The following is a 52,760-nucleotide window of genomic DNA, read 5'->3' as shown; positions in this document are numbered from 1 at the left end:
GCGATGTCGAGGTCGGTCAACGGGCGGCGGAGCTGCCGCAGTTCGCGGAAGAGCGAGAGGCCGAGGACCTGCGCCAGGTGCCGGGCGGCCGACTTGCCGCCGTGCGCCCAGACCCGCAGCCGCTTCCCGGTCGCGGCGAGCAGGGCGGCACCGAGCGCCCGGCCGTGGCCCCTGCCTCGGTGGGAGGGGTGCACGACCAGTTCGGCCGCGGGGGCCTCGACGGGGTCGGTGTCCTCCAGCTGCGCGTATCCGGCCAGTACGCCGTCGACGGTGAGCAGGAAATGCCTGACGCCCGCCCGGTGTCCGCCCCGCAGCTGCAGCCGCCCCTGCTCGGAGACGGCCTGCCGGCCATCGGCCTCGGCGGCCTCGCCGAGCAGGGCGAGGACGGCGTCGGCCTGCTCGGGGGTGAGTGCGTCGAGGGTCTCGATCTCGCGTCCGGGAGAGGGGAGGGGTGCGTCAGTCGCAGTCGTCATGGTGACGAGCGTACGGCGCGGGGGCGGTCGGCCGGGGCCGGTGACGGGACGGGTGACGTACGGGCGCGGTGACGTTTCTGCTCGGATATGTACGCCCGACGGGTGATCGACCCCTTTCTGATCGGGCGGCAACCAGTTCGTAACCACAAACACCTGTCGCGCTACGCGCGTTGACTCTAGGCTGCCGCAGCAGGATTCAGACACTTTCAAGGGGACCGATGTCAGCGACTCCGCAGAAGAACCGTGTGCCCCGGCGGGTGCTCGCCGCCACGGCCGGACTTGTCACCGTCGGCGCGCTCGTCGCCGCGATGCCGGCGGGCGCCCAGGACAAGGGCCACGGCCACCACCAGCCCCGCACCGTCGACGTGCAGCTGCTCTCCTTCAACGACCTGCACGGCAACCTGGAGCCGCCGGCCGGTTCCGCAGGCGAGGTGAATGAGAGGCGCGCCGACGGCTCGGTGAAGCCGGTCCCGGCCGGTGGCGTCGAGTACCTCGCGACCTCGCTGCGCACCGCGCGCCAGGGCCACGCGTACTCCGTCACGGCCGCCGGCGGCGACATGGTGGGCGCGAGCCCGCTGCTGTCGGGCCTCTTCCACGACGAGCCCACCATCGAGGCGCTCAACGGGCTCGACCTCGACGTGACCGCCGTGGGCAACCACGAGTTCGACGAGGGGGCCACGGAGCTCGCCCGTCTGCAGAACGGCGGCTGCCACCCGGTCGAGGGCTGCTACGAGGAGGGCAAGGAGTTCAAGGGCGCGGACTTCCCGTACCTCGCGGCGAACGTGACGAACGAGAAGACCGGCAAGCCGGTCCTCAAGCCGTACACCGTGTGGAAGAAGAACGGCGTCAAGATCGGCTTCATCGGGGTGACCCTGGAGGGCACGCCGAACATCGTCACGGCCAACGGCGTCAAGGGCCTGAAGTTCCACGACGAGATCGAGACGGTCAACAAGTACGCCAAGGAGCTGGACCGCCAGGGCGTCAAGTCCATCGTCGCGCTGATCCACGAGGGCGGGGCCCCGGCCTCCAACGCGTACAACTACGACTGCGACAGCCCCGGCGCCGGTGACGGCATCTCCGGCCCGATCGTGGACATCGCCAAGGGCATCACGCCGAAGGTCGACGCCCTGGTCACCGGCCACACCCACCAGGCCTACGTGTGCACGCTCCCGGACCCGTCCGGCAAGCCGCGCATGGTCACCTCGGCGTCGTCGTTCGGCAAGGTCTACACGGACACGACGCTCACCTACGACCGTCGCACCAAGGACATCGTCCGTACGTCGGTGAAGTCGGCGAACCACATCGTCCGCCGGACCCAGGAGCCGGCTGACGACATGACGACCCTGATCACCCGCTGGAACAGGCTCGCCGCGCCGATCGCCGGCCGGCCGCAGGGCTTCATCTCCGCCGACATCGACGGCCGCGGCTCCACGGCCCCCGAGAAGCCGCTCGGCAACCTGATCGCCGACGCCCAGCTGGAGGGCCTGGCGCCCGCGGACAAGGGCGGCGCGGTCGTCGCGTTCATGAACCCGGGCGGTATCCGCTCCGACCTGGTGTACGCGGCGTCGGGCAGCGAGGGCGACGGGGTGGTGACCTACGGCGAGGCGTTCACCGTCCAGCCGTTCACCAACATGATGAACGTCGTCGACCTCACCGGCGCGCAGCTGGTGGCAGCCCTCCAGCAGCAGGTCAGCGGTTCCAACGCGGCCTCGCCGAAGATCCTCCAGGTCTCGAAGGGCCTCACCTACACGCTGGACATGACGAAGGCGGGCGCCGACCGGGTGGTCGCCTCCTCGATCCTGCTGAACGGTGAGCCGATCGACCCGGCGAAGACCTACCGCGTCGCGATGAACGAGTTCCTCGCGGGCGGCGGCGACGGCTTCGCCGCCCTCGGCCAGGGCACGAACAAGCTGGTCGGCCCGTCCGACCTGGACCTGTTCAACGCCTACCTGGCGGCCCACTCCACGGCCGCGGCCCCGCTGGCCCCGCCGGCCACGGACCGGATCACGATCGTGCAGTAGCGGAACGGGTGACGACGGGCGGGGCGGTGGGCCGGGAGGCTCGCCGCCCCGCTTGCGTCGGGCGGGGCAGGCCCTGTTCGTCGGGCGGGGCAGGCCCTGTTCCGCACTTGATGAGTACCCGTCATAATTCCGGAGCCATCCCCCCACGGCCTCCGGAGGCATGTCCCCATGAGCCCGCACACCACCACCCGCCGGAGCCTGCTCACCGGCTCGCTCGCCGTCACCGCCGGAATCCTCCTCGGAGGGACATCCGCCCGGGCCGCCTCCCGCGCGGCCCTCGGTACCCAGGACTGGATGCGCGGCATCCCCGACGCCATCCCGCTGCGCCGCCTCACGATTCCGGGGACGCACAACTCCGGTGCGCGCTACGGCGGGCTCTGGACGGCGTGCCAGAACACCACGGTGGCCCAGCAGCTCGACAGCGGCATCCGCTTCCTCGACGTACGCTGCCGGATCAGCGGTGACGCGTACGCCATCCACCACGGGGCGTCGTACCAGAACCTGAACTTCGACGATGTGCTGGGCGCCTGCCGGGACTTCCTGTCCGGACATCCGTCCGAGACCGTGCTGATGCGGGTCAAGCAGGAGTACTCGGAGGAGAGCGACGCCGCGTTCCGGCGGATCTTCGACATCTACCTCGACGGCAAGGGCTGGCGCCCGCTCCTCCGCCTCGACCCCACACTCCCGGACCTGGGCGCGGCCCGGGGCAAGGTCGTGCTGCTCGCCGACAACGGCGGCCTGCCGGGAGTCCGGTACGCCGACTCCGCGCTCTTCGACATCCAGGACGACTACATGGCGGAGCCGTTCGCCAAGTACCCGAAGATCGAGGCGCAGTTCCGTAAGGCCGCCCAGCAGCCCGGCAAGCTGTTCATGAACTACGTGAGGACGGCGGCCTTGCTTCCGCCCCGCTGGAACTCCGACCGGCTCAACCCGCAGGTGCACGCGTTCCTCGACGGGACGGAGGCGTCGGGCTGGACCGGGCTGGGGATCGTCCCGCTCGACTTCCCGGCGACCAGGACCGGCCTGGTGGAGTCGCTGATCCGGCACAACCCGGCGGCCTGAGCCCTCACTGCCCCGGTGGCGGCTGGGGCGCTCCCGGGAGGCGGATGGAGGCCAGAGTGCCGCCGCCCTCCGCCGGGGTCAGGGCGATGTCGCCGCCCGCCTGCTGGACCGTGCGGGCCACGATGGAGAGGCCGAGGCCGGAGCCGGGGAGCTGGCGGGCGGAGGGGGAGCGCCAGAAGCGGTCGAAGACGTGTGGGAGTTCCTCGGCGGGGATGCCGGGGCCGTGGTCCCGCACGGTCAGCTCGCCGCGGTGCAGGACGACGTCGATCGTTCCGCCCGCCGGGCTGAACTTCACCGCGTTGTCCAGGACGTTGACCACCGCGCGCTCCAGGGCCGCGGGTTCGGCGCGGACGTACCAGGGGGCCAGTTCGGCGGTGATGGTGAGCTCGGGGCCGCGCAGCCGGGCGCGCCGGAGGGCGTTGCGGGCGATGTCGTGCAGCGCGACCACCTGGAGCGGGCCGGGCTGGGCGGCGTCGGGCCGGGAGAGTTCCTGGAGGTCGCCGATGAGCGCGGCCAGCTCCGTCATCTGTGCCTTGACCGACGCCATCAGGGCCTTGCGGTCCTCGGGCGGGATGGCCCGGCCCGTGTCGTCGCTGCGGGCGAGCAGCTCGATGTTCGTACGGAGCGAGGTCAGCGGGGTGCGCAGCTCGTGCCCCGCGTCCGCGATGAGCTGCGACTGGCGGTCGCGGGAGGTGGCCAGCGAGCTGGTCATCGAGTTGAAGGAGCGGGAGAGCCGGGCGATCTCGTCCTCGCCCTCGGCGGGGATGCGGATGGTCAGGTCCTCGGTCTCGGCCACGTGCGCGACGGCGTGCGCGAGGTCGTCGACCGGGCGCAGGCCGGTACGGGCGACCCAGAGGCCGGCCGCGCCCGCGCCGACGACGCCGATGCCGGCGACGAGGACGAGGACCCAGGCCAGGGTGGAGAGCGGGTCGGTGACCTCGCTCATGGGGCGCGCGAGGGAGACCGCGAGGTTCCCGGAGTCGACCCCCGGGCCCCGGACCTCGAGCGGGGAGGTGTAGACCCGCATGTCCTTGCCGTCCGCGGCTGTCACCGAGTGCAGGGTGTAGGTCCGCTTCCGCTCGGCCACGGCCACGTCGTCGCCGCTCACCGGGAGCTTCGACGACACGGCATCGGGCGCGACGCAGACCGTGCCCTGGGAGTCGATGAGCTGAACCGTCACGCCGGGCAGATGCGGGGGCACCTGGGAGGTGCCGCCCTTGCAGTAGGCGTACAGATTCTGCAGGTAGAGCTGGTCCACCTTCGAGCCGCGCAGCGATTCGTCCAGCTGGTGTTCCAGCTGCTGCCGCGTCACGAACCAGCACGCCGCCGCGACCGCGGCCACCGCCACCGCGACCGCCATGGCGACCAGCAGGGCGAGCCGGGAGCGGAGCGGGAGGGCGCGGAGCCGGCGGCGCAGGCCGGTCACCCGTCACCGCCGCCGGAGCGCAGGGCGTAGCCGACGCCCCGCACCGTGTGGACCAGGCGCGGTTCGCCGCCGGCTTCGGTCTTGCGGCGCAGGTACATCACGTACACGTCCAGTGAGTTGGAGCTGGGTTCGAAGTCGAAGCCCCAGACGGCCTTGAGGATCTGCTCCCGGGTCAGCACCTGCCGGGGGTGGGCCAGGAACATCTCCAGGAGGGTGAACTCGGTGCGGGTCAGCTCGACCCGGCGGGTGCCGCGGGTGACCTCGCGGGTGTTCAGGTCCATGCGGAGGTCGGCGAAGGAGAGGACGTCGTCGTCGGGTACGGGGCCGCCTGCCGCGACCGCGTACGAGCTGCGGCGCAGCAGGGCCCGGATGCGGGCGAAGAGCTCGTCCAGTTCGAAGGGCTTGACGAGGTAGTCGTCCGCGCCCGCGTCGAGGCCGGTGACCCGGTCGCCGACGGTGTCGCGGGCAGTGAGCATCAGGATGGGCGTGGTCGACCCGGTGGCCCTGATGCGCCGGGCGGCGGTGAGGCCGTCCATGCGGGGCATCTGGATGTCCAGGACGATCAGGTCGGGGGCGTACGCCTCGGCCTTGGCCAGGGCGTCGTAGCCGTCCACGGCCACCTCTGTTCCGTACCCCTCGAAGGCGAGGCTGCGCTGCAGTGCCTCGCGGACGGCGGGCTCGTCGTCGACGATCAGTACGCGCTGCGGATCGTCTTCGGCGGGGCTCATCGCTTCTTCGTCCTCTTCCTCGTGTCGCCGGTGCGGCGGTGCGGTCGTTCTCAGCCTCGCACGGCCGCCGCACGGCGTCGCGCGGCACGGCGTCCGCGGCTCGTGCCGCCGTGGATCTCGGGCGGGCGGGTGGCCGCCGGGGCGGGTGTCCGGGCCGCCAGTTCGGCGGCCAGGGCGAGTGGCAGGGCCAGGCCGGACGGGCCGGCGGCCGTGCGGTCCGTTACGGGCTTCATGAGGACCTCCTCGTCAGGAGCCGTCGCCGGCCCGCAGGGTGTCCAGGTCGGCCTTGAGGGTGTCGACCGGGATGGCGAAGCCGAGGCCCACGCTGCCCGCGGCGGTGCTGCCCGAGGTGCTGGACGAACTGGGGGAGTACATCGCGGAGTTGATGCCGATGATCTCGCCGTTCATGTTGATGAGGGCGCCGCCGGAGTTGCCGGGGTTGAGCGAGGCGTCGGTCTGGATGGCCTTGTACGTCGTCGTGGACGAGCCGGTGTCGCCGTTGAACTGCTGGCCGCCGAACTCGAACGGCCACTGTTGACCGCCCTGTTGCTGTTGCTGCTGCTGGCCCTGCTCCTCGTCCTTGGCGACCGTGACATCGCGGTCGAGCGCCGAGACGATGCCGCTGGTGACCGTGCCGGTGAGGCCCTCGGGTGAGCCGATCGCCACGACCTGGTCGCCGACCTTCACCGAGGAGGAGTCGCCGAGCGAGGCCGTCTTCAGCCCGCTCGCGTTCTGGAGCTTGATGAGCGCCAGGTCCTTGTCGGGGTCGGTGCCGACGACATCGGCGGTGTAGGACTTGCCGGTGCTGAGGGCCACCTTGATCTGGGAAGCGCCGGAGATGACGTGGTTGTTGGTGACGATCTCGCCGTCCGACGTGATGACGACGCCCGAGCCGGTGGCCTCGCCCGCCGAGGACGTCGCGGTGATCTCGACGATGGCCGGCGACACGGCCGCGGCCACGCCCGAGACGGTGCCCGCGCTGCTCTGCGAGACGGTGGTGCCGCTGACGACACCGCTGGAACCGGAGCTGCTGGAGCTGCCGCCCGCCAGCTCTCCCAGCAGGGTGGCGGTGCCGCCGCCGACGGCCGCCGCCGCGATGGCCACGGCCGCCAGCAGCGCGAAGGGGCGCTTGACCCGGCGCGGGGACGCCGAGGTGTCCGGGGCCGCGGGCTCGGTGACCGGGGCAGGCCAGGCGTGGACCGTGGTGGGGGTCCCGGCGCCCTGCGGGCCGGGCTCGTAGGCCGGGGGCGGCGGGTAGGCCGCCTCGCCGCCGCCGTACGGGGAGCCGCTCTGCGGGGCGCCGGTTTCCGGGGCGCCGCCGGACGAGGGCGTCCCGTACGAAGGAGTCCCGTACGTAGGTGTCCCGTACGAGGGGGTTCCGTGCGAGGCGGCACTCTCGGGGGCGCCGCCCTGCGACACGCCGCCCTGCGACACGCCGCCCTGCGACACGCCGCCCTGCGACACGCCGCCCTGCGACGTGCCGTCGTACGACGCGCTGCCGTACGAAGAGCTGTCGTACGAACCGTTGTCGTGCGAACCGTTGTCGTTCGAGGGGGACATCGGGTACTCGCCGCTCGGGCGGTGGCTGTCGGTCATGTCTACGAGAGTGGACAGCGAACATGAGAGCAGCCTGAGTGCCCCCTGAGAAGCCCGGCAGAACCTCGTATGCCCGATATAAGGACGCGCCCCGCTACGGCTTGGTGACCGTCGGTTCCCCGCAGCCGCACGAGCGGCGGACCACCAGGGCGGACGGGAACTGCTTCAGCCGCTCGCGCCGGGAGCCCGAGACCCGCAGCGAGTCGTCGAGCACGAGGTCCACGGCGGCGCGTGCCATCGCGGGCCGGTCGGAGAAGACCGTCGTCAGCGGTGGATCGGTCAGCCCCGCTTCCTTCACATCGTCGAAGCCCGCCACCGCGAGCTCTCCGGGCACGTCGATGCGCAGCTCGCGCGCTGCCCGCAGAACCCCGATGGCCTGGTCGTCCGTCGAGCAGAAGATGGCCGGGGGCCTGTCCGGGCCGGAGAGCAGCTCCAGGGCGACCTGGTAGGCGTCGTAGCGGTTGTACGGGGCGTGGAAGAGCCGGCCGGCCGTCGAGCGCCCGGCCTCGTGCATCGCCCGGCGCCAGCCCTCGATGTGGTCGGCGACCGGGTCACCGACCACCGGGGTCGACTCCGTGCCGCCGAGGCACGCCACATAGGCGTTGCCGTGCTCCAGGAGATGGCGGGTGGCGAGCTGGGCGCCGCCGATGTCGTCGGTGACGACCGCGACGTCGTCGATGGCCTCGGGGCGTTCGTGCAGCAGGACGACACGGGCGTCCCATGCCTCTATCTCGGCTGCCGCGCGCTCGCTGGGGCCCTGGCTGACCAGGATCAGCCCGGAGACCCGCATGCCGAGGAAGGCCCGCAGATAGTGGACCTCGCGCTCGTCGCGGTAGTCCGAGTTGCCGACGAGCACCATTTTCCCGCGCTCGGCCGCGGCCTGTTCGACCGCGTGCGCCATCTCCGCGAAGAACGGCTGCCGGGCGTCCGGCACGATCATCCCTATGAGGTCGGTGCGCCGCGATGCCATCGCCTGGGCCACCCTGTCGGGCCGGTAACCCAGCTCTTTGATCGCGGCGAGCACCCGCTCGCGCGTGGCCGGGGCAACCGGCCTGGGTCCGTTGTTGATGACGTAGCTGACGACCGCTGTCGAGGTCCCCGCCAGTCTCGCCACATCGTCCCGCGTCACCTTGGCCACGCGCGGCAGTCTACGCGGATCGACCAAGCGGGTGACAGCCGGATAGGACCGGGCTCGCGGGGTCTGGCACGCGCATCTGCGGCGTTGTCGTCAATCGACAACGCTCCTTCCCCAAGCTCTCGGCTTCGCTCGAGCAGGGGAGACCCCAATTGCCTCAATCCTCCGCCTTGCAGCTGCACGCACCAGACCCCGCTCCCTGATCCGGCCCTGTCCAGCTGTCACCCGCTACCGCTTGGCAGGCCGGACCGGGGCTTCTTCCGTGATCTCGGCCTCCGGCGACTGCTCCGGACGGGTGACGTCCTCGTCGACCGGCTTCGGCGCCGCCTTGGCCTTGGCCTCCTCGGAGGCGCGGTCCGCCTTCTCGGGGGTGACGAAGCGGTAGCCCACGTTGCGGACGGTGCCGATCAGCGACTCGTGCTCGGGGCCGAGCTTGGCGCGCAGCCGCCGTACGTGGACGTCGACCGTGCGGGTGCCGCCGAAGTAGTCGTAGCCCCAGACCTCCTGGAGCAGCTGGGCGCGGGTGAAGACCCGGCCCGGGTGCTGCGCGAGGTACTTGAGCAGTTCGAATTCCTTGAAGGTCAGGTCGAGGACCCGGCCCTTCAGCTTGGCGCTGTACGTCGCCTCGTCGACCGAGAGGTCGCCGTTGCGGATCTCCATGGGGGAGTCGTCGGCGGTGATCTGCTGGCGGCCGGTGGCCAGCCGCAGCCGGGCCTCGACCTCGGCGGGGCCCGCGGTGTCCAGCAGGACGTCGTCGATGCCCCAGTCGGCGGTGACGGCCGCGAGGCCGCCCTCGGTCACGACGAGGATCAGCGGACAGCCGGGTCCGGTGGACCGGAGCAGCTGACACAGCGAGCGCACCTGCGGGAGGTCGCGCCGGCCGTCGATGAGGATCACGTCGGCACCGGGGGTGTCGACGAGTGCGGGTCCTTCGGCGGGGGCGACCCGCACGCTGTGCAGCAGAAGGCCGAGGGCGGGGAGCACCTCCGTCGACGGTTGAAGGGCATTCGTCAGAAGCAGCAGTGAACTCATCGCCGCCCACCTGCCTGGGTCGTCGGATAGTGCACGGTTGGCTCGCCCATTACGTCGGTCCTCCTCGTTCCCTGCGAGAGGGGCACTCCCGGGTCGGACCCGGGGGAGTATGCGGCACTGATTCGTACTGCCGTACGACCTTCACCCACAACGGCCGTCATACGGTTTTTACTGTGCTGCCCCGTACCAGGGGGCCGCTGAGCTGTTGGAAACGTCGCCGTAACAACGCTCGGAAAGCACAAAAGGACCCGGGGGCTGCCTTGCCCGGATCCTCTTCGCAGCAGAATAGCCCACATGAGTTCTGTGTCCGAGGGTCGATTCCTGACTTCTTCTGTTCCCTCGATCACGCCGGTCCCCCGGCGCACCACATTGCTGACCGGTGACGGGGTCCGTATCGAGGCGGTGTACACCCCGTGTACGGCGGGTTCCGGCGCCGCCGGGGGCAGCGTGCCCGCAACGACGGCCGTCGTCCTCGCGCACGGCTTCACCGGCTCGGCCGACCGGCCGGCCGTGCTGCGGGCCGCGGAAGTGTTCGCCCAGCGTGCGGCCGTGATCACCTTCTCCTTCCGGGGCCACGGAAGGTCAGGTGGACGGTCCACGGTGGGCGACCGCGAGGTGCTGGATCTGGCGGCGGCGGTCGCCTGGGCGAGGTCGCTGGGACACCGGCGGATCGTTACGGTCGGCTTCTCGATGGGCGGTTCCGTGGTGCTCAGGCACGCCGCTCTGTATACGGCGCCCGAAGCCGGCGGATCAGTGGCGGAAGAACCGGCGGCGCCGGGGGCCGATCGGGTGGGGCGGCGCACAGAGGCGCATGAGGGGCGCGCGGGGGCGCATACAGACGCTGTCGTCGCCGTGAGTGCTCCGGCGCGCTGGTACTACCGGGGCACCGCCCCGATGCGCCGGCTGCACTGGGTGGTCACCCGCCCCCTGGGCCGGATCGTCGGCCGCCTCGGCTTCCGCACCCGTATCCACCGCGAGGACTGGAATCCCGTGCCGCTCCCCCCGGTCGAGGCGGTCCCGCTGATCACCGCGCCGCTGCTGATCGTGCACGGCGACCGGGACCCGTACTTCCCGGTCGACCACCCGCGGATGCTGGCCGCCGCCGCGCGGGGCCGGGCCGATCTCTGGCTGGAGCACGGCATGGGCCACGCGGAGAACGCGGCGGACGGGAAACTGCTGACCCGTATCGCCGACTGGACGGAGTCGGCGTGATTCATGATGGACAGCTGACGCACGACGAAAGGGGTGCCGCCATGGCAGCGGGGACCATCCGCTACTGGGCCGCGGCCAAGGCCGCCGCCGGGACCGCCGAGGAGCCGTACGCGGCGGACACGCTGGCAGAGGCGCTCGACGGGGTGCGCGAGCGGCACCCCGGTGAGCTGTCGCGCGTACTGCTCCGGTGCTCGTTCCTGATAGACGGGAATCCCGTGGGGACCCGGGGTCATGAGACCGTACGGCTTGCCGAGGGCGGCACGGTCGAGGTGCTCCCGCCGTTCGCAGGAGGGTGAACCGCAGACCATGAGCAACAACGATCAGCAGTATCCGTACGACCCGGGGTACGGGCAGCAGTACGCACAGCAGCCCCATGACGCGGCGTACGGGCAGCAGCAGCCGCAGCAGTCCCATGACGCGGCGTACGGGCAGCAGCAGCCGCAGCAGTCCCATGACGCGGCGTACGGGCAGCAGCAGCCGCAGCAGTCCTATGACGCGGCGTACGGGCAGCAGCAGCCCTATGACCCGGCGTACGGGCACCCGCAGCACCCGCAGCAGTCGTACGGCGAGCAGCAGCACCCGCAGCACCCGCAGCAGTCGTACGGCGAGCAGCCGGCGTACGGACAGCAGCCGCATGCCGCCCCCGTGTATCCGGAGCAGGCCGTGCCGCAGGGCGGCCAGGCGGACGAGGGCGTCGCCCAGACGTGGCAGGGCCAGACCTGGGACACCACGTACCAGCCGACGATCCAGCCGCGGCAGCCCGAGCCCGCGCCTCGGACGCACGCGCCCCACGCGCAGGCACAGGCGCCCGCCCCCGCGCAGGCCGCCTACCCGCTGCCGCCCGAGGCCCCGGCCGCGCCCGCCGCTCCGGCGGCGCCCGAGGCACCGGCCGCCCGGCCCGGTGCGACCGACGCGTCCGGTTACGGGGCGCCCACGACCCTGGGCAACAGCCGGATCACCGACGCCCAGCGGGCCCGCGCCGAGGGCCGCTCGCCGATCATCGCGCCGGGCATGCAGCCCGCCGCGATCACCGCGGGCCTCGGTCTGCTCCTCGCGCTCGGTGCCGCCGTCGGGGCGTACGCGCTGCTGGTGCCCCTGGTCCTGCTCCAGGCCGTGACCGCCGCCGGCTGGTTCCGGCTCAACGGCATGTGGCCGGCCAGACAGGGCATCGCGCTCGCCTTCGCGGGCGGCTTCGTGGCCGATGTCGTCCTGCTGATCGCGGGCCGGAGCAACGCCCCCGCGGCCATCCTCGGCACGCTCGGCGTCTGGGTGCTGCTGACCATCGTCCTTCAGCTGCGCAGCCGTGCCGGGGCCGACGAGCGGATGTACGGGCTGACGGCCACCGTTGCCTCGGCCTCGCTCGCGGTGCTGGCCGCCGGGCATCTTGCGGCCGTCCCCGACGCGGTGACGGCCGGCGGGATCGCGGTCGCCGCAGGCGTTCTCGTCAGGGCGCTGCCGCTGCCCGGCCCGGTCTCGGTCGTCGCGGCGCTGCTCGCCTCGACGGCCGCCGGCCTCGCGGCCGGGATGTTCCTCGGCTTCGGCGCGGGCGCCGCCCTCCTCGGGTTCGCGGCCGGCGGCTGCGCGCTGATCGGCCTGCGGGTGGCCAGCTACGACTACCCGTCGCGCTTCGTGCACATGACGGCAGGGGTGGCGCTGCCGCTCACGGCCGCGGCTCCCGCCGTCTATCTGATCGGCCGGGCGATCGCCTGACGCCCTCGCGCTCCCGCCGCTCCCCGCCCTCCTGGAACCGGCCGGGCCTTTTGATCGTCGGTCACTCCGGGTGCGCCGCACGGCGGCAGTAGGCTCACGGCGCCAGAGGTCCGGCCGGTCCGAGTGGGGGAACACCAGGCATGCGCGCACTGCGAATACTGCTGATCATCGCTGTGGTCCTGGGCGGCGTCTTCGTCGCCGCCGACCGCGCCGCCGTGTACTTCGCGGAGTCCGAGGCCGAGGACCGGGTCACGTTCGGCAGCGCGGAGGCCGGTTCGACCGAGATCTCGATCAAGGGCTTCCCCTTTCTGACGCAGCTGGCGGGCTCGGAGCTCGACCAGGTCGACGTGACGGTCAGGGACATGCGGGCCAAGGCGGCCGGCCGGGAGCTGCGGATCGGCGAGATCCGGGCCCAGCTGCACCAGGTCACCCTCGGTGCCGGCTACACCAGCGCGAAGGCCGCCAGGGCGACCGGGACGGCCGTCGTCTCCTACGCCGCCCTCACCGAGGCGGCCGACGACGGGGTCACCGTGGCCTACGGCGGCAACGGCAAGGTCAAGGTCACCGGCTCGGTCCGCATTCCGCTGCTGGACCGTGAGATCGAGCGCAGCGTGCTGTCGACCGTCACCCTGGTCGACGGCGACACGGTCAAGGTGCGCGCCGACGAGGTCCCGGGCGAGGGCATCCCCGGCCTGGAGGACCTGGTCAGGCAGAAGACGGACTTCGAGCGCGGGATCGGCGGACTGCCGGACGGGCTGAAGCTGGAGAAGATCGAGGTCGCGCCGGGCGGCCTGGAGATATCGATGACCGGCGCCGACATCGAACTCGCGGGCTGAGGCGTCGAGTCGGGCTTCTCGCGGGTAGCCCGCCACCGGGCGGGGTAGGGGGATCGCCGAAGGCGGTCCGGACAGCCGATCCGGATAATGAGACGGACCGGTCCGATGCGCAGATGGCCGCGCGGCGGAGACGGCCGGAATCCCTGCCGCCGGACGGGCCGAGGGCTCACTCGTCTCGCATCGCGGACGATCGTGTCTCATCATGCGACACGGCGGTGACATCTCCGCCCGTACCTCCCTACGATCGGACACATGAAGCGACAGGCGGACCTCACGAAGCGGCGGGCAGTAGACCTGTGCCGCGTCGCCGCCATGCTCTGTCGCACCTTCTGAGCGGGATCTCTCCCGTTTTCCCCCGGCCCTTCGACTCCGTCGGGGCCGGACCGTGCCTCCCGTACGCGTTCCGCACGCACCTGCGCGTACACCCCGCACCCGCACTCCGCACCACCCCGCCGCAGACTGCCCCGGAGGAGAAACACATGAGCCGCGCAGACGTTCTGGTCGACGCCGACTGGGTCGAGGCCCACATCGACGACCCGCAGGTCGCCATCGTCGAGGTCGACGAGGACACCTCGGCGTACGAGAAGAACCACATCAAGAACGCGATCCGGATCGACTGGACCAAGGACCTCCAGGACCCGGTCCGCCGTGACTTCGTCGACCAGGCCGGCTTCGAGAAGCTGCTCTCCGAGAAGGGCATCGGCAACGACACGCTCGTCGTCCTCTACGGCGGCAACAACAACTGGTTCGCCTCGTACGCGTACTGGTACTTCAAGCTGTACGGCCACGAGAACGTCAAGCTTCTCGACGGCGGCCGCAAGAAGTGGGAGCTCGACTCCCGCGACCTGACCGACGCCGTCCCGACGCGCCCGGCCACCGAGTACAAGGCCAAGGCCCAGGACGAGTCGATCCGCGCCTACCGCGACGACGTCGTCAAGGCCATCGGCAGCCTGAACCTCGTCGACGTGCGGTCGCCCGACGAGTTCAGCGGCAAGCTGCTCGCCCCGGCGCACCTCCCGCAGGAGCAGTCGCAGCGTCCCGGCCACGTGCCGAGCGCCCGCAACATCCCGTGGTCGAAGAACGCCAACGACGACGGCACCTTCAAGTCGGACGACGAGCTCAAGGCCCTCTACGAGGACGAGCAGGTCGACCTGTCGAAGGACACCATCGCGTACTGCCGCATCGGTGAGCGCTCCGCGCTCACGTGGTTCGTCCTGCACGAGCTGCTCGGCCAGGCGAACGTCAAGAACTACGACGGTTCGTGGACCGAGTACGGCTCCCTCGTGGGCGTGCCGATCGAGCTCGGCGCCAACAAGTAATTCCGCAGGATCCGATCAGCAGGACCCCGACCAGAAGGACAGAACACCATGTGTGGAGCACAGGCCGGCGGCCCCGACGCTTCGACGATCAAGCCGGGCGAGACCACCATCCAGGGCAGCGTGACCCGCGACGGCGAGCCCGTCACCGGCTACGTCCGCCTGCTGGACTCGACCGGTGAGTTCACCGCCGAGGTTCCGACCTCGGCGACCGGACAGTTCCGCTTCTACGCGGCCGAGGGCACCTGGACGCTGCGCGCCCTCGTTCCGGGCGGCACCGCCGACCGTACGGTCGTGGCGCAGACCGGGGGCCTCGCCGAGGTCGCCATCGCCGTGTAGTTTCACGCGCACGAACGGCCGGAGGGCCGCACCCCAGGGGGTTGGACGCCACCTGTAGCGGGGTGCGGCCCTTCGTGCCGTCCGGGCCCGTGCCGCGCGCAAGGAGAGTTCCGGGCGCGGGAGTTCTACGCTGGAGGTATGTACGCCCGGCGTAGGCGCGTCTACTTCCTGATGATGGGCGGATGCCTCTTCCTGTTCGTCTCCGCCTGGGCCTTCGTGCGCCTGTGGTCCGTCCCCGCGGCGGTCGCGATGTGTGTGGTCGCCATGGTCGTTCCGCCTGTCGCGGCGGTGATCGCGAACCGGCGGGGGCCGGAGGACCGCTGGTGGGACGATCCCTCCGGCGACCCGGAGTCGGACGAGTGGTGGGACGAGCTCGACGGCCGCAAGCGCCGCTGAGGGCTGCCGGGACGGCCCCCGGCCGGGCTCAGTAGACGAGCGCCTGGGTGCCGTCCGTCATGGCCTCCTGCACGAAGACCTGGGCGCCCGCGATGCGTACGCCCTCCAGGACGTCCTTCTCCGTGATGTCGCGCCGTGCCGCGCACTGGGTGCAGAGCGTGAGCCGCCCGCCCGCCAGGACCGAGTCGAGCAGATCGGGCAGCGGCGCGGAGTGCGGCAGTTCGAACTCGGCCGCGCGGCCGGGCAGGGCGAACCAGGCGGACTCGCCGGTCAGCCACAGCGAGACCTCGACCCCGCTGGCGACGGCCACGGCCGCGACCGTGAAGGCCTGCGAGCAGCGCTCGGGGGCATCGGCTCCGGCGGTCACCTTGATCACGAGCTTCTTCGACATGTACCGAACTGTAATCCGCGGGTGAGCAACCTCCGCTGTGACCTGTGAGTCAGTTGTGTGCGCGGGTGATGGAACCCGCGCTTCAGGTCTCATGGGGGGACCCTTTTGGAACCGAACGACACCCTTCCGTCCGCGCCGTCGGAGGTGCCGGCCGAAGCACAGGCCGCCCCGGCCGGCACGCAGGGAGAAGCACAGGGCACTCGCGCCGAAGCGCCTGCCGCCCCGGCGCGCCCTCGTCCACGCGGGCGCACGGCCCTGCTGATCGCCGCCGCGGCGCTGCTCGGCATCTCCGGCGGCACGGCCGTCGGTTACGGAATCCAGGCCGAGCGGCCACCGACGCCGCTGCCCGCGCTCTCGCAGTGGGAGCTGGTCTACCCGGCGAAGGCCCTTCCCGCGGACAAGGTCCCGGCCCCGTTGCCCGCCTCGCAGGACCGCCAGGTCAGGACGGACGGCGATCTGCGCAAGCTGATCATCGACCGTCCGTCGGGCTGGAGCGAGGACAAGGACGAGGACTGGGTGGACGACGGCTGGATGACCGTGGGGGACTTCGCGCGCGAATTCGACAACGACGACACCACGTACCAGTACTTCCTGGAGTCCGACATACGCCGCGTCGCAGCGGCGGCCTGGAAGAAGGGCCCGCACCGCGAGGCGGAGATCCAGCTCGTCCAGTTCTCCTCCGGGACGGAGACCAGGGCCGCCGACTTCGCCGAGGGGCAGCGCTCGTACATGTCCGGGGCCGAACGGGGCGCGGGCAACGAAGGCGACGCGGTCAAGGGGAGCGGCGAGGGCCGCTACTACCTCTACGCCGTCGACCGGAAACCCGGTTATCTGCCCTTCTACCGGGCCAGGGCCGTCATGCACCGCGGCGACGTCATGGTCCAGATCAATCTGTTCGACACCCGGCCGATCAGCAAGAAGGACATCCGGACGCTGGCCGAGCGACAGCTGGAGCGCCTGTGAACGACATGACCCTGCCCGACCCCCCGGAGGCGGCCCCGGACGTCCGGGCGGCCGAGGTCCCGGACACCCCCGCGCGCACCGGGCGGGCCCGGCGGATTCTGCTCACCGCCCTTCCCTTCGTCCTGGTGCTGGGCGCCGTCGGAGGCGCCGCCGGGTACACGAATGCCACGGTCGACGGCGCGGACCGCACCGTGCAGACCACGCTCTGGGAGGTGTCCGAGCGCGAGCCCGGCAAGGATCCCGCGGGCGATGTCGACCGGGGCCGTTCCGGCACCGAACTCAGCAAGCTCCTGCTGCCGGTGCCCGAGGGCTACCGGCTCGGTCCGGACGACGCCGGGTACGGCAACGACGACGAGGTGGACGGCAGGCGGGCCGCTGCCGCGATGAAGGAGTCCAGCCGGGGGCTGGCGGGCAAGGAGCGCCGGGACTACGAGAAGCGGATCGACAAGCTCCGCGTGCAGGGCCTCGCTCTCCGGTCGTACGTCTCGGTGCACAACGACCTGGAGGTGCACGCCGAGATCGTGCGGATGAAGGACACGAAGGCCGTCCGGGACTTCTACACCTTCCAGACGGAGCTGTTCGACCTCCTGGGGATCTTCCGCGACGGCCCGAAGGTCAAGGGCCACACCCGGAAGGCGACCTGTTACGTGCAGCCCAAGGACAGCGAGAGCGGCATCGAGGACATGGTGTGCGCGGCCTACGACGGCGAGCTGAACATCACCTACCGGGCCACCGGCACCAAGCCCGTCGACAAGGCCGCCGTCGCCGAACTGCTGAAGGACCAGCTGGACCACATCACGTCCCCGGGGGAGTACGTATGACCGAGCAGACGGCCCCACCGGCCGACGTGGCCGTGGAAGACGCCGTTCCCGCCACGACCACCCTCCCGCCGGTCCCGGAGGGCCCGCCGCCTCCTTCCGTGCGGGAGGAGGGCCCCGCGCCCGCCGCACCCCGCCCGCCGCGCCGCGTCCTGCGGGCCGTCCTCCGGTGGACGGCCGCCGTGCTCGTCATGGGCGGGCTGGGAGCCGGCACGGCCGCCGGCATCACGTCGATGGAGCGCACCGACGTACCGGGGCTCGCCACCCGCGACGACGGGCGGTGGGACTACCCGGCACTGACCCTGCCCGCCCTGCCCGCCGACGCGCCCCGTCCGTTCAGCGACTCCAACCTCGCGGAGGTCCACCACGCGGACCTGCGGCGCCTGCTGGTGCCGACGCCTGCCGGTGCCACCGAGATCAAGGGCCTCGACGGCGGGTGGGTGGACACCGCCCGGTACGTCGCCGAGTACGGCAAGGGTGACCGGGCCGCCCTCACCCAGCACCTGAACGACTCCGCCCTGCGGCACATAGCCGCACGCGGCTGGACCATGCCGGACGGCACGTCGTCCCGGGTCTATCTGCTCCAGTTCAACTCGGTCGCGTACTCCACGGCCTTCCACGACGAGATCTACGAGCACCAGTCGCTCGACTCGCTGCCGATCCCCCTCGACGGGAGCACCGAGCCCGTGTTCGACGAGGACTGGACCGCCACGGCCGGGGCGGAATTCACCACGGCGCACGTCTACTCCGAGCCCGAGCCGTACGGCCCCGAGCAGAGCCGCTACGCCTACGTGCTGGCGGGGGACACCGTCGCCCTGATCGTCCACAGCCGCAAGGGCGAGGCCGGAACGGCGGCCGTTCCCTTCCACCAGACGCTGATCCTGCAGAACCAGCTCCTGGGCTGAGCGGACCGCGCCCGGGGGAAACCCCGGGCCGCCGTGCCGGGCCCCCACCCATTAGGCTGGGGGCCCGGCCGTCCGCTGCCGTCATGTCGTTCGTTCCGAGGAGCTCCCGTGCTTGAGGCCTTCTTCTCCGCCCTGCTGGTCCTGGTGTGCGTCGGCGTGCTCGCCTTCGCCGTGGTGACCGTGAAGAAGCTGTACCAGGGCCAGCGCTGACCCTCGCCGAACACCTTCCGTACACCCTCACAGATCGTCTGAGCCGCTCATGATCGAGATCCCGTCCGACCTCCACCCGGACCTCGTGCCGCTGGCCTTCCTCCTGGGCAACTGGGCGGGTGCGGGTGTCGCCGACTTCCCCGGTGCCGAGAAGTGCAACTTCGGCCAGGAAGTCACCTTCAGCCACGACGGCCGCGACTTCCTGGAGTACGTCTCGCACTCCTGGGTGCTGGACGCCGAGGGCAAGCAGGTCAAGCCGCTGGAGTCCGAGTCCGGCTACTGGCGCGTCGACAAGGACCGCAAGGTCGAGATCGTCATGGTCCGTGACCAGGGCATCGTCGAGGTCTGGTACGGCGAGCTGGCGAAGCAGAAGCCGCAGATCGACCTCGTCACCGACGCGGTGGCCCGCACGGCGGCCTCCGGCCCGTACAGCGGCGGCAAGCGGCTCTACGGCTACGTGAACAGCGACCTGATGTGGGTCGGCGAGAAGGCCACCCCCGACGTGGAGCTGCGGCCGTACATGTCGGCGCACCTCAAGAAGGTCGTCACCCCGGAGCAGGTCGCCGAGATGGCGCGGGGCCTCGGGGACCTGCCGGACGACGGCATCGCGTTCTTCAAGTAGTCCGTTCAGGCGGGCCCGTGCTCACCCAGCCCTACACTGGGGCTGTGGTGAGCACCGACTGGAAGACCGATCTTCGGCAGCGTGGCTACCGGCTGACGCCTCAGCGCCAGCTCGTCCTGGAGGCCGTCGACACCCTGGAGCACGCGACGCCCGACGACATCCTCTGCGAGGTGCGCAGGACCGCGTCGGGGGTGAACATCTCCACCGTCTACCGGACCCTGGAGCTCCTGGAGGAGCTCGGGCTGGTCAGCCACGCCCACCTCGGGCACGGCGCCCCGACGTACCACCTGGCGGACCGCCACCACCACATCCACCTGGTCTGCCGTGACTGCGCGGACGTCATCGAGGCGGATGTGGACGTGGTCGCCGACTTCACCGAGAAGCTGCGGGGCACGTTCGGCTTCGAGACCGACATGAAGCACTTCGCGATCTTCGGGCGCTGCGCCGGCTGCACGGTGAAGGCGAAGGCGAAGGCGGAGCGGTCCGGACCGGCCGAGGGTCCCGACGGCGGGCGGTAGTCCGCGCCGTACGAGTCGTACGCTGGTCGCATGAAGAGCCCCCTGCTGTCCCTGCCCGGCGCCGTCCCCGCCGAGGGGCGCGACGAAGGCGTCGCCGCGCACTACGGCGACCTGTTCCGTGAGCAACGCTCCCTCGCCGACGGCAGCGGCCTCGTCGACCTCTCGCACCGCGGCGTCGTCACGGTCACCGGCGAAGACCGGCTGGCCTGGCTGCACCTGCTGCTCACCCAGCACGTCAGCGACCTCGCGCCGAACCAGGCGACGGAGGCGCTGATCCTCTCCGCCAACGGGCACATCGAGCACGCCCTCTACCTCGTCGACGACGGCACGACGGTGTGGATGCACGCCGAGCCCGGGACCGAGGGCGAGCTCATCGCGTACCTGGAGTCGATGAAGTTCTTCTACCGGGTCGAGGTCGCCGACCGCACCGAGGACTTCGCCGTCGTGCACCTGCCCGCCGGCTCCATCGCCGAGGTCCCCGACGGTGTGGCCGTACGCGAGACGCCGCACGGCCGTGACCTCTTCCTGCCCCGGGACGGCCTGGAGGCGTACGCGGCGGCGCACGGCCCCGTGGCGGGCATCCTGGCCTACGAGGCGCTGCGCGTCGAGGCGCACCGCCCGCGCCTGGGCTTCGAGACCGACCACCGTACGATCCCGCACGAGCTGGGCTGGATCGGCACCGCCGTGCACCTCCAGAAGGGCTGCTACCGGGGCCAGGAGACGGTCGCCCGCGTCCACAACCTGGGGAAGCCGCCGCGCCGCCTCGTCTTCCTGCACCTGGACGGCAGCGAGGTCCACCTGCCCGGCCACGGCACCCCGGTCAGGCTCGCCGCCGACGGGGAGGAGGGCCGCCAGCTCGGCTTCATCACCACGTCGGCCCGCCACCACGAGCTGGGGCCGATCGCCCTGGCGCTGGTGAAGCGGAACACGGCGGTGGACGCCGAACTGATCGCCGGTGACACGGCCGCCGCCCAGGAGACCGTCGTCGAGCCGTAGGCGGCCGGGCGGGTTGCCCGGACGGCTAGACGTCGATCAGTACGGTGAACGGGCCGTGGTTCGTGAGCGAGACCCGCATGTCCGCTCCGAACCTGCCCGTCTCCACCTGGGCGCCGAGCGCGCGCAGCTGTGCCACGACCTCGTCGACCAGAGGCTCCGCGACATCGCCGGGCGCGGCGGCGTTCCAGGTGGGCCTGCGGCCCTTCCTGGCGTCCCCGTAGAGGGTGAACTGAGAAATGACCAAAAGCGGTGCATTCACGTCCGAGCAGGACTTCTCGCCCTCAAGAATCCGCAAGGTCCACAGCTTGCGGGCGAGCTGCGCCGCCTTCTCCGCGGTGTCGCCGTGAGTGACCCCCACCAGCACACACAGCCCTTCGCCGACGATTTCGCCGACCGTTCCGTGCGCCTGCGACTCGTCCCCGGCGTCCCTGACGGTGACGCTCGCACCGTCCACTCTCTGTATCACTGCACGCATACAGACCAACCTATCTTGGGCTGAACGGGTACAGAGCACCTGCGTGAACACCCTGCGTAGTGGCACGATGCACGATGTCGGTGTGCCGACGCACCGGTCGAGGGGACGGAACATCATGACGACACGTGGAACCGGGCCATCGCCCGGCGCCGTACCAGTGACACGTACACCCGGCAGCCTGCGGCCGCCGGTGCAGCGGACCGGTGACGCTCCCGGCCAGCTGTCCACGCCGCCCGTGCAGCTGCCCGGCGCGGTCTCCGTGCCGGGGCAGACCGGGAGCGGTGCGGGAGAGGGGCTCGCCTCCGTACGCCCGCAGCCCGAATTCGGCGGGCTGCGGCTGCCGGAGCTGCGGACCCGGCGCCGTGAGGCGCAGCGCGACGAGGCGGACCTCAGTTACGTCCGCCGGCTGGTCCAGGGCCGCATCGACATCCTGCGGGCCGAGCTCGCCGGCCGTGGCGGGCCCCAGTCGCCCGTGGTGGACCGGCTCTCGGAGATCCTCGCCGACACCCCGTCCGTCCACCGGTCGTCGGTGCGGCACGTCACCCTCACCACGCCGCGCAGCGACGAGTACCGGCAGCTGGCGGCGGACACCCTCGCGGAGGTCGAGCTCTCCGACCTCGACGCCCGGACGGACGAGGAGCTGCTCGCCGCCATGGCGAGGCTCGTGCGCTACGAGCGGCGGGTGTCCAGGCGCCGTCACCGGCTCCAGCGGACGGTCGACGATTGCAGCGCGGAGATCGCCCGCAGGTACCGTGACGGGGAAGCACAAGTAGAGGACCTGCTCGCCTGAGGCGACCCTGACGGGGGGCGGGTCACGCCCGTCCCCCGGAAGGCCTCACCCCATGACCTCCTCCATAGCCTCGTCCTCGTCGCCCGTGCTCCCGGTCCTGGCCGAGGTCGTGCGGTCCGGCTTCACCGAGGGCCGCCACCGGGGGTCACTGGTGGTCCTGGCCGCCGACGGGAGCGTGGAGCTCGCGCTCGGCGACCCGGCGGCCCCGGTCTTCCCGCGCTCGTCCAACAAGCCGATGCAGGCCGCTGCGATCCTGCGGGCCGGTCTTGATCTCTCGGGGGAGCGGCTGGCGCTGGCCGCCGCGAGCCACTCGGGGGAGGGCTTCCACCTGGAGCTGGTGCGCACGATGCTCGCCGAGCACGGGCTGAAGCCGGACGATCTCCGGACCCCGCCCGATCTGCCGCTGGACCCGGTCGAGGCCGAGGCGTATCTGGCGGCCGGGGGTGTGCGGGAGCCGCTCACCATGAACTGCTCGGGCAAGCACGCGGCGATGCTCGCCGTCTGCGTACGCAACGGCTGGGACACCGCGAGCTATCTCGACCCGGCGCACCCGCTCCAGCGGCTGGTCGGTGAGGTGGTCGCCGAGGCGGCGGGCGAGCCGGTGGCGGCGCTGGGCACGGACGGCTGCGGGGCGCCGCTGATGGCGATCGGGCTGGTGGGCCTGGCCCGCGCGTTCCGGTCGTTCGTGCTGGCGGAGCCCGGCACGGCGGAGCGCCGGGTCGCGGACGCGATGCGGGCGCACCCGGAGTACGTCGCGGGCACGCGGCGGCCGGACACCTGGCTGATGCGGGAGGTGCCGGGCGCGCTCTCCAAGATGGGCGCGGAGGCCGTCCAGGCGCTGGCCCTCCCGGACGGCAGGGCGCTGGCCTTCAAGATCGACGACGGCGCGACGCGCGCCCTGGGGCCCGTGCTGGCCCGCTCGCTCGAACTGCTGGGTGTCGACGCCCCGGTGGTGTCCCGTATCGGGAGCGCGCCGCTGCTGGGCGGTGCCGCGCGGGTCGGCGAGATCAGGGCGGCGTTCTGACCGGTGGCCGCGCGGCGCCGTAAAAGCGCGCGACATCCCGAGGGCCGGGTGCCTAGCGTGGGCGGTATGAGCTTTGATCATCGCACCGTCTCCGCCGCCGAGTTCCCCGACTGGATGCGCGCCGTCGGAGCCGGATTCCTCCGGTCGTCGGCGGGACCGGTCCCGGAGGAGGAGATCGCGGTGCGTCTGGCCCATGCCGATCTCGACCGCGTGCAGGGCGTGTTCGACGCCGGTCGCTGTGTGGCCACCTTCCGGTCCTTCGCCCAGGAGCTGACCGTCGTCGGCGGGGCGACCGTGCGGGCGGACGCGATCACGGCCGTGACGGTGACCCCCACGCACCGGCGGCGCGGACTGCTCAGCCGGATGATGGCGAAGGACCTGGCGGCGGCGAAGGACCGCGGTGACGTGGTCGCGTCGCTGATCGCCGCCGAGTACCCGATCTACGGGCGGTACGGATTCGGTCCGGCCGCCTGGACCACCGAGTGGGAGATCGACGTCCCCCGGGCGGGCCTGGACCCGCGCGGCAGGGTCCCCTCCGAGGTGGACGGCGGCCGGCTCGAGCTGGTGGACGGCGCGGACGTGCGCAAGCTGGGCCCCGCACTGCACGCCCGTCTCGCCGCACGACAGCACGGCGTGGTCTCCCGCGACGAGCGTTGGTGGCAGCGGAACACCGGTGTGGACGTCCCTGCGGCCGAGTCGTGGACGGAGCCGTTTTACGCGGTGTACCGGTCGGCGGACGGGGAGACGGACGGCCTGATCACCTATCGCGCCGACGACAACTGGGGCGACCGGAAGCAGCCGCTCAACAAGGCGACGGTGAGCGGCATGATCGCGGCGACCCCGGCCGCGGAGCGCGCCCTGTGGCACTTCGTCTGCTCCATCGACTGGATCACCACGGTCCGAACGGGCTACCGCGCCCCCGACGACGTGCTGCCGCTCCTCCTGCCGGACCCGCGCGCCGCCCGTGTGGTGACGCAGGCGGACTGGCTGTGGCTGCGGCTGCTGGACGTCCCCCGGGCCCTGGAGGCACGGACGTACGCGACCGAGGCGGCCCTGGTCCTGGACGTCAGGGACGCGGCGGGCCTGGCCGGCGGCCGCTGGCTGCTGGAGGTCTCGCCGTCCGGCGCCTCGTGCGCCCCGACGACCCGCGACGCGGACCTCACGCTGGACGTGGCGGAGCTGGGCACGCTGTATCTCGGCGACGAGTCGCCGCTGCGGCTGGCCGCGCTGGGCCGGCTGGACGAGCACAGGCCGGGGGCTGCCGCGACGGCGGAGGCGGTGTTCAGGACGCCCCTGCGGCCGTGGTGCCCGGACGTGTTCTGAGGCCCTGGACCCGAACCGCGGCGCACGGACCCTCGGCGGCGGCTCAGAGGCGCGGGCACGATCCCCGGCTGTGGCTCAGAGGCGCGGGAACCTGAACGCGCCCGCGCCACCGCCCATCTGCAGCCACAGATGGCCGGGCTGCTCGACCAGGCGCAGGGCGACGGCCGCGCAGCCGGGGCAGCGTCCGGTCAGGCCGGGTTCAGGACCGTAGACGTGCAACTGCGCGAGGGAGCCGGTCAGCCCGCAGTCGGGGCAGCGCCGCCAGGCCGTGGTCGGGTCGACGGCAAAGATCTGCGACAGCGGGCCTGCCAGGGCGTTGCCGTCTCGGTGCGAGCTGAACGGGGTGTCCGGCACGGGTGCCTCCTTGGCGGTCGGGTCGGTCAGCCGAAGCGTTCTGTGCGGATGCGCCCGGGCGGGTGGCCCGCGTCGGTCAGCAGTCCGGCGGCGTGTTCCACGAAGCCGGTCGGCCCGCACACGAAGCACTCGGGCGTGTTGTCGGCTCCGGTGGGCAGCGCCAGGTCGGAGGCGGTGACCCGGCCCGGGGGACGGGACGAACCGGGCGGGGCCTGCCGGGTGTGGACGAGGTGCACGGTCGTGCCGAGACCGGTGCCGGTGAGTTCCTCGCGGTACCAGATCTGGCCGGGGTCGCGAACCGAGTAGACCAGGTGCATGGGTGCCGTCGAGTGGTTCCGGTGGGCCCGGATCATCGCCATCAGCGGCACTATGCCGCAGCCGCCGGCGACCAGGAGCACCGCGCCGTCCGTGTCCGGCCGCCACACGAACCAGCCCCCCAGGGGCCCTCTGACCTCCACCTCGGCGTTCAGGGGGAGGTCGTCGGCGAGGTACGGGGAGACCTCGCCGCCCGGTACGGACTGCACGCCGAGCTCGATCCGGGAGCCCTCGGCCGGGGCGGCCAGGGAGTAGCTGCGTACGGCGTGGTAGCCGTCGTCCGCGGTGAGGCGCACATCCACGTGCTGGCCGGCCAGGTGCCCGGGCCAGCGGGGTACGTCGAGGTACAGGGTGCGGCCGGTCGCGGACTGGTCCTCGCGGCCCACGAGCCGGGCGGGCGTCCACGTGCTCATGGTCAGTCGCTCCAGGTGCGCTGCTCGCGCCAGGGGTCGCCGTACTCGTGGTAGCCCACCGACTCCCAGAATCCCGGTTCGTTCCCGGGTGTCAGGGTGAGGCCCTTCACCCACTTGGCGGACTTCCAGAAGTACAGGTGCGGCACCAGCAGCCGGACGGGACCGCCGTGTTCGGGCGACAGGTCGTAGCCGTCGAAGGTGTGGACGAGCCAGGCCTTGCCGTCCTGGAGGTCCTCCAGCGGCAGGTTGGTGGTGTAGCCGCCTTCGCTCCGGACGAGGGCGAAGTCCGCGGTCGTCTCGACGTCCGCGAGCAACGTGTCCATGGATACCCCGCGCCAGGAGGTGTCGAACTTCGACCACCGCGTGACGCAGTGGATGTCGACCGTGAACTCCTCCTGGGGCAGGTCCTTCATCTGTTCCCAGTCCCAGATGTGCTTCCGTCCGGTCTCCGTGGTGACGGTGAACTCCCACGTGTCCGTGGGCACGTGCGGAGTGGGACCGGCCGAGAGGACGGGGAACGACTCGGTCGGATACTGACCGGGGGGCAGCCTGCCCTCGAACCGGTGCGTGCGGCCCTGGAAGCCCGGGGAGAAGTTGCCCACGATCTGTCCCTCTCATGTCGACGCCGTGTCGGAGCGGGATCGTCCGACAGACCGCGGGCCGCTTCCCGCGGTGTCACTTCTTGAGGAAGTCCAGGAGATCCTTGTTGAACTTCTCCTTGTCGCCCGGGACGAGCGCGATGCCGTGCGAGCCGCCCTCGTACACCTTGAGGGTCGCGTTCGGGATGATCTTCGCGGACTTGCGGCCGGTGGCGTCGATCGGCACCACCTGGTCGTCGTCGCCGTGCACGACGAGCGTGGGGATGTCGAACTTCTTCAGGTCCTCGTGGAAGTCCGTCGACGCGAAGGCGTCCACGCAATCCACGCCGCCCTCGATGGTCTGGGCCATGGCCATGTACCAGAAGGCGTCCTTGTTGCCCTGGGTGACCTTGTTGCCGTCCCGGTTGGCGCTGAAGAATCCGACGGCGGTGTCCTTCCAGAACTGCGAGCGCTCGGTCAGGATGCCCTTCTTGATGTCGTCGAAGACCGACTGGGGCACGCCTTCCGGGTTGTCCGGGCCCTGGAGCATCAGCGGCGGGACGGCCGAGAGCAGGACGGCGGACTTGATGCGGTCGGTGCCGTGCCGGCCGATGTAGCGGGCCAGCTCGCCGCCGCCCATCGAGTGGGCGACCAGCGTCACGTCGCGCAGGTCGAGCTGCGTGATCAGGTCGTTCAGGTCGTCCGCGAAGGTGTCGAAGTCGTAGCCGTCGTACACCGGCGTGGAGCGGCCGTGGCCCCGGCGGTCATGGGCGATGCCCCGGTATCCGGCGTCCGCGACCGCCTTCAGCTGGTCCTGCCAGGCGTCGCCGTTCAGCGGCCAGCCGTGGATGAAGACGACGGGGCGGCCGTTCCCCCAGTCCTTGTAGAAGATGTCGACACCGTCACGCGTCGTACAGACCGGCATGGCATACCTCCTTGTTCGGGATGATTTTGTGCCACTCGTCCCATCTTCCACGCCGTGCCACGGCCCGCACCTCGGCGGAAAACAGCCTGATGGGGGCTACGGCGCGGCGCCCACCGGGGCCGCTCCCGCCCTGGCCGTCGCGGAACCGGTGCGGCAGACGCGGTCCGGGCGGCTCCGCCCGGCGCCGGCGCGGGCGCGCGTCCTGCCGCCCGGCACCGTTTCGCCGGCCTGGACCGCCGGCGAAACGATGTCAGTCGGTCGGCGTGAAGAGCAGGGCCAGGATGAGGGCACCGGCACAGGCACAGTTGGAGTTGCCCATCTTCAGGCCGAGGCCCAGCAGGGCGACGCCGAGGCTGCCCATGACGCCGTACTTCCACTGAATGATCTGCTCGAGGCCCAGGGTGATCAGAGGCATGGCGGTCACTCCTTCCCAGATGGAGGGATCGGCGCGGTGCGCCGCTGGGTGAGGGGAGACCGGTGGAGTGTGCGCGACGCTGCGCAGAGACCGGACAACAAATGCCCTTACAAGTCCCCCGTTTGACTTGTCGTACTTATGCCCTCGGGTAACTACCTCGCAAACTTGTCTGGTTGTTTGGTAGTTGTAGGTTCGGTGAAGAGCATCAGCGTGTCATCTCACCTTGTTCGCCGCGTAGTTGTATGGTTGCAGCGTGACAAGTCATGGTTCTGCCCCGCGTGATGCCACGTTCCAGTACCGATGGGTCGCCGACGAGCTGCGCAAGGAGATCAACAGCGAGGCCCGGCGCCCCGGCGAACGCCTCCCGACGCAGGAGGAGCTCGCCGCGCGCTTCAACGTCTCGCGGGCGACGGTGAACCAGGCGCTGTCCCTCCTGCGCAAGGAGGAGCTGATCGTCACCCGGCAGGGCAGCGGGTCCTTCGTGGCGTCCGAGACGGGGGACTCCCCTCGTGTTCCGGCGCCCACCGCGCGCCCCGAGGGCGATGTGTGGGCCGTGGTCTCCGAGCGCGTGCCGCCCGTGCTTCTGCGGCCGTATCTGGTCGAGGCCTTCGAGGCCAACGTGGTCAGGCTCGACGTCTTCTCGATGACGACGGAGTCGCTCGCCGCGAGGGTCGTCGACCAGAAGGACCGTATCGTCGCCAAGGAGATCAGCCCGCCCCGGAGCATCACCGCGCGGCTGCTGCTCCCCAACACCGAGTCGACGGCGCTGGCGATCCCCCGGCAGGTGTCGGGCGAGGACGACCCCCGGGTGCGGGCGCGGCTCGGCGGAATCCTGCACAGCCATGTGACCATGCTGCGGAACGCCCTGTACGAACTCCGCCGGCTCAAGATCGTGGAGGAGGTCGACGTGCAGGTCCGGCTGGTCCCCTTCGCGCCCCAGATGAAGCTGTACATCCTGAACAACCGGGTGGTGCTCCAGGGCTTCTACATCCCGGAGGAGGGCACCGCGACCCTGCCGGACGGGGAGGACGTCGCGACCTACGACGCCTACGGCACCGGGGCCACCCTGTACCCCTTCCGGGCCTCGGCCGACTCGACCCCCGAGCAGGCGGGAGTGGTCCGGGCGGCGCGGCAGTTCTTCGACGCCACCTGGGACAACCTCGCGACGAAGGCGACGTTCTGACCGTGCCCCGCACGACCATCCCTGTGACGCCCCTCCCGAAGGAACCGCTGACGTGAGTGTCCGGCGCGATGCCGCCCCCTCCGCTGCCCGGATGTCCGGCCCGTCCTCGGTCCTCGCGGCCGCGGAATGCGTCCTCCTCGACTTCGACGGTCCGCTGTGCCGGCTCTTCGCCGGCCGCCCGGCCGAGGGAGTGGCGGCGCGGCTGGCCCGCGAACTGCGCGATTTCGGCTGCGACCCCGGGGTGGCCGCCGACGGGACCGACGACCCCCTGGCCCTGCTCCAGGCGGTCGCCAAGCATTACGGGGACGGCCCGGTGACGGTCCACGCCGAGCGCTGCCTCACCGCCGAGGAGGTCGAGGCGGCGGCCAGTGCGACCCCGACGGAGCACGCGCTCGACCTGATCGGTGCGCTCCACGCCGGTGGCTGGCGGCAGGCGGTCACGACCAACAACTCCCCGGCCGCCGTCGTCCGGTTCCTCGGCCGTCACGAGCCCTCCCCACTGGCACACGAGCACATCCACGGGCGTACGTCCGATCCCGCGCTGCTCAAGCCGGACCCCCACTGCCTGGTCCGCGCCCTGGAGTCGACCGGTTCGGCCGCGGCGGCGGCCGTGATGATCGGGGATTCGCCTGCGGACTGCCTGGCCGCGAAGGCGGTCGGTGTACCGTTCATTGGCTATGCGGTGACCGAGGACAAGCGCCGCGCCCTGGTGGACGTGGGGGCAGGCTGGACGGTGCCTTCGCTGCGGGGTCTTGTGGAAACGGCACGGCAGCGCGTGCAGTTGAGGGAGCCGGGAGCGGGAACGCTGCCGGTCGGTGCCCGAAGGTAGCGGCAGGGTCTGCCCGGGGGTCACCGGCCGGTGACCGCGCACGGCCTTTCACGGTCGAGGGAGCAGGCGGTGACAGTCGACACCACGACGGACGTGCGCGAGTATCTGGGCGTCCGTCCCGGCCAGTCGTACGGCGGGACATTGATCGAGGGTCCGTTCAGAGGCCACTACCGCGAGACATACGTCTTCCCGCTGCCGGGCAGATCCCTGCGCTGCAAGGTGCACGAACCGCGCTCCGAGCTCTTCCGGTTCGACCGCAGGTGCTTCCTCTCCGAGGACCGGCTGCTGCTGGACCTGAGCGGCCGGGTCAGCCGGATCCCCGAGATCGTCGTGCTCGACGAGCACGTCCTGCTCCAGGGGTTCATCGAGGGGCGGACGCTCGGCCGCGGCCCGGCCGGAGCGCTCTCCGCGCACCATGCCGGGCAGCTGGGTCAGCTCTTCGCGGAGCTGGTGGCCCTCGACGCCGGTTCGGTCGGCGGGCAGCGCGTCTGCGCACGCGCGGACCATCCCGCCGACGGGGACACGGGGGCGTTCCTGGACGGCCTGGCCACCTTCACACGGGACCAGGTCCACCGGCGCCACGTCGACCGGTTCGGCTCGCTGTTCCATGAACTCGGCGTGCCGGAAGGGGCCCTGGACGGCATCAGGCGCAGGGCGCGGCTGCTCACGGACCGTCCGTTCACGCTGATCCACGGGGACCTGCACCGGCTGAACCTCATCGTGGACGCGGCGGGCGACCTCTGGACCATCGACTGGGAGCTGTCCATGGTCGGAGACCCGCTGTACGACCTCGCCACGCATCTGCACCTGATGCGGTACTCCCCCCAGGAGGCCGGGCGGATCGCCGGGCTCTGGGCAGGCGCGGTGGGGGCCGTGCGGCCCGAGTGCGCGAAGGGGTGGCGCGAGGATCTGGCGACTCTGCTGGCGTACAAGCGCGTCCAGTCCGTCTACACCGATGTGATCCGTGGCGCCATCGCGCTGGAGCAGCCGGGAGCCGGGTCCGCCCCGGCCCGGCTCCCGGTGACCGCGCACCGCGTCCGCGAGGTGCTGTCGAGGGCCCGGGTGCCGCTCGGTCTCGATCCGGTGCCCTCGCTCCGCGGGGTGATGGCCGCCTATGCCCGTTGGCTCCACGGGCAGTCCGCGGGTGTCACCGCGTCCGCATCCTGAACAGCGCGCCCGACAGGACCACCGCCACCAGCAGGGTTCCGGCCGCCCAGGACAGCGCGATCCAGGGGGCGTTGCCCACCGGCTGGTCCAGCAGGAGGCCGCGCAGGGACTCGATGGCGGGGGTGACCGGCTGGTGGTCGGCGAAGCCGTGGAGCCAGCCGGGCATGCTGTCGACCGGGACGAACGCGCTGCTCGGGTAGGGCAGGAACGACATGAAGAAGGTGAATCCTCCGGCCGCCTCCGGGGTGCGGGCGAGCAGGCCGATGGCGGCCGAGAGCCAGGACAGGGCCACGATGTACGCGAGCAGCACGGCGCCCACGGCGAGCCAGCCGGCCGGGGTGGCGGCGGGCCGGAAGCCGATGAGCAGGGCGACGGCGAAGACCAGCGTGGTGGAGACGAGATTGCGCACGGTGCTGGCCACGACATGGCCTGCCAGCACCGGCGTTCCGCCGATGTCCAGGGAGCGGAAGCGGTCGATGATGCCGCCCTTCATATCCTCGCTCACCGCGACCGCGGTGGTGGCCGAGCCGAAGCCGGCGCAGAGCAGCAGGACGCCCGGGACGACGTACATGACGTACGAGTCGTGGGCGGCGCCCGTGTCGATCGCGCCGCCGAAGAAGTAGACGAAGATCAGCATCAGCATGATCGGCAGCATCATCGAGGTGATGACGGCGTCGATGTTGCGGCGGCTGATGAGCAGGCCGCGTCCGGTGAGGACGGTGGCGCGGGTGAGTGCTCCGGGTGCGTCAGACATGGGCCGGCGCCTCCGTCCCGGTGGTGAGGGCGAGGAACACGTCGTCGAGGGTCGCGCCGTGCAGGGAGAAGCGCGAGACGTCGGTGCGGTGCGGGTCGATCTCGTCGAGCAGGGCCCGCACCTGGGCGGCGCTGCCGTCGGTGGGGATGCCGAGCGTGAGCGTCTCGGGGGAGTGGTGGACGGCGCGGCCGGCGAGCCGCATATAGGCCTCGCGGCCGGTGAGCACGAGGTCCAGACGGTGCCCCGCGACGCGTGACTTCAGGGCGTCCGGGGTGCCCTCGGCGACGATCCGGCCCCCGTCCAGGACGGCGATGCGGTCGGCGAGCTGATCGGCCTCCTCCAGGTACTGGGTGGTGAGCAGCACGGCGGCGCCACGGCCCGCGAGGTCGCGGACCACCTGCCAGAGCTCGCGGCGGCTGCGCGGGTCGAGCCCGGTGGTGGGCTCGTCGAGGAAGAAGACGCCGGGCTCGGGCGATCCGACCAGCCCGGCCGCGAGGTCCAGGCGCCGCCGCATGCCCCCGGAGTACGTACGGGCCTGACGGCGTGCCGCGTCGGTGAGGTCGAAGCGTACGAGGAGTTCCTCGGCCCGCTGCCTGGCCCGCGTGCGGCTCAGGCCGGTCAGCCGGGCCATCATCCGCAGGTTCTCCTCCCCGGTCAGCGTCTCGTCGACGGCGGCGAACTGCCCGGTCAGGCTGATCGCACGGCGGACCCGGCGCCGGTCGGCGACGACGTCGTGCCCGGCGACGCGCGCCGTGCCGGAGTCGGGAGGGGTGAGCGTGGCGAGGATGCGCACGGTCGTGGTCTTGCCGGCTCCGTTGGGGCCGAGCAGCGCGTGGATGCCGGCGCGTGCGACCTGAAGCCCGACACCGTCCAGGACACGGACCCGGGCGCCCGGTTTCCCGTAGGACTTGGTCAGGGCGTGGGCCTCGATCATGACGTCGGCGTTCATGGTGATCCCCCTTTGCGTATGGCGTACGCGTTACTGCGTAAGCATTACGCATAACTAGGATGGTGGCAAGCCACTACAGGGGAAGGCGGCTTCGGGTGACGGAGAACGACGACGTGGCGGGCGGTACGGGCCTGCCGGCGAGCATCGAGGCCGCGTGGGGGCTGCGGGAGCGTCCGGTGAAGGGTCCGAAGCCCGGGCTGTCGCTGGACCGCATCGTCGCCGCGGCCGTGGCGGTCGCCGCGTCGGAGGGGATCTCGGCCGTCTCGATGGGGCGGGTCGCCAAGGAGCTCGGCGCCTCCACGATGTCGCTGTACCGCTACGTCTCCGCCAAGGAGGAGCTGTACGTCCTCATGCAGGAGGCGGTGATGGGCGAGCCCTCGCCCCTGCCCGCGCTGGAGGAGGGCGCGGGCTGGCGGGAGGGGCTGAGCCAGTGGGCGTGGGCCCAGCGCCGGATGTTCCACCGCAATCTGTGGTCCCTGCGCATCCCGATCGCGGGCCCCCCGGCCAGCCCCCATTCGGTCGCCTGGTGGGAGCAGGGCCTCCAGGCGCTGGAGGACAGCGGGCTGAGCGAGGGTGACAAGATCTCCGTCATCCTGCTGGTCTCCGGCTTCGTGCGGAACGAGGCGCTGCTGATGAGCGACATCGCCGCCGCCGTCGAGGCGAAGGGCGTACCGGCCCAGGAGGTGATGGCGCAGTGGGAGCGGACCGTGAAGCGGCTGGTCGACCCCGTACGCCACCCCGCGCTGTCGAGGCTGCTGGCCACCGACATCATGAGCCAGCCCGACGACGCCGACTACGAGTTCGTCTTCGGGCTGGACCGGGTGCTCGACGGGGTCGAGGCCCTCATCAGGAAGGGCGCGCCGTCATGAGCACCCCGAAGCCGGGCCTGCGTGAACGCAAGAAGCAGTTGACCTACGAGGCGGTGTCCGAGATCGCGATCGCGATGTTCCTCGAACGCGGCTTCGACAAGGTCTCGGTGGCCGAGGTGGCCGCCGCCGCCGACATCTCGAAGCCGACGCTGTTCCGGTACTTCCCGGCCAAGGAGGACCTGGTCCTGCACCGGTTCGCCGACCACGAGGACGAGTCGGCCCGCGTCGTCGCCGGGCGTGCCGAGGGCACCACGCCGCTGGACGCGTTGCGCGGGCACTTCCTGGACGGCCTGGACCGCCGGGACCCGGTGACCGGGCTCTGCGACGTGCCGCAGGTGCTGGCCTACCTCCGCATGCTGTACGGGACTCCGTCGCTCGTCGCCCGCATGTTCGCCTACCAGCGGCGCTCCGAAGCGGCGCTCGCCCGCGCGCTGGACCCCGCCGGTCCGCTCCCGGCGCGTCTCGCGGCGGGTCAGATCGTCGTCGTACTGCGGATTCTCGCGGAGGAGAACTGGCGGCGGATCGACGAGGGGGAGAGCGCGGACGAGGTCCACGGCGACGCGGTGGCGGCGGCCGGGCTGGCCTTCGGGCAGCTGGAGCGGGGGCTGTTCGCCGAGGGCCCCGGCCTGGCTGAGCGGGGGTGGAGCCCGGCCGGCCCCGGCGGTGCGCGGGGCTGAGGGCTGTCCTCAGAGCTCGGCCGGCTCCGTGCGGCGGGCGGGACGCAGGACCAGGAACGCCACGGCGAAGGCGGTGACGAGCAGGCCGGTGCCGATGGTGAAGGCGAGCTGGTAGCCGCCGGTCAGGGCCTCGGCCCGGCTGTGGCCCTCGCCGAGCAGCCGGTCGGTGCGGGCCGCCGCCAGGGTGGTGAGGACCGCGACGCCGATGGCCATGCCGATCTGCTGGGTGGTGTTGAAGAGCCCGGACGCGAGTCCGGCGTCGTCCTTGCCCGCGCCGGACATGCCAAGCGAGGTCAGCGCGGGGAGCGCGAGCCCGAATCCGGCCGCGAGGAGCATCACGGGGAGCACGTCGGTGGCGTATCGGGCGTCCACGGGGATGCGGGTGAGGAAGCCGAGGGCGCCGATCAGCAGGGCGATCCCGGACAGCAGGACGGTGCGCTCGCCGAAGCGGGTGTTCAGCCGGGCCGAGACGCCCAGGGAGACGCTGCCGATGACGACGGCCGCGGGGAGCAGGGCGAGGCCGGTCGCGGACGCGCCGTATCCGAGGACGTTCTGAAGGTGCAGCGCGACGATGATCTGGAACGAGAACAGGGCGGCGACCATGAGGGCCTGGACCAGATTGGCCCCGGCGACGCTCCTGGAGCGCAGGACGCGCAGGGGCATCAGGGGGGTCCGGGCGGTGGCCTGGCGGACGACGAAGCCGGCGAGGAGCACGAGGGAGACGGCCCCGAGGCCGAGCGTGTGCGTGGAGACCCAGCCGTGCTCCTCGACCTTGACCACGGTGTAGATCCCCAGCATCAGCCCCGCCGTGACGAGCGCGGCCCCGATGACGTCGGCCCCGGCGGCGAGCCCGATGCCCCGGTCGGCGGGCAGGACCCGGCGGGCGACCAGGAGGGCCACCACGCCGATCGGCAGATTGATGAAGAAGATCCAGTGCCAGCTGAGCGCGTCCGTCAGGAGCCCGCCCAGCACCTGGCCGATGGACGCGCCCGCCGCCCCGGTGAAGGCGAACACGCCGATGGCCCTGGCCCGTTCGCGGGGCTCGCTGAACAGGGTGATCAGGATGCCCAGGCCGACGGCGGATGCCATCGCGCTGCCGACGCCCTGGAGGAAGCGGGCGCCGATGAGTATCGCGGGGGTCGTCGCCGCGCCCGCCAGCAGGGAGGCGACCGTGAACACGGCGGTCCCGGCGAGGAACATCCGGGTGCGGCCGAGCAGATCACCCAGCCGGCCGGCGAGCAGGAGCAGGCTGCCGAAGGCGATCAGATAGGCGTTGACCACCCAGCTGAGCCCGGCGGAGGTGAACCCGAGGTCGCGCTGGATGGTGGGCATCGCCACGGTCACGATGGAGCCGTCGAGCGTGAGCGTCAGCATGCCGGCGGCGATCACCCCGAGGGCGAGAGCGCGGGTGCGGGCGTTCGGTTCGGTGGCGCCGGTCTGCTCGGACGTGCCTGAGGCATTGCGCGGTGCGTCAACGGACATCGGTCTTCTCCTGTCGAATGGCTCAACAGGAGCGACCGTAGCAGATGGTTTTGTTGCAGACTATATTTTACGAACCTTCCGCGGCCGGTTGTCCCGGCCGCCCGGGGCTACCTCTGGCCCTGCCGTGCCCGCCGTACCGGACGCGGGTTCTCGACGGGCGTGGCCAGATGGTCCGTGGCCAGCAGGCCGAGGGCGCGCAGCAGGACCTCGCGGTCGGCGTCGGGCAGTGAGCCCAGGGCGTCCTGGTGCACCTGGTCGACGATCTTCTGGCTCCGCGCGGCGATCACGGCCCCCTCCTCGGTGACGGCGATGATCCGCGCCCGCCGGTCGCGGGTGGAGGGCCTCCGCTCGGCGAGCCCCGCCTCCTCCAGAGCGTCCACGGTCACCACCATCGTGGTCTTGTCCATGTCGCCGATCTCCGCGAGCTGGATCTGTGTCCGCTCCTCCTCCAGGGCGTGGACCAGGACGCAGTGCATGCGCGCGGTCAGCCCGATCTCGGCGAGCGCCGCCGCTATCCGGGTCCGCAGGACATGGCTGGTGTGGTCGAGGAGGAAGGACAGGTCGGGCGCGGTGCGTGCGGGGGTCAGGGCGGTCATGCCCGCCAGCGTAGCAATTCGTACCGTGGCGGATCGTCCCGAAGGGGACGTTATCGGGAGGGCTGCCACTGGACCAGGACCCGGGCGAACGGCTCGCCCGAGGACTCCGCGTATGCCATCCGCTCCTTCACCTCGCGCAGCGTGCGCGGGCGGTAACCCGGGCCACCGCAGCAGCTCTTGTGGAAGCGGACGCCCGCGTTCAGCAGCACCGAGAGGGTGCGCCACGCCGCGGTGTCCCGCCGCCGGGGAGCCGCGAAGGCGGACCCGACATGGATCAGCGCCCCGGCGCACCGGGGGCAGACGCGGTCCGGCCGCTCCCTGTCGTACGGCTGCTTGTACGAGGCCCGGCAGGGCAGACAGACGAACGAGGTCTTGGCGTGGGGCATGCGGTCAGGGTAGAGCGCGGCGGGTCGGCTGTTCGACCGGTTTTACGGGGCCTGCGGCCGGGTCCTGCGGCCGGTCCTGCCCGGGCCCGGGCACCGCTCGGCCGGTCCTGTCCGGGTCCCGGTCCTGCTCGGCCGGTCCTGCCCGGGCCTGTCCGGGTCCCGGCCATGCTCGGCCGTCAGCCCGTTCTGTCCCGGCGCCGCCCGCCCGGCTTCAGCCCCCGGCCCGGCGCCCGCGCCACAGACGTCCGGCGCGGCGGCGCAGTCCCGGCCGGCGGCGCCGAGGGCCCTCCTGCGGTGACGGCCCGGCGGCGCGGCCGGACTCCCACGGGCGGTCGGGCGAGAGCAGGGGCGCCTTGCGGTCGGCCTGCGCCCGGATCTCGTGGTGGGCGTCGTGCGCGGTGACCCTGAAGGCCTCGTCGTAGGAGGCCAGCGCCGCGGTGATGGCCGCGCCCGCCGCGCCACGCCGCCGGACGCGGGACGCCAGCCATCCGAAGAAGGCCATGACGGCGCCGAGCGCGCAGACGGTCACCAGCAGGGGCAGGAGGTCACTCATGGACCCGACACGCCCCGGGGCCCGCGGCGCCCTCGTGAAGGGGCGGCGCTTCCCCGCCGATCCGCTTCTCGAACCAGAGGTGGGCGTACGGCTCGTCGTTGAAGGCGGGCACCTCCTGGAAGCCCGCGGAGTGGTACAGCCGGATCGCCGCGTCGAGCGCCCTGTTGGTGTCCAGGCGCAGCACGTCCTGCCCGAGCGCGGCGGCCCGCGCCTCCAGTTCGTGCAGGAAGCGGCGGGCGAGGCCGAGGTTCCTGGCGTGTGGGGCGACCCACATGCGCTTGACCTCGGCCGGAGCGCCCGCCGGCAGCTTCAGCCCGGCGCAGCCGACCGGCTCTCCGCTCAGCCTGGCCACCAGGAACACACCGCGCGGGGGCCGGAGTTCACCCGCGTCGGGCAGCAGGCTGCGGGCGGGGTCGAAGCCCGTGTCGAAGCGCTCCTGGAGTTCGGCGAAGAAGGAGTGCAGGCAGTGCCGGGCGTCGGGATGATCCGGGTCGACGGCGTCCAGCGTGACGCCCGCCCGTTCGGCGGCGACGCCGTGGAACTGCCGCGCCGTGCGGATGTCGTCCATGGCCATGCCCCGACCATAGTCGGCCGACGCCCGGTGTCACCTGCCCCCGTCGGCCTCGCGGGCCGCCTGCTCCACCCTGTTCCGGTGCCTCTCCCAGGACGCGGCGTCGCCCGGCGGGATGCTGTCGTTGTTCTTGCTCATCCCCACGGCGCCGTCGATGAGCTCCCGGAGGATGTCGGCGTGCCCGGTGTGCCGGTGCGTGTCGGCGATCACGCGTACGACGGCGTGGTGCAGCGTCACCTGGTCCCGATGGCTCGGCCACCACGGCACCCTGCCGACCGTGTCCAGCGCCAGCGCGCCGATCGTCGCGTCGGAGTGCGCCCAGGCCCGGTGGTAGAGCCCCACGATCTGCTCCCGCGACTCGTCGGCGGTGGCCCACATGTCCGCGTTGTCCTCGGCCCCCTCCTCGACCCAGGGCAGGTGCTCACCGGACGGCCGCCCGAAGGTGTCGCCGAGGTACCCCAGCTCCACACTGGCCACGTGCTTCACCAGGCCGAGGAGGTTGGTCCCGGTCGGAGTCAGGGGGCGTCGGCTGTCGTACTCCGAGAGCCCTTCGAGCTTCCACAGCAGGGCGTCGCGGGCGGACTGGAGATAGAAGAGGAGGTCAACTTTGGCGTCCGGTGAGGTCATGCGGCAAGTCTGCCGATGGACCGGCGCCTGTCCACCGGCTTTCCTCACGCCGGACTCAGCCCTTCGGCTTTTCCGTACGCCGGACTCAGCCCTTGACGGCATCCGCGATCCGCCGGGCGGCCTGTGCGGGCGTGAGGCGGGTGGTGTCGACGACCTCGGCCTCGGCGTGCAGCCAGGTGCGGGCCGCCTCGGCGTACGGTTCGAGATGGTCGAGGCGGAAGGCCGAGGGGCCGAGCTCGGTGTCGCCCTCGATGCGCCCGCGAAGGGTGTCCTGGTCGGCGTGGAGGACGAAGTGCCGTACGGGGATACCGTGTTCGGCGAGGCCGGTGCTGATCTCGCGCCAGTACCGCTCGACCAGGACGGTCATCGGCATCACCAGGGTGCCGCCGGTGTAGTCGAGCACATGGCGGGCCGTCTCGACCACGAGCGGCCTCCAGGGCGGCCAGTGCTGGAAGTTGCCGGTCCAGGGCAGCCCCGGCGTGATGTCCATGAGCGTCTCACCGACCTTCTCGGCGTCGAACACCCGTGAATCCGGGATCAGTTCCCGCACGAGCGCACCGGTCGTCGTCTTGCCCGCCCCGTGAGTGCCGTTGAGCCATACGATCATGGGCCCGACGATAGCGGTGCGCGGGTCCGCGGGTCCGGCCGCGGCGGAGACGGGGGCACTGTCGTCGGCCCGAGGTGGTGGGGCTGATTCCTTGACCCCGAGCGAGGTTGAGGTTCTAGCGTGCGGTGGACGTGATGACCGGCTGACGACAGGAAGAGATGACGATGATCCTCGTGACCGGCGCGACCGGGAACATCGGAAGTGCTCTGCTGAGGGACTTGCAGGCGGCCGGGGCCGCCCCTGTTCGAGGTCTGACGCGTGATGCGGGACGGGCTTCGTTCGGCGCCGGGATCGAAGCCGTCGAGGGCGATCTCAAGCAGGCGGACTCTCTGAAGGCCGCGTTGGAGGGAGTGCGCTCCCTGTTCCTGTTGTCGGGCATGGGCGCGGAGGCGGAGATCCTCGCGGCTGCGCGGCAGGCAGGCGTGGAGCATGTGGTGCTCGTGTCGTCGATCACGGTGCAGAGCCATCCGCACCTGCGCGCGGCCGGCGAGAAGCTAGCCCTTGAGCGGTTGCTCAAGGACAGCGGCATGGCCTGGACCGTACTGCGGCCGACGCAGTTCGCCTCGAACACCCTGTGGTGGACGCAGTCGATTCGCGACCAGGGGGTGGTCAGAGCACCGTATGCGGACATCGGTCTCCCGGCCGTCCACCCTGCGGACATCGCGGCGGTGGCCTGTGCGGCGCTGACCGAACCGGGCCACCAGGGGCGGACGTACGCACTGACCGGGCCGGAGTGCGTCACGGTCCGACGGCAGGTCGCGGCCATCGCCGCGGCGCTGGGGCGGGAGGTGGCCCTCATCGAGATCAGCCGGGAGGAAGCCCACCGGCAGATGGCTTCCTTCATGGGGGTCGAGGACGCGGATGCCGTCCTCGACCTGATGGGCGGGGACGTCAACGACGAATTGCTGAAGGTGCGCGACACCGTCTCCCGGGTCACCGGGTCGGCGGCCAGATCGTTCCAGCAGTGGGCGTCGGAGAACGGTGCCGCCTTCCGTTGAGACCGCGTCCTCACCGCCGCCGTACAGGCCGGACGAGACGGGGACGTGTTTGGCTGCCGCCTCTCGTCCGGGCCCGGCGGCTGGTCCGGCATCGAGGGGCCGCGCGGCCCGTCACCCGTGCTCCATGGCGTGGAACACTTTTGCAAGCAGGCGCTTGCAAAAGTTAGCAAGGGTGGGGCAGTATCGAGTCATGGCATCACTCAACGTCGGCAATCTCGGCGAGTACCTGCGTGAGCAGCGGCGTACCGCGCAGCTCTCCCTGCGGCAGCTCGCCGACGCCGCCGGAGTGTCCAATCCGTATCTCAGCCAGATCGAGCGCGGTCTGCGCAAGCCGAGTGCCGAGGTGCTCCAGCAGGTCGCGAAGGCCCTGCGGATCTCGGCCGAGACGCTCTATGTACGGGCCGGGATTCTCGATGAGCGGGAGCGGGACGAGCTGGAGACGCGGGCGGTCATATTGGCCGATCCGTCGATCAACGAGCGGCAGAAGAACGTTCTGCTGCAGATCTACGACTCCTTCCGCCGGGAGAACGGTTTCGATGTCGTGCCCGACACCGGCCCCGAGTCCCACGGTGCCGTGGACGCGGAGAGCAGAATCGATGCCGACGCGGAAAGCGGTGCCGGTGAAGCGAACGGTGCCGGTCCGGATGCCCGCGGCCCCCGTACGGCCGACGGCAGTGATGCAGACCCACCCCTGAACTGACTTCTGATGATCCGGGAGGACCACAGTCATGGCCATCACCGATGACCTGCGCAAGACCCTCACCGACCCGACCCCTCTCTACTTCGCCGCCGGCACGGCCGACCTCGCCGTGGAGCAGGCGCGCAAGGTCCCGGCTCTGATCGAGCAGCTGCGGGCCGAGGCGCCCGAGCGGATCGAGGCCGTGCGCAACACCGACCCCAAGGCGGTTCAGGAGCGCGTGGCCACGCAGGCCAAGGAGGCTCAGGCCACCGTGCAGGCGAAGGTCAGCGAGGTCTTCGGCGCGCTGGACACCGACCTGAAGAAGCTGGGCGAGAGCGCTCAGGACCTCGCGCTGCGGAGCGTCGGCGTCGCCGCCGAGTACGCGGTGCGCGCCCGGGAGACGTACGAGAAGGTCGCCGAGCGCGGCGAGCACACCGTGCGGACCTGGCGTGGCGAGACGGCCGACGAGATCGTGGAGATCGCCGCTGTCGTGGAGGCCGAGCCGAAGTCCGTGCCGAAGCAGAAGTCCGAGGCCGCCAAGCCCGCGACCGCCGTGAAGCCGGCGCCCGGCGCGAAGCCGGTGGCCCCCGCGGCCAAGAAGGCCGCGCCCAAGGCCGCCGAGTCCAAGGCCGCGCCCGCCACCCCGGCGAAGAAGACGGCGCCCGCGCGGAAGCCCGCGGCGAAGAAGACCACCCCGCCCTCCGCGAAGTAGGCGCGGGAGGCCCTACGCGGCTCCGGGATTGCCGGGACGGGGAGCCGGGCACCTTTCGGGGTGCCCGGGTCGTTGTCCCGGTACCTTGGCCGCGAGGCGCTCATCCACTGACTAGGCGGTGCTCACCGTGTTGCTCGAAGCTTTCGGCTCATTTCTCCAGCTGCTGTACCTCGCCATGCTCGTGCTGGCCGTGGTCGCGCTGGTCTTCGCCGTGACAGCGCGCGAGGACGCCTACCGGGCCGCTGACAAGCAGAAGAAGTCCTTCTGGCTGATCATCCTCGGGATCACCGTCTTCGTGAACCTCGTCATCCCGATCCTGTTCCTGCAGATCGCGGGCGTGATCGCGTCCATCGTCTTCATGGTGGACGTGAAGCCGGCGCTCAAGGCCGTGTCGGGCGGGGGCGGCGGCCGGCGCGGAGGCTCCAGCAGCGACGGACCGTACGGCCCCTACAACGGCGGGCTCTGAGCGCCCACGGCCGAGGCGGCACCGGGGCGGGAGCGCGAGGCGTTCCCGCCCCTTCGGCGTATTTGGGCCTCGTCGCGTTCCAGCAGGAGGACCGCCACGTCGTCGGTCAGCTCGCCGCCGTTCAGCTCCTGCACCTGGGTGACCGCGGCCTCCAGCAGCGCCTCGCCGCCGAGTCCCTGGTCCAGCCGGCCGTTGACCATGGCGACCATGCCGTCCTGGCCGAGCCGCTGGGTGCCCTCCTGCCCGACGCGGCCTTCGATCAGCCCGTCGGTGTACATCATCAGGCTCCAGGAGCCGCCGAGGTCGACCTGCCGGCGGGGCCACCGGGCGTGCGGCAGCAGACCGAGGGCCGGGCCGCCGTCCTCGTACGGGAGCAGATGCGCCGCCCGGCCCTGGCGGGCGATCAGCGGTGAGGGGTGGCCCGCGATGCACAGTCCGGCGCGGCGGCCGTCGGGGGCGATGTCGACGGTGCAGAGGGTCGCGAAGATCTCCTCGCTCTGCCGCTCGTGCTCCAGGACCTGCTGGAGCGTGGAGAGCAGGTCGTCGCCGCAGAGCCCGGCCAGGGTCAGCGCCCGCCACGCGATACGCAGCTCGACGCCGAGTGCCGCCTCGTCCGGGCCGTGCCCGCAGACGTCGCCGATCATCGCGTGGACCGTGCCGTCGGGCGTGCGGACCGTGTCGTAGAAGTCCCCGCCGAGCAGCGCGCGGCTGCGGCCGGGCCGGTAGTGCGCCGCGAAGGCGAGGTCGGAGCCGTCCAGCAACGGGGTGGGCAGCAGCCCGCGCTCCAGCCGGGCGTTCTCCTCGGCGCGCAGCCGGGACTCGGTCAGCTGGTGCTGGGCGATGTCCGCGCGTTTTCGCTCCACGGCGTACCGGATGGCGCGGCTGAGGAGGCGCCCGTCGAGCTCGTCCCGGAAGAGGTAGTCCTGCGCTCCGACCCGTACGGCCTCGGCGGCCCGCTCGGCGTCGTCCTCGGCGGTGAGCGCGAGGACGGCGTGCTGCGGCGCGATGCGCAGGACGTGCTTCAGCGTGGCCAGTTCGTCCGGCCGCGCGGTCCCCTCCTCGCGGCCCTCGGTCCGCCCGCCGTGGGACGGGGCGGTCAGTTCGAGGTCGAGGTCGAGCAGGATGCAGTCGACGTCGTCGGTGAGCAGCCGGCCGGCCTCGGTGAGGTTGCGGGCGGTGCGGACGCGGATACGCGCTCCGGTCGTGGACGACAGCTCGGGAACGGTGAAAGTGCCCGCAGGGTCGTCCTCGATCACCAGGAGTGTGAGGCCGGCGCCATGAGTGGTCTCCGCAGCGGGAACGGCACGTTGCTGCGGTACGGGTACGGGCATCGGTTCGGGTTTCCTTCCCTCCCCCCGAGGGCGCGGCGGGACGACGATCGACGACCCGCCGTCCGGGACGATAGCGGTCAACGGCGGGGGAACGGAATGGCGCCCGGCGATCATCCTGTGTCATATGCGCGGCCATAAGCCGCGTCCCACCACGGATCCGGCCTGATGCGTCCGCACGAAACGGACAAGGGGTCATGACAAACATCACGCGCCGGACACGGCCCGCACACATCTGCCGAGCCGGCTCCCGCGGCGGGGTGCGGCCCGCGTCACGGAGCCCGGCGCAGGCGCCCGGACGCCTACTTGTCCGGCCGGACCACACCGAGGATCTGCATCGAACCCGCACCCGCCAGCGTGACATGGCGTCCCGGCCGGGGGGCGTGGACGATCTGGCCGTCGCCGACGTACATCCCGACGTGGCTGGCGTCGCTGTGGTAGATGATCAGGTCGCCGGGGCGCATGTCCTGGATCGGGATGCGCGGCAGCTGCCGCCACTGCTCCTGCGACGTCCGGGGGATCGGCCGCTTCGCGGCGGCCCAGGCCTGTGACGTCAGCCCCGAGCAGTCGTACGAACCGGGGCCCTCGGCTCCCCAGACGTACGGCTTGCCTATCTGGGCCGTCGCGAAGGCCAGCGCCTGCTTGCCGCTCGCGCTCGCGTCGCGGTTGATGTCCTTGAGCGCGCCCGAGGAGAGCCAGGCGGCCTGTGCCGTGGACGCCGCGTCCTTCTCCAGCTGGAGGAGCCTGGCCCGCTCCTCCTCGGCCAGCTCCGATTCGAGCTTCTTCGCCGCCGCTATCTGCGCGTTGATGCTCTTCTTCGCCTTGGCCTGCTTGACGCGGTTGGCCTCCAGCTTCTCCCAGTTGAGGCTGGCGTCCTGGGTGTACGTCTCCAAGTCGCTCTGCGCCTGGGTGAGCTCGGTCAGCATCCCCTTGGTGGCCTGCTGGCTCTGCCTGGCCTGGCCGATGCCGTCCAGGAAGAGGTCCGGATTGCCGCTCAGCATCAGCTGGGCGCCCGGGGGCAGTCCGCCGTTGCGGTACTGCTCGCGGGCCTGCGCGCCCGCCCTGTCCTTCAACTCGGCGATCTTCGCCTGGCCGTCGGCGATGGCCTTGGTCAGCCGGACGATCTCGCCGGACTGCTTGTCGGCCTGCTCCTGGGCGAGGTTGTACGCGTCGGTGGCGGCACCGGCCTTGCGGTAGAGGGTGTCGATCTCCTCGCGGACCTCTTCGAGGCTCTTCTTCCCGGTGGCGGGCGCGGCGGGGGAGGTGGCCGACGGGGTGGGCTCGGGGACGGGGGCGGCCATGGCCTGGACCGGCGCGGTGAGTACGGCCAGTGCGCAGACCAGGGTGATCGCGGCAGCGGCACAGTGGCGTCGGTTCACAAGCTCCCCCTCGGGCGAAAGGCCATGAAAGCCAGATCGCGGACATGTGACTTACCGTCAGTAACGTTTGACCGACGACGCGATCGTGCCATGTTGCCCCGTAAAGCAACAGTGGTCCGCGTCACCCGTCTCGTCACACAGGGGGACGAACGGTGATCCGCAGGTGTTCCCGGGCCGGGCATCCGATTCGGGGCGGGCGGCCGACGCCGGTGTGCGCCGGGCGGGTGGCGCGGGCGTGCGCCGGGCGGGCGGCCCCAGGTGCGCCAGATGGGCGTGAGGCGCGCCCCGGCGCAGGCCCGTCCGTCTCGGCGCGCCCCCGTCCGCCTCAGGCGCGCCCCCGTCCGTCTCAGTGCGCCCCCGGGCGCAGCGCGGACCACCGCACCGTGAGCTCTCCCTGCCGCCATCGCCGTACGTCGTCCGTCAGCGGCCAGTCGGCGGAGACCGCCCGCACCGCCGCGATCCAGCGCTGCCGTGCGCCGAGCGAGGCGTACGGGGACGCCGTGGCCCAGGCCCGGTCGAGGTCCCTCAGGAAGGCGTGCACCGGTTCGCCCGGCACGTTGCGGTGGATCAGTGCCTTGGGGAGGCGCTCGGCGAGGTCCGAGGGGCGTTCCAGGGAGCCGAGCCGGGTCGCGAACGTGACCGTGCGCGGGCCCTCGGGGCCGAGCGCGACCCATACGTGCCGGCGGCCGATCTCGTCGCAGGTGCCCTCGACCAGGAGCCCGTCGGGCGCCAGCCGCGCGCACAGCCGCTGCCAGACCGCGGCGACCTCGACCTCGTCGTACTGGCGCAGCACATTCGCGGCCCGGATCAGCGCCGGCCGGCCGGCCAGGGGGATCTCGAAGCCGCCATGCGTGAAGGTGAGCCCCTCGCGCTCGTACGGCCGCGCCGCCGCGACCCGCTCGGGGTCGATCTCGATGCCCACCACCGCCGTGCGCGGCTCGACCGTGCGGAGCCGCTCCAGCAGTTCCACGGCGGTCCAGGGCGCGGCGCCGTAGCCGAGGTCGACCGCGACGGGGGAGTCGCTGCGGCGCAGGGCGGGCCCGTGGGTGGCGGCGATCCAGCGGTCCATGCGGCGCAGCCGGTTGGGGTTGGTGGTCCCGCGGGTCGCGGTGCCGATGGGGCGCTGGTGCATGCACAGGAGCGTATGCGAAGCCCAGGAGGGTACTCGCGAGGAGCGCGGAAGCGGATCAGCCGGGCGGGCGGGAGGGCCGCAGGCACGCCCGGGAGGAACGTAATGATTTGGCAAAGCGGAAATGAAAGGCAGCGTTCCGCTGTTCTGGCCCTTCGAAGGGCGCGTGTGCCCTGTACGTGTCATGCCCTGAGCGAGGAGGAGCGGACCCGTGAGCCAGTACGTCTCCCGGCTCGGCAGCAGCCGTGCGGCACCCCGTCTCCGCTTCCCCGGCGGTTTCTCCGGACACCGCAAGCCGCGCCGGGTCGCCATGCTCTCCGTGCACACCTCGCCCCTGCACCAGCCGGGCACCGGTGACGCGGGTGGCATGAACGTCTACATCGTGGAGCTGGCCAAGCGCCTCGCCGCGATCGGCATCGAGGTCGAGATCTTCACCCGGGCCACCACCGGCGGTCTGCGCCCGACGGTGGAGCTGGCGCCCGGCGTCCTGGTCCGCCACATCGACGCGGGACCGTACGAGGGCCTCGCCAAGGAGGAGCTGCCCGCGCAGCTCTGCGCCTTCACGCACGGCGTGATGCAGGCCTGGGCCGGGCAGCGCCCCGGCTACTACGACCTGGTCCACTCCCACTACTGGCTCTCCGGCCAGGTCGGCTGGCTCGCCGCCCAGCGGTGGGGCGTTCCCCTCGTCCATGCCATGCACACCATGGCGAAGGTCAAGAACGCGGCGCTCGCCGAAGGCGACACCCCCGAGCCCGCCGCCCGTGTCATCGGTGAGACGCAGATCGTCCACGCCGCCGACCGGCTCATCGCGAACACCGCGGGCGAGGCCGACGAGCTCATCCGCTTCTACGACGCCGACCCGGCGTCGGTCGCCGTCGTGCACCCCGGGGTCAACCTGGACCGCTTCCGCCCCGCCGACGGCCGCGCCGCGGCCCGTGCCCGTCTGGGGCTGCCGCAGGACGCCCTGATCCCGCTCTTCGCCGGCCGCATCCAGCCGCTGAAGGCCCCGGACGTGCTCCTGCGGGCCGTCGGCGTCCTCCTGGACCGTGACCCCTCGCTGCGCTCGCGCATCGTCGTGCCGGTGGTCGGCGGCCCGAGCGGCAGCGGGCTCGCCAAGCCGGAGGGGCTGCAGAAGCTGGCGGCACGGCTGGGCATCGCCGACGTCGTACGGTTCCATCCGCCGGTCGGGCAGGACCAGCTGGCCGACTGGTTCCGCGCGGCGTCCGTGCTGGTCATGCCCTCGTACAGCGAGTCCTTCGGGCTCGTCGCCATAGAGGCCCAGGCGGCGGGTACGCCCGTGGTCGCGGCTGCGGTGGGCGGTCTGCCGGTCGCGGTGCGGGACGGGGTCAGCGGTTTCCTGATCCCGGGCCATGACCCCGAGGCGTACGCACAGGCGCTCGGCCGGTTCGCGGACAGCGCGGAGCTGGCGGGCCGGATGGGGGAGGCCGCGGCCGCACACGCGCAGTCGTTCGGCTGGGACACGGCGGCGTCGGCCACCGCCGATGTGTACACGGCGGCGATGGTGGACCACCGGCGCCGCGCCCGCTCGCACCACGGCTGAGACGCAGGGCGCGCCCGCTCGCACCATGGCCGGGGCGAAGGGACGCGTCCGTTTCCGCCACGGCCGGGCGGAGGGCACGTTGTCGTACGCTCGCACCATGGCTGACGTATCCGAGGAAGCAGCAGCGGCGCAGGTCATCGAGGCGACGCTCGACGACGCGGAACTCGAATGGGAGAGCCCCGAGCCCGGCAACTACGTAGTGAAGCTGCCCGGCACCCGGAAGCTGTCCACGACGTGTTCCCTGCTCGTCGGACAGCACTCCCTCTCCCTCAACGCGTTCGTCATCCGCCACCCCGACGAGAACGACGCGGCCGTGCACCGCTGGCTTCTGGAACACAACCTCCGCCTTTTCGGGGTGAGTTACGCGATCGACCAGCTCGGCGACATCTACCTCGTCGGCAGACTCCCCCTGTCCGTCGTCACGCCCGACGAACTCGACCGGCTGCTGGGCGTGGTCCTGGAGGCGGCGGACGGCGCGTTCAACCCGCTGCTGGAACTGGGCTTCGCGACCGCGATCCGCAAGGAGTACGCCTGGCGCGTGGAGCGCGGCGAGTCCACCCGTAACCTGGACGCCTTCGCGCATCTGACCCAGCGCCCGTCCTGACCGCCTCTCTTGACCCGGCGCCCGTCCTCACCACCGCCGGACGTGCCGCGCTCAGACCCCGCCCGAGGCCACCTCGTCGAGCGCCGCGACGAGACGCGGTGCCACCTCCCGCCATGTCCAGGCCAGGCCCTCCGCGTCGGTGCCCCGGGGCACCGTCTCAGTCAGCATGATCAGGTAGAGGTAGCTGCGGTAGAGGTTGAGCCGCCTTCGTACGGACGGGGTGAACGCCAGGGGTTCGGGCGCCGTGGACGCGTAACCGGCGAGGAAGTCCGTGTCCGCCTCCGGGTCGCCGAGCAGGGTGGTGGAGACGAGGTCGGCGACGGGATCGCCCCAGAACATCCGCTCGCCGTCGATGATCCCGCCGAAGCGCCGGGCACCCGGCTCGCCGGTCAGCAGCAGGTTTCCCTGCCAGAGGTCGAAGTGCACGAGCGCGGGCCGGACCACCTCGTCCAGCACGTCCGCCGCCCCCGCGAGCACCTCGCGCACCCGGGCCACGGGCAGCGGCAGCCTCGCGCCGTACCTCTCCGCGTCGGCCAGTACGGCATCCGTCATCGCGGTGAACGCCTCGCGCCAGGTCGCTGCGAGCGGCCCGAAGGGCTCGGCGGGATACCCGAAGCCGGCGGTACCCGTCACGCCGTGCAGCCGCCCGACGATCCGCCCGAACCCGTTGCGCAGGACACGTGTCTCACTGTCCGTCAGTGAACCGGCGATGTCGGACCAGGGGCGCCCGGGGAGCGCGGTCATGACGACGTACGCGCCGGCAGGGGCCGAGGGGTCGAGCTCGCTGTGAACGACCACCGGGAGCGCGCCCCCGGCCAGGCCCGCGGCGGCCTCGTAGCACGTCACCTCGTTGGTCAGCAGCCGCTGTTCGTAACCCATCCCGGTGCCGTGTCCGGGGGGGATCTTCACCACCCAGTCCCTGCCGTCCTGCAAGGTCACCCGGGTCACGGTGTTGTACGTGCCTCCGCTGAGCACTTCGCGGGAGGCGATCTCGCCGGGCTCGACCCCGACGGCACTGAGGACGGCTGCTGTCGAGTCGATGGACACGGCGTCAGCTCCTCTCCGGCTCGTCACCCGGCGGGCGGCCCGGTCCCACAGCCGCTTCACAAGGTGATCACAGTAAAGTCACGTTCACATTCCGTGACCGTTCAGGCCGATCATCGGACTGGTGTCCGATCGTAGAGTGTGTCGCACTGTGACGCTCCTTCCGCGACCGGCCTGAATCGCCCACCGGGGGAGGGCTGTTGCTCCTTCGGACCGAGAGATGAACGAACCATGCGCGCCACCGCCGTACGCCGTACCGCCCTCGCCGCCGCCGTGGCGTCCCTGACCCTTCTCGCCACCGCGTGCAGCGGCTCGGAGTCCGACGCCCAGGGCGACGGCGACGCCTCGGGAGCCAAGGATTCCTCCTCCGCCAAGCCCGCGGCGGTCAAGGCCCTGACGACGGCCGAGCTGGAGAAGGCCTCGCTGGAGCAGGGCGACGTCGCGGGCCACAAGATCACGAAGACCGGCCCGGAGGACATCGGCAAGGCCGAGGACGTCACGGTGGACAAGAAGGAGTGCGAGCCCATCGGTCACGCCTTCTACGGCGTGAAGCGCGGCGAGCCGGTCGGCAACGCCGGGCGCAAGGTTGTCGAGGAGCCCAAGAAGGACGAGGCCGCCGACCCCGAGGACGCGCTCGCCGGGATGCTCGACATCACCTCGTCGCTGGTCACCCTCGCCTCGTACGACGGTGGGGGCGCGGCCGAGAGCCTCGCCGAGCTCCGCGAGTCCGCCGCGGCGTGCGCCGAGGGCGGCTTCACCCTGACGATGAAGGGTTCGAAGCAGAAGGTCACCAAGCTGACCGAGGAGAAGGTGACCGGCGGCGAGGAGGCCCTCGCGTGGCGGGTGCAGATGGGTGAGGGTGACGCCGTGGCTCCCTTCAAGCTCGTGAGCCTGCGCCAGGGCGGAACGGTCGCCACGTTCTTCTCCTTCAACCTCGGCAAGACGGGCGCGGACGCGGACTTCGACGTGCCCACCGCGGTCATCGACGCGCAGGTCGGGAAGCTCGGCTGACCCGGACGCGGTGAGGGGGCGGGGGCCGGAGGGACGGCTCCCGCACCTTCGTCGTCCGGGGGCGGGCGAGGAACACGGCGACGACGACGATCAGCGCGCCGCCGAGCTGCACCGGGGACAGGGTCTCGTCCAGGACGAGATAGCCGAGCGCCATCGCGGTGAGCGGTGACGCGAAGCCGAGCACGGACACGGTCAGCGCCGGCAGCCGCTCCACGCCCCGGAACCACACCGCGTAGGCGAGCAGGGCGCCGATCAGCCCGAGATAGGCGAAGCCGGCGACGTTACGGCCGTCGACCGAGCCGGGCAGCCCTTCACCGATCAGGGTGACGGGCAACAGGAGGATCCCGCCGAAGCTCAACTGCCAGCCCGTGAACGTCAGTAGCCCCACGCCGGGCGGGCGCCCCCAGCGCTTCGTGAGTACGACGCCGGCCGCCATGCTCACCGCGCCCAGGAGCCCGGCGCCCACGCCCACCGCGTCCAGACCCGCGCGGGGCGTCAGGGCCAGCAGGCCGACCCCCACGATGCCCAGCGCGCAGGCGGCCGCGTGCGTCAGCGTGATCCGCTCCTTCAGCAGCAGCGCCGACAGGGCGAGGACGACCGTCGGCTGTACGGCCATCACCAGGGCGGCCACTCCGCCGGGCAGGTGATAGGCGGCGACGAAGAGCAGATAGAGGAAGGCGCCGATGTTCAGGGTGCCGAGGACGGCGGCACGCCACCACCAGCTTCCGCGTGGCAGCGTCCGGCCGATGGCGAGCAGGATCAGGCCTGCCGGCAGGGCCCGGACCGTGGCGGCCAGTAACGGTCGGTCGGGCGGCAGGAATTCGGTGGTGACGAGATAGGTGGAGCCCCAGACGAGCGGGGCCAGGGCGGTGAGCGCGGAGTCGGCCGCGGTCCGGTCGGCCGGGGAGCCTGAGTCCTGGGTCATGGCTGGACCGTAGCGTTTTTGCTTAGCGCTAAGCAAGTAGATAGCTCAACGCTAAGCTAAAGATATGCTGGGCCCATGAGTGACCATGTGGACCGCGTGCTGGCGCAGTGGGCGGAGCAGTGCCCTGAGCTGGACTCCTCGTCGATGGGCGTGTTCGGGCGCATCAAGCGGCTGGCCCGGATCGTCGAGGCGGAACAGCGCGCGGTGTTCGGCGCGCACGATCTGGACCCCGCGGCGTTCGACGTCCTGGCCACGCTGCGGCGCAGCCCGGCGCCCCACCGGCTGACCCCGGTGGAGCTGATGCGGTCCGCCATGGTCACGTCGGGCGCGATCACTCAGAGGCTGGACCGGCTGGAGGAGCGTGAACTCGTCGTACGCACCCGTCGCCAGGAGGACGGCCGCAGCGTGCACGTCTCGCTCACGGCGGCGGGCAGGGAGCTGATCGACCGCGCGCTGGTGGACCATGTCGAGAACCAGAACCGCCTGCTGTCCGGCCTCACCGAGGAGCAGCGCGACCAGGTCGCGGGCGATCTGCGCGGCCTGCTGGAATCCCTGGGCGACACGGACCGCCAGGTCAGGCTGGGATGAGGCCCCGCCTCACGGCAGCGGTACGAGCCTCCGTCAGGCCCCGGCTCACGGCAGCGGTACGAGCCTCACGACGGTGACCGTCAGCACGGTCCCGGAGACGTAGTAGAGGACGATGGCCCCGGCCACGGTCGCCTCGCGCCGGTCGCGTTCGAGCTTGACGGCGGTCGAGGCGTGTCCGTAGGGGTCCAGACCCAGGGTGCGCGCCATCTCGTCCCGGAACGAGTCGCCGTCGCGCATCTTGGCCAGGGTGTCGTCGGCGGGCGGTGCGTAGGAGATGCGGAAACTCAAGCGACGTTCCGCCTCTCGGCCTCGTCCTGCGCCAGCCGGTCCAGGATCTGCTCGGCCTCGGGGTCGGGTACGGACTCGAGCATCCAGTGGCGCATCACGGCCTGGATCTCGTGCACCCCGGCCTCGTTGATCGCCTGGTCGAACTCCTCGCGTCTCTCCTCGGGGAGCGCGGCGCGGATCGCCGGAATGCTGTTGGGCACCTCGACCTCGGTGCCGCCGACGAAGGTCCTCAGAGACTCGCCCATGATCGTTCTCCCCGATCTCCTTGCTCTCCACGCCCTGCCGGCCCCGTACCGTCGGGGGTGTGTACCTGGGTAACGGGCGGGTGTGGAGGTCACGTTAGTGGGTGCCGCCGAGGGAGGGGACCACGCCCTGCCGGGCGGGATGAGCGGCACTGCGGCCCCGCTCCCCGAACCCGCTTGCGTGGAGGGCCACATGACCGCGCGCTGGTGCGATGAGCCTCCACGATGGGGGGCTTCTGACCAAGCTCCTATCAGGTCATGTTCCGCCCGGCCGGAGCCATGAGAACAGATCCCGGCGGTCGGACAGAACAACTTGAAGACAGCCCAGCAGGACGTCAGTCAGTGCCCGAGCCACGACCACCGGAAACTGAGTATCAGCATCAATGTCAGTGCCATCCCCTAGGGTCGCAACCGCGCGGTCGGCTCCGGGGGCTCCAGCCCTGAAAAGAATGGTTGCATCCCCGGCCTGTACGGGGGCGGTCCGGAGATTTTGTCCGGGACCTAACCGACGACCGGGCTTTGTCGATGGCCAGCAACAGGCCCCGCCAGAGCCGACCGCGCACCGTGCCTCCCCGCTGCTTCTCTCCGGGGCGGGCACGCCGGGCTGGTTGAATCGCAGGCGTGACGAACTCCGCAGTTGAGCGCTACGAGATGTCCGCCGTGCACCTGGCGGTGGAGTCGGACGACCTCGCGGAGCTGACGCGTCTTCTGGACGCGGGTGCCGACCCGAACGAGCTCGACGATTACAGCGGCTGGACCCCTTTGCTCCGGGCCATCGACAGCGAAGCAGACGGCGCAGTCCAGACCGGAGCGCCGCTGCATGCTGCCGCGACTGCGGTCCTTCTCGCCTATGGGGCTGACCCTGAACGCGCCTCGCGCGAAGGGCTTACCCCGAGACACCTTGCCTTCCAGTCACGACACGAGATGGCCGTGCGGCTCATTGAGGCCCACACCGGCCGGCGACGCGGGTGAGTGCCGCGCTTCGCTGGTTGCCCGCGTCCTCGGCACCCGCATCCGCCGCTGGATCTCGCACGTCTGAGGGCCTGTTGGGCAATTTGCGGGCCTACAGACGTTCCAGCGCACCACATAGCCCCCCGCCCCGCGGAAAACCGCAGGGTGGGGGCTATTTCAGCTATGCTTACTTCTGAGCTTGTTCCGCTTTGACGGACACCTTTGGTGTGGTGGTCAGGCTGCGAGTGCGGTCTCGTACTCGGCGGGGCTGAGGTAGCCGAGGCTGCT

At 71.5% G+C, this 52,760-nt stretch carries 61 protein-coding genes and 2 pseudogenes (1 of these 63 running past the window's edge); 33 read left to right on the top strand and 30 right to left on the bottom strand.

From position 1 onward, the window contains the following. Positions 1 to 473: the 5' portion of a mycothiol synthase gene (gene mshD / locus ACWCQM_RS35535; protein ID WP_450919198.1), read on the bottom strand. Its footprint begins 457 nt before the window's first position; only the first 473 of its 930 coding nucleotides appear in the window; its start codon is at positions 471 to 473; its stop codon lies off the left edge, out of view. Positions 474 to 691: 218 nt separating this feature from the next. On the opposite strand from mshD, the gene ACWCQM_RS35530 reads away from it, so the two are divergent. After that, the gene (locus ACWCQM_RS35530) at positions 692 to 2,494 is read left to right on the top strand and encodes a bifunctional metallophosphatase/5'-nucleotidase (protein ID WP_450919197.1); all 1,803 of its coding nucleotides are present in this window, start codon (positions 692 to 694) and stop codon (positions 2,492 to 2,494) included. Between the two features lie 168 nt (positions 2,495 to 2,662). After that, entirely contained in the window at positions 2,663 to 3,556 is an 894-nt protein-coding gene (locus ACWCQM_RS35525; protein WP_450919196.1) for a phosphatidylinositol-specific phospholipase C, read from the top strand. Positions 3,557 to 3,566: 10 nt separating this feature from the next. On the opposite strand, the pseudogene ACWCQM_RS35520 reads toward ACWCQM_RS35525, so the two are convergent. The 6 genes and pseudogenes from ACWCQM_RS35520 to ACWCQM_RS35495 all read right to left on the bottom strand — a co-directional run. After that, positions 3,567 to 4,982, bottom strand: a pseudogene (locus ACWCQM_RS35520) (sensor histidine kinase); the annotation flags it as partial. After that, the gene (locus ACWCQM_RS35515; RefSeq protein ID WP_450919195.1) at positions 4,979 to 5,710 is read right to left on the bottom strand and encodes a response regulator transcription factor; all 732 of its coding nucleotides are present in this window, start codon (positions 5,708 to 5,710) and stop codon (positions 4,979 to 4,981) included. The gene ACWCQM_RS35515 and the pseudogene ACWCQM_RS35520, both read right to left, overlap by 4 nt. Positions 5,711 to 5,760: 50 nt before the next feature. After that, positions 5,761 to 5,943: a hypothetical protein gene (locus ACWCQM_RS35510; RefSeq protein ID WP_450919194.1), complete on the bottom strand. Its 183-nt coding sequence runs from the start codon at positions 5,941 to 5,943 to the stop codon at positions 5,761 to 5,763. 13 nt (positions 5,944 to 5,956) lie between these two features. Beyond that, entirely contained in the window at positions 5,957 to 7,306 is a 1,350-nt protein-coding gene (locus ACWCQM_RS35505; RefSeq protein ID WP_450919193.1) for a S1C family serine protease, read from the bottom strand. A 94-nt stretch (positions 7,307 to 7,400) separates the two neighbouring features. Next, positions 7,401 to 8,444 (bottom strand): LacI family DNA-binding transcriptional regulator, encoded by a 1,044-nt coding sequence (locus ACWCQM_RS35500; protein ID WP_450919192.1) that lies wholly within the window; start codon positions 8,442 to 8,444, stop codon positions 7,401 to 7,403. A gap of 225 nt (positions 8,445 to 8,669) precedes the next feature. Further along, a complete protein-coding gene (locus tag ACWCQM_RS35495) occupies positions 8,670 to 9,473 on the bottom strand; it encodes a response regulator transcription factor (RefSeq protein ID WP_450919191.1) in 804 nt (267 codons plus the stop codon). A 294-nt stretch (positions 9,474 to 9,767) separates the two neighbouring features. Between ACWCQM_RS35495 and ACWCQM_RS35490 the strand changes: the two genes are divergently transcribed. The 8 genes from ACWCQM_RS35490 (at position 9,768) to ACWCQM_RS35455 (ending at position 15,282) form a co-directional block, all read left to right on the top strand. Beyond that, a complete protein-coding gene (locus ACWCQM_RS35490; protein WP_450919190.1) occupies positions 9,768 to 10,685 on the top strand; it encodes an alpha/beta hydrolase in 918 nt (305 codons plus the stop codon). A gap of 41 nt (positions 10,686 to 10,726) precedes the next feature. Next, on the top strand, positions 10,727 to 10,981 hold the full coding sequence (locus ACWCQM_RS35485; protein WP_073745905.1) for a MoaD/ThiS family protein: 255 nt from the start codon (positions 10,727 to 10,729) through the stop codon (positions 10,979 to 10,981). A gap of 10 nt (positions 10,982 to 10,991) precedes the next feature. Further along, entirely contained in the window at positions 10,992 to 12,395 is a 1,404-nt protein-coding gene (locus ACWCQM_RS35480; protein WP_450919189.1) for a hypothetical protein, read from the top strand. 140 nt (positions 12,396 to 12,535) lie between these two features. Beyond that, a complete protein-coding gene (locus ACWCQM_RS35475) occupies positions 12,536 to 13,231 on the top strand; it encodes an LmeA family phospholipid-binding protein (RefSeq protein ID WP_450919188.1) in 696 nt (231 codons plus the stop codon). Positions 13,232 to 13,483: 252 nt separating this feature from the next. Further along, positions 13,484 to 13,564 (top strand): putative leader peptide, encoded by an 81-nt coding sequence (locus ACWCQM_RS35470; protein WP_350310325.1) that lies wholly within the window; start codon positions 13,484 to 13,486, stop codon positions 13,562 to 13,564. 146 nt (positions 13,565 to 13,710) lie between these two features. Then, on the top strand, positions 13,711 to 14,550 hold the full coding sequence (locus ACWCQM_RS35465) for a sulfurtransferase (protein ID WP_450919187.1): 840 nt from the start codon (positions 13,711 to 13,713) through the stop codon (positions 14,548 to 14,550). A 48-nt stretch (positions 14,551 to 14,598) separates the two neighbouring features. After that, positions 14,599 to 14,886 carry a DUF1416 domain-containing protein gene (locus ACWCQM_RS35460; RefSeq protein WP_014154938.1) on the top strand — a complete coding sequence of 96 codons (288 nt, stop codon included), beginning with the start codon at positions 14,599 to 14,601 and terminating at the stop codon, positions 14,884 to 14,886. 138 nt (positions 14,887 to 15,024) lie between these two features. Then, a complete protein-coding gene (locus ACWCQM_RS35455; RefSeq protein WP_073743534.1) occupies positions 15,025 to 15,282 on the top strand; it encodes a DUF3099 domain-containing protein in 258 nt (85 codons plus the stop codon). 28 nt (positions 15,283 to 15,310) lie between these two features. Here the strand turns inward: ACWCQM_RS35455 and ACWCQM_RS35450 are convergent, their stop codons facing one another. After that, positions 15,311 to 15,673: a DsrE family protein gene (locus ACWCQM_RS35450; protein WP_450919186.1), complete on the bottom strand. Its 363-nt coding sequence runs from the start codon at positions 15,671 to 15,673 to the stop codon at positions 15,311 to 15,313. A 105-nt stretch (positions 15,674 to 15,778) separates the two neighbouring features. Here ACWCQM_RS35450 and ACWCQM_RS35445 point away from each other — a divergent pair, with 105 nt between their 5' ends. The 6 genes from ACWCQM_RS35445 (at position 15,779) to ygfZ (ending at position 20,705) form a co-directional block, all read left to right on the top strand. Beyond that, positions 15,779 to 16,636: a hypothetical protein gene (locus ACWCQM_RS35445; RefSeq protein ID WP_450919185.1), complete on the top strand. Its 858-nt coding sequence runs from the start codon at positions 15,779 to 15,781 to the stop codon at positions 16,634 to 16,636. Then, positions 16,633 to 17,457: a hypothetical protein gene (locus tag ACWCQM_RS35440; protein ID WP_450919184.1), complete on the top strand. Its 825-nt coding sequence runs from the start codon at positions 16,633 to 16,635 to the stop codon at positions 17,455 to 17,457. The genes ACWCQM_RS35445 and ACWCQM_RS35440 overlap by 4 nt, the downstream gene beginning before the upstream one ends. Further along, positions 17,454 to 18,359, top strand: coding sequence for a hypothetical protein (locus tag ACWCQM_RS35435; RefSeq protein ID WP_450919183.1), 906 nt, complete (start codon positions 17,454 to 17,456; stop codon positions 18,357 to 18,359). Before ACWCQM_RS35440 ends, ACWCQM_RS35435 begins: the two co-directional genes overlap by 4 nt. A 259-nt stretch (positions 18,360 to 18,618) precedes the next feature. Continuing rightward, on the top strand, positions 18,619 to 19,191 hold the full coding sequence (locus ACWCQM_RS35430) for an FABP family protein (protein ID WP_145804631.1): 573 nt from the start codon (positions 18,619 to 18,621) through the stop codon (positions 19,189 to 19,191). Between the two features lie 44 nt (positions 19,192 to 19,235). Then, complete coding sequence (locus ACWCQM_RS35425) at positions 19,236 to 19,709, top strand: Fur family transcriptional regulator (RefSeq protein ID WP_450919182.1); 474 nt, start codon at positions 19,236 to 19,238, stop codon at positions 19,707 to 19,709. 30 nt (positions 19,710 to 19,739) lie between these two features. Continuing rightward, positions 19,740 to 20,705 (top strand): CAF17-like 4Fe-4S cluster assembly/insertion protein YgfZ, encoded by a 966-nt coding sequence (gene ygfZ / locus ACWCQM_RS35420; protein ID WP_450919181.1) that lies wholly within the window; start codon positions 19,740 to 19,742, stop codon positions 20,703 to 20,705. Positions 20,706 to 20,730: 25 nt separating this feature from the next. On the opposite strand, the gene dtd is transcribed toward ygfZ, so the two are convergent. Next, a complete protein-coding gene (gene dtd / locus ACWCQM_RS35415) occupies positions 20,731 to 21,180 on the bottom strand; it encodes a D-aminoacyl-tRNA deacylase (RefSeq protein ID WP_450919180.1) in 450 nt (149 codons plus the stop codon). Positions 21,181 to 21,295: 115 nt separating this feature from the next. On the opposite strand from dtd, the gene ACWCQM_RS35410 reads away from it, so the two are divergent. From ACWCQM_RS35410 to ACWCQM_RS35400, 3 genes are all read left to right on the top strand, one after another. Then, positions 21,296 to 21,970, top strand: coding sequence for an RsiG family protein (locus ACWCQM_RS35410; RefSeq protein WP_450919179.1), 675 nt, complete (start codon positions 21,296 to 21,298; stop codon positions 21,968 to 21,970). A gap of 52 nt (positions 21,971 to 22,022) precedes the next feature. Continuing rightward, positions 22,023 to 22,994 (top strand): asparaginase, encoded by a 972-nt coding sequence (locus ACWCQM_RS35405; protein ID WP_267074463.1) that lies wholly within the window; start codon positions 22,023 to 22,025, stop codon positions 22,992 to 22,994. A gap of 66 nt (positions 22,995 to 23,060) precedes the next feature. Then, entirely contained in the window at positions 23,061 to 24,317 is a 1,257-nt protein-coding gene (locus ACWCQM_RS35400) for a GNAT family N-acetyltransferase (RefSeq protein WP_450919178.1), read from the top strand. Positions 24,318 to 24,392: 75 nt separating this feature from the next. Here ACWCQM_RS35400 and ACWCQM_RS35395 read toward each other — a convergent pair whose 3' ends face one another. From ACWCQM_RS35395 to ACWCQM_RS35375, 5 genes are all read right to left on the bottom strand, one after another. Then, complete coding sequence (locus ACWCQM_RS35395) at positions 24,393 to 24,671, bottom strand: DUF6510 family protein (protein WP_450919177.1); 279 nt, start codon at positions 24,669 to 24,671, stop codon at positions 24,393 to 24,395. A 26-nt stretch (positions 24,672 to 24,697) separates the two neighbouring features. Further along, complete coding sequence (locus ACWCQM_RS35390; protein WP_450919176.1) at positions 24,698 to 25,399, bottom strand: FAD-binding oxidoreductase; 702 nt, start codon at positions 25,397 to 25,399, stop codon at positions 24,698 to 24,700. 2 nt (positions 25,400 to 25,401) lie between these two features. Beyond that, positions 25,402 to 26,001: a molybdopterin-dependent oxidoreductase gene (locus ACWCQM_RS35385; protein ID WP_450919175.1), complete on the bottom strand. Its 600-nt coding sequence runs from the start codon at positions 25,999 to 26,001 to the stop codon at positions 25,402 to 25,404. A gap of 73 nt (positions 26,002 to 26,074) precedes the next feature. Continuing rightward, positions 26,075 to 26,902: an alpha/beta fold hydrolase gene (locus ACWCQM_RS35380; RefSeq protein WP_450919174.1), complete on the bottom strand. Its 828-nt coding sequence runs from the start codon at positions 26,900 to 26,902 to the stop codon at positions 26,075 to 26,077. 250 nt (positions 26,903 to 27,152) lie between these two features. After that, the gene (locus ACWCQM_RS35375; RefSeq protein WP_267074458.1) at positions 27,153 to 27,317 is read right to left on the bottom strand and encodes a hypothetical protein; all 165 of its coding nucleotides are present in this window, start codon (positions 27,315 to 27,317) and stop codon (positions 27,153 to 27,155) included. A 253-nt stretch (positions 27,318 to 27,570) separates the two neighbouring features. Here ACWCQM_RS35375 and ACWCQM_RS35370 point away from each other — a divergent pair, with 253 nt between their 5' ends. The 3 genes from ACWCQM_RS35370 to ACWCQM_RS35360 all read left to right on the top strand — a co-directional run bounded on the left by ACWCQM_RS35370 (position 27,571) and on the right by ACWCQM_RS35360 (position 30,496). Further along, positions 27,571 to 28,500, top strand: coding sequence for a GntR family transcriptional regulator (locus ACWCQM_RS35370; protein ID WP_450919173.1), 930 nt, complete (start codon positions 27,571 to 27,573; stop codon positions 28,498 to 28,500). A 52-nt stretch (positions 28,501 to 28,552) separates the two neighbouring features. Continuing rightward, the gene (locus ACWCQM_RS35365; RefSeq protein WP_450919172.1) at positions 28,553 to 29,329 is read left to right on the top strand and encodes an HAD family hydrolase; all 777 of its coding nucleotides are present in this window, start codon (positions 28,553 to 28,555) and stop codon (positions 29,327 to 29,329) included. A gap of 69 nt (positions 29,330 to 29,398) precedes the next feature. Further along, positions 29,399 to 30,496, top strand: a complete 1,098-nt coding sequence (locus ACWCQM_RS35360) for a phosphotransferase (RefSeq protein WP_450919171.1) — start codon at positions 29,399 to 29,401, stop codon at positions 30,494 to 30,496. On the opposite strand, the gene ACWCQM_RS35355 is transcribed toward ACWCQM_RS35360, so the two are convergent. Together ACWCQM_RS35355 and ACWCQM_RS35350 are read right to left on the bottom strand one after the other, a co-directional pair. Next, positions 30,477 to 31,250 (bottom strand): ABC transporter permease, encoded by a 774-nt coding sequence (locus tag ACWCQM_RS35355; RefSeq protein WP_450919170.1) that lies wholly within the window; start codon positions 31,248 to 31,250, stop codon positions 30,477 to 30,479. The genes ACWCQM_RS35360 and ACWCQM_RS35355 overlap by 20 nt on opposite strands. Further along, positions 31,243 to 32,199, bottom strand: a complete 957-nt coding sequence (locus ACWCQM_RS35350; RefSeq protein WP_450919169.1) for an ATP-binding cassette domain-containing protein — start codon at positions 32,197 to 32,199, stop codon at positions 31,243 to 31,245. Before ACWCQM_RS35350 ends, ACWCQM_RS35355 begins: the two co-directional genes overlap by 8 nt. Positions 32,200 to 32,294: 95 nt before the next feature. Here ACWCQM_RS35350 and ACWCQM_RS35345 point away from each other — a divergent pair, with 95 nt between their 5' ends. Then, positions 32,295 to 33,068: a TetR/AcrR family transcriptional regulator C-terminal domain-containing protein gene (locus ACWCQM_RS35345; RefSeq protein ID WP_450919168.1), complete on the top strand. Its 774-nt coding sequence runs from the start codon at positions 32,295 to 32,297 to the stop codon at positions 33,066 to 33,068. Then, on the top strand, positions 33,065 to 33,745 hold the full coding sequence (locus ACWCQM_RS35340) for a TetR family transcriptional regulator (protein ID WP_450919167.1): 681 nt from the start codon (positions 33,065 to 33,067) through the stop codon (positions 33,743 to 33,745). The genes ACWCQM_RS35345 and ACWCQM_RS35340 overlap by 4 nt, the downstream gene beginning before the upstream one ends. A gap of 9 nt (positions 33,746 to 33,754) precedes the next feature. On the opposite strand, the gene ACWCQM_RS35335 is transcribed toward ACWCQM_RS35340, so the two are convergent. The 7 genes and pseudogenes from ACWCQM_RS35335 to ACWCQM_RS35305 all read right to left on the bottom strand — a co-directional run bounded on the left by ACWCQM_RS35335 (position 33,755) and on the right by ACWCQM_RS35305 (position 38,567). Beyond that, positions 33,755 to 35,227, bottom strand: coding sequence for an MFS transporter (locus tag ACWCQM_RS35335; protein ID WP_450919166.1), 1,473 nt, complete (start codon positions 35,225 to 35,227; stop codon positions 33,755 to 33,757). 107 nt (positions 35,228 to 35,334) lie between these two features. Continuing rightward, positions 35,335 to 35,823 (bottom strand): MarR family winged helix-turn-helix transcriptional regulator, encoded by a 489-nt coding sequence (locus ACWCQM_RS35330; protein ID WP_450919165.1) that lies wholly within the window; start codon positions 35,821 to 35,823, stop codon positions 35,335 to 35,337. A gap of 50 nt (positions 35,824 to 35,873) precedes the next feature. Beyond that, a complete protein-coding gene (locus ACWCQM_RS35325) occupies positions 35,874 to 36,209 on the bottom strand; it encodes a deoxyxylulose-5-phosphate synthase (RefSeq protein ID WP_450919164.1) in 336 nt (111 codons plus the stop codon). Between the two features lie 211 nt (positions 36,210 to 36,420). After that, on the bottom strand, positions 36,421 to 36,762 hold the full coding sequence (locus tag ACWCQM_RS35320) for a hypothetical protein (protein ID WP_450919163.1): 342 nt from the start codon (positions 36,760 to 36,762) through the stop codon (positions 36,421 to 36,423). Beyond that, positions 36,755 to 37,279, bottom strand: a pseudogene (locus ACWCQM_RS35315) (GNAT family N-acetyltransferase); the annotation flags it as partial. The pseudogene ACWCQM_RS35315 and the gene ACWCQM_RS35320, both read right to left, overlap by 8 nt. An 87-nt stretch (positions 37,280 to 37,366) precedes the next feature. Further along, on the bottom strand, positions 37,367 to 37,960 hold the full coding sequence (locus tag ACWCQM_RS35310; RefSeq protein ID WP_450919162.1) for a DinB family protein: 594 nt from the start codon (positions 37,958 to 37,960) through the stop codon (positions 37,367 to 37,369). A gap of 85 nt (positions 37,961 to 38,045) precedes the next feature. Beyond that, entirely contained in the window at positions 38,046 to 38,567 is a 522-nt protein-coding gene (locus ACWCQM_RS35305; protein ID WP_450919161.1) for an ATP-binding protein, read from the bottom strand. A 164-nt stretch (positions 38,568 to 38,731) separates the two neighbouring features. Between ACWCQM_RS35305 and ACWCQM_RS35300 the strand changes: the two genes are divergently transcribed. The 4 genes from ACWCQM_RS35300 to ACWCQM_RS35285 all read left to right on the top strand — a co-directional run bounded on the left by ACWCQM_RS35300 (position 38,732) and on the right by ACWCQM_RS35285 (position 41,422). Beyond that, a complete protein-coding gene (locus ACWCQM_RS35300) occupies positions 38,732 to 39,565 on the top strand; it encodes an SDR family oxidoreductase (RefSeq protein WP_450919160.1) in 834 nt (277 codons plus the stop codon). A gap of 190 nt (positions 39,566 to 39,755) precedes the next feature. Then, positions 39,756 to 40,265: a helix-turn-helix domain-containing protein gene (locus ACWCQM_RS35295; protein ID WP_073743591.1), complete on the top strand. Its 510-nt coding sequence runs from the start codon at positions 39,756 to 39,758 to the stop codon at positions 40,263 to 40,265. A 28-nt stretch (positions 40,266 to 40,293) separates the two neighbouring features. Then, positions 40,294 to 40,956, top strand: coding sequence for a hypothetical protein (locus ACWCQM_RS35290; protein WP_450919159.1), 663 nt, complete (start codon positions 40,294 to 40,296; stop codon positions 40,954 to 40,956). 127 nt (positions 40,957 to 41,083) lie between these two features. Continuing rightward, entirely contained in the window at positions 41,084 to 41,422 is a 339-nt protein-coding gene (locus ACWCQM_RS35285) for a DUF2516 family protein (RefSeq protein WP_450919158.1), read from the top strand. Here ACWCQM_RS35285 and ACWCQM_RS35280 read toward each other — a convergent pair. The 3 genes from ACWCQM_RS35280 to ACWCQM_RS35270 all read right to left on the bottom strand — a co-directional run bounded on the left by ACWCQM_RS35280 (position 41,404) and on the right by ACWCQM_RS35270 (position 45,261). Then, positions 41,404 to 42,753: a PP2C family protein-serine/threonine phosphatase gene (locus ACWCQM_RS35280; protein WP_450919157.1), complete on the bottom strand. Its 1,350-nt coding sequence runs from the start codon at positions 42,751 to 42,753 to the stop codon at positions 41,404 to 41,406. The two genes, ACWCQM_RS35285 and ACWCQM_RS35280, sit on opposite strands and share 19 nt — an antisense overlap. Positions 42,754 to 43,052: 299 nt before the next feature. Then, positions 43,053 to 44,129 (bottom strand): NlpC/P60 family protein, encoded by a 1,077-nt coding sequence (locus ACWCQM_RS35275; RefSeq protein WP_450919156.1) that lies wholly within the window; start codon positions 44,127 to 44,129, stop codon positions 43,053 to 43,055. A gap of 346 nt (positions 44,130 to 44,475) precedes the next feature. Next, a complete protein-coding gene (locus tag ACWCQM_RS35270; protein ID WP_450919155.1) occupies positions 44,476 to 45,261 on the bottom strand; it encodes a class I SAM-dependent methyltransferase in 786 nt (261 codons plus the stop codon). Between the two features lie 208 nt (positions 45,262 to 45,469). Here ACWCQM_RS35270 and mshA point away from each other — a divergent pair, with 208 nt between their 5' ends. Both mshA and ACWCQM_RS35260 read left to right on the top strand, forming a co-directional pair. Further along, on the top strand, positions 45,470 to 46,819 hold the full coding sequence (gene mshA, locus ACWCQM_RS35265) for a D-inositol-3-phosphate glycosyltransferase (protein ID WP_450919154.1): 1,350 nt from the start codon (positions 45,470 to 45,472) through the stop codon (positions 46,817 to 46,819). A gap of 97 nt (positions 46,820 to 46,916) precedes the next feature. Further along, positions 46,917 to 47,423, top strand: a complete 507-nt coding sequence (locus tag ACWCQM_RS35260) for a YbjN domain-containing protein (protein WP_450919153.1) — start codon at positions 46,917 to 46,919, stop codon at positions 47,421 to 47,423. Positions 47,424 to 47,474: 51 nt separating this feature from the next. On the opposite strand, the gene ACWCQM_RS35255 is transcribed toward ACWCQM_RS35260, so the two are convergent. Further along, the gene (locus ACWCQM_RS35255) at positions 47,475 to 48,470 is read right to left on the bottom strand and encodes a phosphotransferase family protein (RefSeq protein ID WP_450919152.1); all 996 of its coding nucleotides are present in this window, start codon (positions 48,468 to 48,470) and stop codon (positions 47,475 to 47,477) included. A 228-nt stretch (positions 48,471 to 48,698) separates the two neighbouring features. Between ACWCQM_RS35255 and ACWCQM_RS35250 the strand changes: the two genes are divergently transcribed. Beyond that, positions 48,699 to 49,478, top strand: a complete 780-nt coding sequence (locus ACWCQM_RS35250) for a hypothetical protein (RefSeq protein ID WP_450919151.1) — start codon at positions 48,699 to 48,701, stop codon at positions 49,476 to 49,478. On the opposite strand, the gene ACWCQM_RS35245 is transcribed toward ACWCQM_RS35250, so the two are convergent. After that, a complete protein-coding gene (locus ACWCQM_RS35245; RefSeq protein ID WP_450919150.1) occupies positions 49,447 to 50,403 on the bottom strand; it encodes an EamA family transporter in 957 nt (318 codons plus the stop codon). The genes ACWCQM_RS35250 and ACWCQM_RS35245 overlap by 32 nt on opposite strands. A gap of 75 nt (positions 50,404 to 50,478) precedes the next feature. Between ACWCQM_RS35245 and ACWCQM_RS35240 the strand changes: the two genes are divergently transcribed. Then, the gene (locus ACWCQM_RS35240; protein ID WP_450919149.1) at positions 50,479 to 50,991 is read left to right on the top strand and encodes a MarR family winged helix-turn-helix transcriptional regulator; all 513 of its coding nucleotides are present in this window, start codon (positions 50,479 to 50,481) and stop codon (positions 50,989 to 50,991) included. Positions 50,992 to 51,036: 45 nt separating this feature from the next. Here ACWCQM_RS35240 and ACWCQM_RS35235 read toward each other — a convergent pair whose 3' ends face one another. Continuing rightward, the gene (locus ACWCQM_RS35235; RefSeq protein ID WP_073743609.1) at positions 51,037 to 51,279 is read right to left on the bottom strand and encodes a hypothetical protein; all 243 of its coding nucleotides are present in this window, start codon (positions 51,277 to 51,279) and stop codon (positions 51,037 to 51,039) included. After that, entirely contained in the window at positions 51,276 to 51,524 is a 249-nt protein-coding gene (locus ACWCQM_RS35230) for a hypothetical protein (protein ID WP_073743611.1), read from the bottom strand. Before ACWCQM_RS35230 ends, ACWCQM_RS35235 begins: the two co-directional genes overlap by 4 nt. A 618-nt stretch (positions 51,525 to 52,142) precedes the next feature. On the opposite strand from ACWCQM_RS35230, the gene ACWCQM_RS35225 reads away from it, so the two are divergent. Next, entirely contained in the window at positions 52,143 to 52,493 is a 351-nt protein-coding gene (locus tag ACWCQM_RS35225) for an ankyrin repeat domain-containing protein (protein WP_450919148.1), read from the top strand. Positions 52,494 to 52,760: the final 267 nt, after the last annotated feature.

This window comes from Streptomyces sp. NPDC002125 (genome assembly GCF_053593715.1).
Note: the sequence above shows the minus strand (reverse complement) of the source record. Positions and strands in the feature narration are given on the sequence as shown.

Bases quoted from the DNA above. Each gene is read 5' to 3' on its own strand.
- ACWCQM_RS35400 (WP_450919178.1), top strand. From the start codon at position 23,061: ATGAGCTTTGATCATCGCACCGTCTCCGCCGCCGAGTTCCCCGACTGG.
- ACWCQM_RS35380 (WP_450919174.1), bottom strand. From the start codon at position 26,902: ATGCCGGTCTGTACGACGCGTGACGGTGTCGACATCTTCTACAAGGAC.
- ACWCQM_RS35525 (WP_450919196.1), top strand. From the start codon at position 2,663: ATGAGCCCGCACACCACCACCCGCCGGAGCCTGCTCACCGGCTCGCTC.
- ACWCQM_RS35295 (WP_073743591.1), top strand. From the start codon at position 39,756: ATGGCATCACTCAACGTCGGCAATCTCGGCGAGTACCTGCGTGAGCAG.
- ACWCQM_RS35435 (WP_450919183.1), top strand. From the start codon at position 17,454: ATGACCGAGCAGACGGCCCCACCGGCCGACGTGGCCGTGGAAGACGCC.
- ACWCQM_RS35240 (WP_450919149.1), top strand. From the start codon at position 50,479: ATGAGTGACCATGTGGACCGCGTGCTGGCGCAGTGGGCGGAGCAGTGC.
- ACWCQM_RS35530 (WP_450919197.1), top strand. From the start codon at position 692: ATGTCAGCGACTCCGCAGAAGAACCGTGTGCCCCGGCGGGTGCTCGCC.
- ygfZ (WP_450919181.1), top strand. From the start codon at position 19,740: ATGAAGAGCCCCCTGCTGTCCCTGCCCGGCGCCGTCCCCGCCGAGGGG.
- ACWCQM_RS35375 (WP_267074458.1), bottom strand. From the start codon at position 27,317: ATGCCTCTGATCACCCTGGGCCTCGAGCAGATCATTCAGTGGAAGTAC.
- ACWCQM_RS35505 (WP_450919193.1), bottom strand. From the start codon at position 7,306: ATGACCGACAGCCACCGCCCGAGCGGCGAGTACCCGATGTCCCCCTCG.
- ACWCQM_RS35390 (WP_450919176.1), bottom strand. From the start codon at position 25,399: ATGAGCACGTGGACGCCCGCCCGGCTCGTGGGCCGCGAGGACCAGTCC.
- ACWCQM_RS35455 (WP_073743534.1), top strand. From the start codon at position 15,025: ATGTACGCCCGGCGTAGGCGCGTCTACTTCCTGATGATGGGCGGATGC.
- dtd (WP_450919180.1), bottom strand. From the start codon at position 21,180: ATGCGTGCAGTGATACAGAGAGTGGACGGTGCGAGCGTCACCGTCAGG.
- ACWCQM_RS35410 (WP_450919179.1), top strand. From the start codon at position 21,296: ATGACGACACGTGGAACCGGGCCATCGCCCGGCGCCGTACCAGTGACA.
- ACWCQM_RS35280 (WP_450919157.1), bottom strand. From the start codon at position 42,753: ATGCCCGTACCCGTACCGCAGCAACGTGCCGTTCCCGCTGCGGAGACC.
- ACWCQM_RS35510 (WP_450919194.1), bottom strand. From the start codon at position 5,943: ATGAAGCCCGTAACGGACCGCACGGCCGCCGGCCCGTCCGGCCTGGCC.
- ACWCQM_RS35495 (WP_450919191.1), bottom strand. From the start codon at position 9,473: ATGAGTTCACTGCTGCTTCTGACGAATGCCCTTCAACCGTCGACGGAG.
- ACWCQM_RS35450 (WP_450919186.1), bottom strand. From the start codon at position 15,673: ATGTCGAAGAAGCTCGTGATCAAGGTGACCGCCGGAGCCGATGCCCCC.
- ACWCQM_RS35310 (WP_450919162.1), bottom strand. From the start codon at position 37,960: ATGACCTCACCGGACGCCAAAGTTGACCTCCTCTTCTATCTCCAGTCC.
- ACWCQM_RS35350 (WP_450919169.1), bottom strand. From the start codon at position 32,199: ATGAACGCCGACGTCATGATCGAGGCCCACGCCCTGACCAAGTCCTAC.
- ACWCQM_RS35405 (WP_267074463.1), top strand. From the start codon at position 22,023: ATGACCTCCTCCATAGCCTCGTCCTCGTCGCCCGTGCTCCCGGTCCTG.
- ACWCQM_RS35325 (WP_450919164.1), bottom strand. From the start codon at position 36,209: ATGCCCCACGCCAAGACCTCGTTCGTCTGTCTGCCCTGCCGGGCCTCG.
- ACWCQM_RS35460 (WP_014154938.1), top strand. From the start codon at position 14,599: ATGTGTGGAGCACAGGCCGGCGGCCCCGACGCTTCGACGATCAAGCCG.
- ACWCQM_RS35480 (WP_450919189.1), top strand. From the start codon at position 10,992: ATGAGCAACAACGATCAGCAGTATCCGTACGACCCGGGGTACGGGCAG.
- ACWCQM_RS35470 (WP_350310325.1), top strand. From the start codon at position 13,484: ATGAAGCGACAGGCGGACCTCACGAAGCGGCGGGCAGTAGACCTGTGC.
- ACWCQM_RS35485 (WP_073745905.1), top strand. From the start codon at position 10,727: ATGGCAGCGGGGACCATCCGCTACTGGGCCGCGGCCAAGGCCGCCGCC.
- ACWCQM_RS35320 (WP_450919163.1), bottom strand. From the start codon at position 36,762: ATGAGTGACCTCCTGCCCCTGCTGGTGACCGTCTGCGCGCTCGGCGCC.
- ACWCQM_RS35290 (WP_450919159.1), top strand. From the start codon at position 40,294: ATGGCCATCACCGATGACCTGCGCAAGACCCTCACCGACCCGACCCCT.
- ACWCQM_RS35475 (WP_450919188.1), top strand. From the start codon at position 12,536: ATGCGCGCACTGCGAATACTGCTGATCATCGCTGTGGTCCTGGGCGGC.
- ACWCQM_RS35270 (WP_450919155.1), bottom strand. From the start codon at position 45,261: ATGCACCAGCGCCCCATCGGCACCGCGACCCGCGGGACCACCAACCCC.
- ACWCQM_RS35355 (WP_450919170.1), bottom strand. From the start codon at position 31,250: ATGTCTGACGCACCCGGAGCACTCACCCGCGCCACCGTCCTCACCGGA.
- ACWCQM_RS35490 (WP_450919190.1), top strand. From the start codon at position 9,768: ATGAGTTCTGTGTCCGAGGGTCGATTCCTGACTTCTTCTGTTCCCTCG.
- ACWCQM_RS35335 (WP_450919166.1), bottom strand. From the start codon at position 35,227: ATGTCCGTTGACGCACCGCGCAATGCCTCAGGCACGTCCGAGCAGACC.
- ACWCQM_RS35340 (WP_450919167.1), top strand. From the start codon at position 33,065: ATGAGCACCCCGAAGCCGGGCCTGCGTGAACGCAAGAAGCAGTTGACC.
- ACWCQM_RS35250 (WP_450919151.1), top strand. From the start codon at position 48,699: ATGCGCGCCACCGCCGTACGCCGTACCGCCCTCGCCGCCGCCGTGGCG.
- ACWCQM_RS35465 (WP_450919187.1), top strand. From the start codon at position 13,711: ATGAGCCGCGCAGACGTTCTGGTCGACGCCGACTGGGTCGAGGCCCAC.
- ACWCQM_RS35245 (WP_450919150.1), bottom strand. From the start codon at position 50,403: ATGACCCAGGACTCAGGCTCCCCGGCCGACCGGACCGCGGCCGACTCC.
- ACWCQM_RS35515 (WP_450919195.1), bottom strand. From the start codon at position 5,710: ATGAGCCCCGCCGAAGACGATCCGCAGCGCGTACTGATCGTCGACGAC.
- ACWCQM_RS35260 (WP_450919153.1), top strand. From the start codon at position 46,917: ATGGCTGACGTATCCGAGGAAGCAGCAGCGGCGCAGGTCATCGAGGCG.
- ACWCQM_RS35300 (WP_450919160.1), top strand. From the start codon at position 38,732: ATGATCCTCGTGACCGGCGCGACCGGGAACATCGGAAGTGCTCTGCTG.
- ACWCQM_RS35230 (WP_073743611.1), bottom strand. From the start codon at position 51,524: ATGGGCGAGTCTCTGAGGACCTTCGTCGGCGGCACCGAGGTCGAGGTG.
- ACWCQM_RS35430 (WP_145804631.1), top strand. From the start codon at position 18,619: ATGATCGAGATCCCGTCCGACCTCCACCCGGACCTCGTGCCGCTGGCC.
- ACWCQM_RS35330 (WP_450919165.1), bottom strand. From the start codon at position 35,823: ATGACCGCCCTGACCCCCGCACGCACCGCGCCCGACCTGTCCTTCCTC.
- ACWCQM_RS35305 (WP_450919161.1), bottom strand. From the start codon at position 38,567: ATGATCGTATGGCTCAACGGCACTCACGGGGCGGGCAAGACGACGACC.